This is a genomic window from Flavobacteriales bacterium, from assembly GCA_025210295.1.
Classification (GTDB): Bacteria; Bacteroidota; Bacteroidia; order Flavobacteriales_D; family Parvicellaceae; genus S010-51.
In genome coordinates this window covers 1-57,671 of record JAOASC010000045.1, presented here as the reverse complement: position 1 = coordinate 57,671, position 57,671 = coordinate 1, and the positions used below count along the sequence as shown (strand labels likewise).

At 33.5% G+C, this 57,671-nt stretch carries 47 protein-coding genes (1 of these 47 running past the window's edge); 19 read left to right on the top strand and 28 right to left on the bottom strand.

Features of this window, described 5'->3' with window-relative positions:
- From N4A35_13805 to N4A35_13790, 4 genes are all read right to left on the bottom strand, one after another.
- Positions 1–533: the 5' end (the start) of a PKD domain-containing protein gene (locus tag N4A35_13805; GenBank protein ID MCT4582485.1), read on the bottom strand. Its footprint begins 865 nt before the window's first position; the window shows 533 of its 1,398 coding nt (coding positions 1–533); the start codon lies at positions 531–533; its stop codon lies off the left edge, out of view.
- Positions 487–1,293, bottom strand: coding sequence for a PorP/SprF family type IX secretion system membrane protein (locus tag N4A35_13800; GenBank protein MCT4582484.1), 807 nt, complete (start codon positions 1,291–1,293; stop codon positions 487–489). The genes N4A35_13805 and N4A35_13800 overlap by 47 nt, the downstream gene beginning before the upstream one ends.
- Before the next feature lie 80 nt (positions 1,294–1,373).
- On the bottom strand, positions 1,374–5,390 hold the full coding sequence (locus tag N4A35_13795; protein MCT4582483.1) for a gliding motility-associated C-terminal domain-containing protein: 4,017 nt from the start codon (positions 5,388–5,390) through the stop codon (positions 1,374–1,376).
- Between the two features lie 58 nt (positions 5,391–5,448).
- Positions 5,449–5,829 carry a DUF1987 domain-containing protein gene (locus tag N4A35_13790; GenBank protein MCT4582482.1) on the bottom strand — a complete coding sequence of 127 codons (381 nt, stop codon included), beginning with the start codon at positions 5,827–5,829 and terminating at the stop codon, positions 5,449–5,451.
- Between the two features lie 117 nt (positions 5,830–5,946).
- Between N4A35_13790 and hutI the strand changes: the two genes are divergently transcribed.
- Positions 5,947–7,194, top strand: coding sequence for an imidazolonepropionase (gene hutI, locus N4A35_13785; protein MCT4582481.1), 1,248 nt, complete (start codon positions 5,947–5,949; stop codon positions 7,192–7,194).
- On the opposite strand, the gene N4A35_13780 is transcribed toward hutI, so the two are convergent.
- From N4A35_13780 to N4A35_13770, 3 genes are read right to left on the bottom strand one after another with little or no spacing between them, the layout of a single operon-like run.
- Positions 7,191–7,544 carry a hypothetical protein gene (locus N4A35_13780; GenBank protein ID MCT4582480.1) on the bottom strand — a complete coding sequence of 118 codons (354 nt, stop codon included), beginning with the start codon at positions 7,542–7,544 and terminating at the stop codon, positions 7,191–7,193. The two genes, hutI and N4A35_13780, sit on opposite strands and share 4 nt — an antisense overlap.
- A 3-nt stretch (positions 7,545–7,547) precedes the next feature.
- Positions 7,548–8,603 (bottom strand): endonuclease, encoded by a 1,056-nt coding sequence (locus N4A35_13775; GenBank protein MCT4582479.1) that lies wholly within the window; start codon positions 8,601–8,603, stop codon positions 7,548–7,550.
- Between the two features lie 50 nt (positions 8,604–8,653).
- Positions 8,654–9,595 carry a hypothetical protein gene (locus tag N4A35_13770; GenBank protein ID MCT4582478.1) on the bottom strand — a complete coding sequence of 314 codons (942 nt, stop codon included), beginning with the start codon at positions 9,593–9,595 and terminating at the stop codon, positions 8,654–8,656.
- A gap of 238 nt (positions 9,596–9,833) precedes the next feature.
- Between N4A35_13770 and N4A35_13765 the strand changes: the two genes are divergently transcribed.
- From N4A35_13765 to N4A35_13725, 9 genes are all read left to right on the top strand, one after another.
- Entirely contained in the window at positions 9,834–11,540 is a 1,707-nt protein-coding gene (locus tag N4A35_13765; GenBank protein ID MCT4582477.1) for an ABC transporter ATP-binding protein/permease, read from the top strand.
- Positions 11,530–12,468 (top strand): hypothetical protein, encoded by a 939-nt coding sequence (locus N4A35_13760; protein MCT4582476.1) that lies wholly within the window; start codon positions 11,530–11,532, stop codon positions 12,466–12,468. Before N4A35_13765 ends, N4A35_13760 begins: the two co-directional genes overlap by 11 nt.
- A gap of 75 nt (positions 12,469–12,543) precedes the next feature.
- Positions 12,544–13,413 carry a hypothetical protein gene (locus N4A35_13755; protein ID MCT4582475.1) on the top strand — a complete coding sequence of 290 codons (870 nt, stop codon included), beginning with the start codon at positions 12,544–12,546 and terminating at the stop codon, positions 13,411–13,413.
- Between the two features lie 2 nt (positions 13,414–13,415).
- A complete protein-coding gene (locus tag N4A35_13750) occupies positions 13,416–14,816 on the top strand; it encodes a sugar transferase (GenBank protein MCT4582474.1) in 1,401 nt (466 codons plus the stop codon).
- Positions 14,817–14,889: 73 nt separating this feature from the next.
- Entirely contained in the window at positions 14,890–15,363 is a 474-nt protein-coding gene (locus N4A35_13745; GenBank protein MCT4582473.1) for a hypothetical protein, read from the top strand.
- Position 15,364: 1 nt separating this feature from the next.
- A complete protein-coding gene (aroB, locus tag N4A35_13740) occupies positions 15,365–16,417 on the top strand; it encodes a 3-dehydroquinate synthase (protein ID MCT4582472.1) in 1,053 nt (350 codons plus the stop codon).
- 1 nt (position 16,418) lies between these two features.
- Positions 16,419–17,699 carry a serine hydrolase gene (locus tag N4A35_13735; GenBank protein ID MCT4582471.1) on the top strand — a complete coding sequence of 427 codons (1,281 nt, stop codon included), beginning with the start codon at positions 16,419–16,421 and terminating at the stop codon, positions 17,697–17,699.
- A complete protein-coding gene (locus N4A35_13730) occupies positions 17,699–18,724 on the top strand; it encodes an AMP-binding protein (GenBank protein ID MCT4582470.1) in 1,026 nt (341 codons plus the stop codon). The genes N4A35_13735 and N4A35_13730 overlap by 1 nt, the downstream gene beginning before the upstream one ends.
- A 50-nt stretch (positions 18,725–18,774) precedes the next feature.
- Positions 18,775–19,452: an RNA methyltransferase gene (locus N4A35_13725; protein ID MCT4582469.1), complete on the top strand. Its 678-nt coding sequence runs from the start codon at positions 18,775–18,777 to the stop codon at positions 19,450–19,452.
- A gap of 164 nt (positions 19,453–19,616) precedes the next feature.
- Here the strand turns inward: N4A35_13725 and N4A35_13720 are convergent, their stop codons facing one another.
- Positions 19,617–20,660: an endonuclease/exonuclease/phosphatase family protein gene (locus N4A35_13720; protein ID MCT4582468.1), complete on the bottom strand. Its 1,044-nt coding sequence runs from the start codon at positions 20,658–20,660 to the stop codon at positions 19,617–19,619.
- 109 nt (positions 20,661–20,769) lie between these two features.
- Positions 20,770–21,129, bottom strand: a complete 360-nt coding sequence (locus N4A35_13715; GenBank protein MCT4582467.1) for a DUF4180 domain-containing protein — start codon at positions 21,127–21,129, stop codon at positions 20,770–20,772.
- A gap of 403 nt (positions 21,130–21,532) precedes the next feature.
- Between N4A35_13715 and N4A35_13710 the strand changes: the two genes are divergently transcribed.
- From N4A35_13710 to N4A35_13700, 3 genes are all read left to right on the top strand, one after another.
- Positions 21,533–22,783 carry a pyridoxal phosphate-dependent aminotransferase family protein gene (locus tag N4A35_13710; protein MCT4582466.1) on the top strand — a complete coding sequence of 417 codons (1,251 nt, stop codon included), beginning with the start codon at positions 21,533–21,535 and terminating at the stop codon, positions 22,781–22,783.
- A 75-nt stretch (positions 22,784–22,858) separates the two neighbouring features.
- Positions 22,859–23,578 carry a 1-acyl-sn-glycerol-3-phosphate acyltransferase gene (locus tag N4A35_13705; protein ID MCT4582465.1) on the top strand — a complete coding sequence of 240 codons (720 nt, stop codon included), beginning with the start codon at positions 22,859–22,861 and terminating at the stop codon, positions 23,576–23,578.
- Positions 23,579–23,647: 69 nt separating this feature from the next.
- A complete protein-coding gene (locus tag N4A35_13700; GenBank protein MCT4582464.1) occupies positions 23,648–24,061 on the top strand; it encodes a GtrA family protein in 414 nt (137 codons plus the stop codon).
- 60 nt (positions 24,062–24,121) lie between these two features.
- Here the strand turns inward: N4A35_13700 and N4A35_13695 are convergent, their stop codons facing one another.
- Both N4A35_13695 and N4A35_13690 read right to left on the bottom strand, forming a co-directional pair.
- Positions 24,122–24,994, bottom strand: coding sequence for a hypothetical protein (locus N4A35_13695; GenBank protein ID MCT4582463.1), 873 nt, complete (start codon positions 24,992–24,994; stop codon positions 24,122–24,124).
- Positions 24,995–25,183: 189 nt separating this feature from the next.
- On the bottom strand, positions 25,184–30,409 hold the full coding sequence (locus tag N4A35_13690; GenBank protein ID MCT4582462.1) for a C25 family cysteine peptidase: 5,226 nt from the start codon (positions 30,407–30,409) through the stop codon (positions 25,184–25,186).
- Positions 30,410–30,618: 209 nt separating this feature from the next.
- On the opposite strand from N4A35_13690, the gene dnaG reads away from it, so the two are divergent.
- Both dnaG and N4A35_13680 read left to right on the top strand, forming a co-directional pair.
- Complete coding sequence (gene dnaG / locus N4A35_13685; GenBank protein MCT4582461.1) at positions 30,619–32,568, top strand: DNA primase; 1,950 nt, start codon at positions 30,619–30,621, stop codon at positions 32,566–32,568.
- Positions 32,565–33,662: a mechanosensitive ion channel gene (locus N4A35_13680; protein ID MCT4582460.1), complete on the top strand. Its 1,098-nt coding sequence runs from the start codon at positions 32,565–32,567 to the stop codon at positions 33,660–33,662. The genes dnaG and N4A35_13680 overlap by 4 nt, the downstream gene beginning before the upstream one ends.
- Positions 33,663–33,711: 49 nt before the next feature.
- Here N4A35_13680 and N4A35_13675 read toward each other — a convergent pair whose 3' ends face one another.
- Positions 33,712–36,882 (bottom strand): T9SS type A sorting domain-containing protein, encoded by a 3,171-nt coding sequence (locus N4A35_13675; protein ID MCT4582459.1) that lies wholly within the window; start codon positions 36,880–36,882, stop codon positions 33,712–33,714.
- 168 nt (positions 36,883–37,050) lie between these two features.
- Positions 37,051–38,778, bottom strand: a complete 1,728-nt coding sequence (gene recJ, locus N4A35_13670) for a single-stranded-DNA-specific exonuclease RecJ (GenBank protein MCT4582458.1) — start codon at positions 38,776–38,778, stop codon at positions 37,051–37,053.
- A gap of 105 nt (positions 38,779–38,883) precedes the next feature.
- Here recJ and N4A35_13665 point away from each other — a divergent pair, with 105 nt between their 5' ends.
- From N4A35_13665 to N4A35_13655, 3 genes are all read left to right on the top strand, one after another.
- Positions 38,884–39,564: a hypothetical protein gene (locus N4A35_13665; GenBank protein MCT4582457.1), complete on the top strand. Its 681-nt coding sequence runs from the start codon at positions 38,884–38,886 to the stop codon at positions 39,562–39,564.
- Entirely contained in the window at positions 39,564–39,794 is a 231-nt protein-coding gene (locus N4A35_13660) for a hypothetical protein (GenBank protein ID MCT4582456.1), read from the top strand. Before N4A35_13665 ends, N4A35_13660 begins: the two co-directional genes overlap by 1 nt.
- A 103-nt stretch (positions 39,795–39,897) precedes the next feature.
- The gene (locus tag N4A35_13655) at positions 39,898–40,356 is read left to right on the top strand and encodes a DUF6495 family protein (protein ID MCT4582455.1); all 459 of its coding nucleotides are present in this window, start codon (positions 39,898–39,900) and stop codon (positions 40,354–40,356) included.
- A 24-nt stretch (positions 40,357–40,380) separates the two neighbouring features.
- Here N4A35_13655 and N4A35_13650 read toward each other — a convergent pair whose 3' ends face one another.
- The 13 genes from N4A35_13650 to N4A35_13590 form a co-directional block, all read right to left on the bottom strand.
- Positions 40,381–42,321, bottom strand: a complete 1,941-nt coding sequence (locus N4A35_13650) for a hypothetical protein (protein MCT4582454.1) — start codon at positions 42,319–42,321, stop codon at positions 40,381–40,383.
- 36 nt (positions 42,322–42,357) lie between these two features.
- Positions 42,358–43,020 carry a peptide deformylase gene (locus N4A35_13645; GenBank protein ID MCT4582453.1) on the bottom strand — a complete coding sequence of 221 codons (663 nt, stop codon included), beginning with the start codon at positions 43,018–43,020 and terminating at the stop codon, positions 42,358–42,360.
- The gene (locus N4A35_13640) at positions 43,020–43,643 is read right to left on the bottom strand and encodes a rhomboid family intramembrane serine protease (protein ID MCT4582452.1); all 624 of its coding nucleotides are present in this window, start codon (positions 43,641–43,643) and stop codon (positions 43,020–43,022) included. The genes N4A35_13645 and N4A35_13640 overlap by 1 nt, the downstream gene beginning before the upstream one ends.
- Positions 43,643–45,178, bottom strand: coding sequence for a tetratricopeptide repeat protein (locus tag N4A35_13635; GenBank protein MCT4582451.1), 1,536 nt, complete (start codon positions 45,176–45,178; stop codon positions 43,643–43,645). Before N4A35_13635 ends, N4A35_13640 begins: the two co-directional genes overlap by 1 nt.
- Before the next feature lie 209 nt (positions 45,179–45,387).
- Positions 45,388–45,747 (bottom strand): PUR family DNA/RNA-binding protein, encoded by a 360-nt coding sequence (locus N4A35_13630; protein MCT4582450.1) that lies wholly within the window; start codon positions 45,745–45,747, stop codon positions 45,388–45,390.
- A gap of 155 nt (positions 45,748–45,902) precedes the next feature.
- Positions 45,903–47,183: a tyrosine--tRNA ligase gene (gene tyrS / locus N4A35_13625; protein MCT4582449.1), complete on the bottom strand. Its 1,281-nt coding sequence runs from the start codon at positions 47,181–47,183 to the stop codon at positions 45,903–45,905.
- 64 nt (positions 47,184–47,247) lie between these two features.
- Entirely contained in the window at positions 47,248–47,748 is a 501-nt protein-coding gene (locus tag N4A35_13620) for a shikimate kinase (protein ID MCT4582448.1), read from the bottom strand.
- The gene (locus tag N4A35_13615; protein ID MCT4582447.1) at positions 47,738–48,292 is read right to left on the bottom strand and encodes a hypothetical protein; all 555 of its coding nucleotides are present in this window, start codon (positions 48,290–48,292) and stop codon (positions 47,738–47,740) included. Before N4A35_13615 ends, N4A35_13620 begins: the two co-directional genes overlap by 11 nt.
- Positions 48,293–48,400: 108 nt before the next feature.
- Positions 48,401–48,907 (bottom strand): OmpH family outer membrane protein, encoded by a 507-nt coding sequence (locus N4A35_13610; GenBank protein ID MCT4582446.1) that lies wholly within the window; start codon positions 48,905–48,907, stop codon positions 48,401–48,403.
- Between the two features lie 12 nt (positions 48,908–48,919).
- Positions 48,920–49,438, bottom strand: a complete 519-nt coding sequence (locus tag N4A35_13605) for an OmpH family outer membrane protein (protein MCT4582445.1) — start codon at positions 49,436–49,438, stop codon at positions 48,920–48,922.
- Between the two features lie 25 nt (positions 49,439–49,463).
- Entirely contained in the window at positions 49,464–52,040 is a 2,577-nt protein-coding gene (gene bamA / locus N4A35_13600) for an outer membrane protein assembly factor BamA (protein MCT4582444.1), read from the bottom strand.
- Positions 52,033–52,782: an isoprenyl transferase gene (locus N4A35_13595; protein ID MCT4582443.1), complete on the bottom strand. Its 750-nt coding sequence runs from the start codon at positions 52,780–52,782 to the stop codon at positions 52,033–52,035. The genes bamA and N4A35_13595 overlap by 8 nt, the downstream gene beginning before the upstream one ends.
- Positions 52,783–52,924: 142 nt before the next feature.
- Positions 52,925–54,970: a BatA domain-containing protein gene (locus N4A35_13590; GenBank protein ID MCT4582442.1), complete on the bottom strand. Its 2,046-nt coding sequence runs from the start codon at positions 54,968–54,970 to the stop codon at positions 52,925–52,927.
- Positions 54,971–55,122: 152 nt separating this feature from the next.
- Between N4A35_13590 and N4A35_13585 the strand changes: the two genes are divergently transcribed.
- Positions 55,123–55,971: a hypothetical protein gene (locus N4A35_13585; GenBank protein ID MCT4582441.1), complete on the top strand. Its 849-nt coding sequence runs from the start codon at positions 55,123–55,125 to the stop codon at positions 55,969–55,971.
- A 431-nt stretch (positions 55,972–56,402) separates the two neighbouring features.
- Here the strand turns inward: N4A35_13585 and rpmA are convergent, their stop codons facing one another.
- Both rpmA and rplU read right to left on the bottom strand, forming a co-directional pair.
- Positions 56,403–56,669, bottom strand: coding sequence for a 50S ribosomal protein L27 (gene rpmA, locus N4A35_13580; protein ID MCT4582440.1), 267 nt, complete (start codon positions 56,667–56,669; stop codon positions 56,403–56,405).
- Positions 56,670–56,705: 36 nt separating this feature from the next.
- A complete protein-coding gene (gene rplU, locus N4A35_13575; protein MCT4582439.1) occupies positions 56,706–57,344 on the bottom strand; it encodes a 50S ribosomal protein L21 in 639 nt (212 codons plus the stop codon).
- Between the last annotated feature and the right edge of the window lie 327 nt (positions 57,345–57,671).

The window sequence follows — 57,671 nt, the reverse complement described above, 5'->3', positions numbered from 1 at the left end:
ATTGTCCCATCTTCATTGATGGTAGGATGAGCAACGTTAAAATGTTTATCATTGTATTTAAAAGCTTGGATAGCCTGATTAGAGGTAGAATCTAGATTATAAAGAAAAATACCATATTTACCGATTTTTTTCTTTTTAACTTCTCCAAATGAATTGGATGAAAAATAGAGGGTATTCCCATGAATACAACTTGATGTTTCATTAAACATCCTATTGACAGAATCTCCTAATGAAATGTGCTTCGCTTTTAATTTATTTTGCTCTTTAATCTCAGCTTTATAAAGATCAAAGAATAACTCTCCATCTTCTGTTTGAATAGAGGTTAATGATGACCTTTTTTTATTAGATGAAAAATAAAGCCATCCATCTTTTACAAAAGGAGCAAAAGAGGACTCTTCAAAATCATTGACTTTGACCTGTTTTATAGAAATTTTTTGTGAAAAATAATTATTGAGACTAAATACAAAAGTCAATACAAACAATACCTTAAAAGGATCTATGAGACGATGTTTTATATTTTTGTACAAAATCATATTTTAACGTTAGTTCGTGAGAACCAGATGTGTAACTTCTTAATCTCCCAGCAATATAGTCGTAACTATATAAAACCAACAATTGGCTAGTTGGGTTAAATCCTACACCTGCAAGAATGCTGCCATTTGTTCTAAGCCCCAAATTTAAGGAAAATTGTTGCTTATACGAAGTTAATACGGAAAACTCTGCTTGTTTTATTAATAAAGTATTCATTTTCACCAAAATTCCCGGAGTATAACTCCACTCTCTATTCACTTTCTTTTTGTATTGTAAGTAAGCGATTAAATTTCCAAAACCTGAGGACTTTACAGCATCATTCATTGACAATCCAATGGTTATTTTTTTATCATACAACATTACTCCTGCTCCCAACTTTAGTTTATTCACTCGACTATATTCATCAGCAAACGTTTGATCAGCTGCATCTATTAATTCAAGTTCATTCACATTAAACCTACTTGTTTCAAGCCCTGCATCTGCCCCAAAAGCTAAACGCATTTTCCTCGAGACTCTGATTCTATAAGAATAATTAAACTGCAAACCATTGGTTACTGTAGCTCCTACTTTATCTCGATAAAACACCCCTCCTAACCCTATTCTTTGTTTTGTTAATGGACTATCAAATGCAAACATTTGAGTAGATGGAGCTCCTTTTATCCTTACCCATTGTTTTCGAATCCCAGTATAAGCAACCATATGATCATTTACCCCAGCTGAAGCAGGATTGATAAATTGATTTGTTTTAAAGTAACCATTCATCAAAGGCAAATACTGACTATATATACCTTGAAAAGAAAGTATTAACACCCAAAAGACTATATGTTGTTTGATTACCTTCACTACCTTCTCAGCTCTATATAGCCTGTATATTCTTTTTCATTGATATAAAGAATATAAAAATAAGTATCTTCCACTACGTCCTTACCTTCATAAGTTCCATTCCAGGCCTCATTGGATTCATCAGTAATAAAAAGAACCTCTCCCCATCTATCCATTATTGTTATTTTAGCATCTGAATACAATTCAAACCCTTTTATTCTAAACTCGTCATTGACTCCATCTCCATTAGGTGTAAATGCATTAGGGATTGTCAACATATCATAAAAAATTCTAACTGTTGCCGAATCTGACGGGCAAACCCCATTGGTTACCACCCAAATGAAAGTATTTAACCCTAAATTTAGATCATCTACATGGCTATTATACAATGTTGAATCTTCTATCATTCCTTCTGACTCATCTACAATCCAAGTTCCGACACCATAATCTAGCCTTGCATCTAAATCTACCTCATTGATTTCCACTACTTGATTTTCACCTGCATCTGCTGTAGGTTGTTGGTAAAATATTATTTGTACAGAATCGCTAACAACACATTGATCTTGTTGAGCAACCCAATAAAAATAATAAACCCCTCCTTCACTTACTGTAACATTTGCATTATGTTGGTTGTTACTAAATGAGACCGCACTCTCTCCCATCCAATAATTGGTTTGCGTATTCCCTCCTGGAATAGCTGCTAACTCATAAGATAATCCACAAATTGAGTCTTCTTCACCTGCATTAGCAGTGAGTTGATGTAATGCAATAACATGCTCTATTGTATCAATGCAAGCTCCAGTCCCATAGATATATGTAATTACATCCTCAGTGCCTTGCGCACTTGGTTGGTAATCAGCTGAAGTCAATGTTCCATTCACATAAAAATCCCCACCATGATTACTGTTTAAATTTAAACATTCATCTAATTGAATTATAGTGTCTCCATTTAAACATAAACCAACAGGAGTTGTTACATTAAAAGCTGTTTGATCTGGGACTTCTTGTACCTCAACAGTTAAACTACAAGTTGCGACATTATTACTTAAATCAGTGGCTTGATAAACTAACAATACACTTCCCACAGGAAATTCATCGCCTGATTCATAACCACTTGTATCTATTTGCATTAAAGCTCCTCCACTCAACCCACAATATTCATTGACTCCTAAATCTGGGGTATTAAACACTTGACTACACTCTCCCATATTCGCATATATAGTAGTATCAGAAAAGCAGTTATCAAAAGTAGGCGACAACGTATCTATGATGATGACATCAAAAGTACAAGTTGAAGAATCCTGATTCCCTCCAACAACGATATAAGTTACTTCTGTTGTATCCAATGGAAATAAGTTATTTGCAGGAACCCCTTGCCAAGTATTTGTTGTTGGGCCACATGGATCATAAGTTGTAATATTATTAAACAACACTTCTTTTTCACATTCACTTGCTGTTAAATATACTGTCGTATCAGTAGCTATACAATTATAAATTTCTGGCGGTGCATTATCTACAACAATTACATTAAAAGAACAAGTAGACACTCGTTGATTCACATCAGTTGCTGTATAAGTAACAGCTGTAGTTCCTACCGAAAACATTGTTGACTGAGGGACCCAAGAAGTATTATCAATCCCACATGCATCAGTAGCTGAGATATTACTAAATAACATTTCCTTTTCACATTCATTAGCAGTTAAATAGACCGTAGTATCTGTAGCAATACAATTATTAATAACAGGATTTATGGTATCCCTTACATAAACAATTATTGAAGCAGAGTCTGAATTATTGGAAGCATCTAGCACTTTATAAGTTAGTTTATATGCTGCATCTCTAACACTAAAGCTTGTACCATTCAAATATGTTAAATCTCCAACTTGTAATACGGTATCAATATTACAATTATCGGTGAACACCAACAGGGATTCTACATCCACAATAGCCTCACAAGAATTGGCATCTGCATAAAAATATACCGTATCATCGCTAAAGCTAATTTCTGGTTCAATATTATCAACCACTGTAATGATAAAATTGGCAGTATCGTTAGGATTATAATAATCAGCAACCACCCAAGATTGTAAGGTAGATCCCATTTGAAAGAAACTCCCTGATGTCAGATTAGAACCATCTATTTGAAATATTGTATCCTCTCCACAATCGGGAACAGCTTCTAAACTAGGGTATGCATAGTTCGTCCCACAAACCCCATTATCAGTATAAACAGTATCATTAATTGGTGGATTATTAAAACTAGGACTTGTGCTTCCTTCTATATGTAACGCTACTGTATCAGAACACCCTATAAAAGTCGTATATACGATTTGATTATTAGAGTTACCGACACTGCTAAACGGATCAATTTCTCCTGTTTGTGAATCAAGTGTTAAACCATTTCCTATTTGAGAGAATACTCCAACGGGATCGTTATAGCTAACTGTCAATACAGGAGATTCTTGACACACACTATCCATTCCATATCCAAATTGAGGGGTACAATCTCGATGCTTTAAGAGACTAACAAAGCCAGACTCATCATCTTGTCCTGTCATTGTTCCATCATCATCTAAATTGGCTGTACCTCCAAAAGCTCCACCAACAAATGCATGTTTTCTCCAACCTGATACTGCATTCACCTCATTCGTTCCATTTCCACTCACTTTTTGTCTTTCAACAAAGTTTAAGTTTTGATCATAAAAAACAACAAAACCTTCATCTCTGCCATTTGGCGGCACCAAATCATTGTTAGCATTTCCATCAAATCGAATGGTTCCATCAGTTCCTCCTCCAACAATAACATAATTACTGTTAAAACTAATGGTATTCATGATTGCAAAAGAAGCTGTTAAATTAGGCTCATCTACTTTATTTATAGCATCCCCTGAACTCACACTATGTTTTGAAACAAAACACTCATTTCCAACAATGTTGGGATTATTCGAAAGCCCTTTAAAAAACGCATTATTACCTACACTACCACTAATGAATAAATTATTACTCCTATATGCGATATCACCTGCATAATCCGTTCCATCACTATAAATATTATACAACCATGAATTTGAAGCCTCTATCTCTCCATCACTATCTTTTACCCTTGCATAAAAGATACTTTGAGTAGACATACTCGGGTCAATTAACAACGAAGATGTATATCTACCACCATAGATATTGACCGTACCTCCTATTATGGGATAATTCCCTGTTATTTCTTCAATAACTAGCCTTAACCCATTGGTTGCATCTCCATTATATTCTCCTAAAAGATATAGATAATTAGCATCTCTGGTTAGCCCAATTCCCCTTTGAAAATCACCGCCCTGAGAACGGGAATACCCCCTCCAAATTCCATCTCCATTACTTTTCTTTCTTTTAGCTATAAATAGGTGTTCATCTCCATCACTATCTCCCATATTAAGATTTTCAGTATTCAACTCCATCACACTAATAAAGCTTCCTGTATATGCCACGCCATTGGAAGAAGGATCAACAACAACATCATTACAAACATCATCACTGGTACTTCCATCTCGTTGAGCCCACTTAAGTCGGCCATCTCCTCGATAAGCAGCTATAAAAGCATCTGTACCTCCCCAAACTTGAGCAACGCTTGTCCCTCCGCTTCCAGAACCTGTACCTCTAAAATTGATATAATGATTTCCTGCATACCCCCCTATATATATACTCCCATCAGTTGGATCTACGTCAATACTCAACACCTCTTCATCTTCACTCCCAGGACCACCAATCCCGAATGACCAAATCAAGTTTCCTTGCAAATTAAACTTCGCAACAAAACCATCTTTTCCTCCTCTTGCGGAAACTCCCCCAAAATTACTGGATAAATCATCCTCAAAACCACCAACTGCATATACACAATTCCTTGCTGAATCAATCGCAATATCATGTACTACTTGGTAATTGGAAGAATCTGCTTCTTGATACCAATCCCATCTATGTATTTGTCCCTGAGCATAAACAGAGGACCAAATCAAAAGATAAAATATGGCAAAAACAAAAAACCTCTTCATAGTTTGATAAATTTATGAAAAGATAAACGGATTAACTAATTTTTAACAAATGATTTCCTTAAAAACTTTCAATAGAAACTAACTCAAAAGGGATCTTTACAATATTCTGATAATCCTCTCCCACTTCTTCCATTTCTACATCATCTTCTTCATAAAACCAGACAATCTTTAAATCCGAATTTTGAATTTGACTAAAAAGTTTGAAAATATTTAATAAGACGACAGATGTACTTGTATTAAAATATTCTAGTTTTAAGACTAATTCCGTTTTTGGTTTAGGATTTTCTTGATAACTTTCTACCCATTTAAGCACATCCTTATAAAAATCTACTGTGTTTTCTGGAATAGAAATCCCCTCTATTAACAATTCTCCTTTTTGATAATCAAAAAATATTTTTGGAGTTTTTATTGTCTTCTCAATACTTAAATTTTCCATCATTACAAAAATATACAAACCATTTGTTAAATCACACTTGAATAACGTTTTTTTAACTCATTTTAGACTAAAGTAAATTTAGTTCTGTATTTTTAACTAAAAATTTCAACAAACAGAAGTATGAGCACGACTTACATCACTAATATCAAACAACTTAACGGGATTTTACCCCAAGACAAAAGATTTTTAAAAGGAGAAGAATTAAAAAACATAGTAAGTATTGATAGTGCCTATTTGAAAATCACTGATGGAATCATTGCTGATTACGGGAAAATGGAAGACCTAACATTCCAAGAATCTGATCAAACTAATGTACTAGATGCTAAAAATGGCATGTTATTTCCTAGTTGGTGTGATTCTCACACCCATTTAGTTTTTGCAAAATCTCGAGAATCAGAATTTGTAGATCGCATCAATGGCCTAACTTATGAGGAGATTGCTTTGAAAGGCGGTGGAATACTTAATTCTGCCAAAAAACTTTCTGAAAAAGACGAAGCTGAGCTTTTTAATGATGCTTTATTGCGAATCAAAGAAATTGAAAAACTAGGAACTGGTGCTGTTGAAATCAAAAGTGGATATGGGCTGAGTTTAGAAGGCGAATTAAAATCTCTAAGGGTCATCAAAAAACTAAAACAAGCTTCCAATTTAACGATTAAAGCAACTTTCTTAGGAGCTCACGCTATACCTACAGCTTACAAAGAAAATAGAAGTGACTACATTCGCTTAATCATCGAAGAGATGCTACCAATTATTCAAAAAGAAAACCTTGCTGACTTTATAGATGTTTTCTGTGAGACAAATTATTATACTCCAGAAGAAACAGATCTTATTTTAAAAGCTGGAATTGCTATCGGTTTAAAACCTAAAATTCATGTTAATCAATTCACTTCTATCGGCGGACTTCAAACTGGTATTGCTAACCAAGCCTTATCTGTGGATCACTTAGAAGTAATGACAGCTGAAGATATCCATGATTTGGGTAAGAGTTCAACTATACCTACATTATTACCTTCTTGCTCATTTTTCTTAAGTATTCCTTATGCTCCTGCCAGGGATTTGATTAATGCTAACCTACCCATAGCATTAGCAACAGATTACAACCCTGGTTCTACTCCATCTGGAAATATGAATTTTGTGGTGTCCTTAGCTTGTATAAAAATGAAGTTAACTCCAGAAGAAGCAATCAACGCTGCTACGATTAATAGCGCTCATGCTATGGAAGTAAGCTCCGAATTAGGTAGTATTACGATTGGTAAAAAAGCCAATTTTTTCATTACCGAACCTATTGAAAGTATGGCTATTTTACCTTACTATTTTGGAAACAATAAAATTAGTCGCATCTTTTTAAATGGAGAAGAAGTCCTCTAATTATTGAGGGCTCCTTGCTTTATCCAACACCTAAACAACTCTTTTTCATCCTCCGTTAACTCTTCTATTCCAAAAGAATTAGGGATTTTAGGCATATAGCCTGTTTCAATTGTACTCCAAAATGTTCCATTATCTATTGGAGCGGCAAGGTTTTCATACTCCAATATCCAAGCATCATGACAACCTGTGCCAGGGCCTAAATTTGTTGCGCAAGATTGTTGGATCAACGGTGCTATTTGCGCTGAATAACTAACTTCACCACAATCATCAGGAATATACTCTAATGCTTTCTCTTTGGTACAACTTCCCAAAAATAGTATTGCACCCAACAACAATCCAATTCTATACATCAATTACTTTTTTAATTCAAACTCTAAATAAATCGCTAAATGATCTGAAAACCCTCCATAATACTGATCTCCTCCATAAGTTTTATTAGGAATTCCTCCGAATTTTTTATGATGAAACAAAACAGCATCGTCTTTATAAACCTTAACTGTTTTCTTTTTCAGAACATTACCTTTCTTTGAGCTTAACCAGCTATTAGAAATCATCATTTGATCTAACATTCCCCATTCATCGTCATAAAAGTGCGTACCTTCTTCCTTTTGATCTAGTCGAGTTGCTAAATTATAAAATTCATCAGACTCAGGTTGAAGACTTGCTTCTAGCACGTCTTTAATACTTCTATTCATTGGATAATCATTAAAATCACCCATGATTAAAATCTTTGCTTTACGCTCCTCCTCTTGAATAGCTTCTATCTTACTCTTTAAGACCTCAGCTGCTGTAATTCGTTTATATTCCGTTTCTTTCTCTCCTTTTCTTCTCGACGACCAATGGTTTACAAACAAATGAATAATTTCATTGTTTAACTCCCCTTTTACGTATAAAATGTCTCTGGTGAGCACCTCAGGTGTATCCTCAAAAAAGACCTCTAAAGAAGCTGTCTCAAGAACACTAAAATAATCGCTTTTGTAGATTAACCCAACATCAATTCCTCTGGTATCGGGGCTATCATAATGTACAATTTTATAATTTGCTTTTCTTAATTTTTCAGTTAGCGTCAGATCTTTCAATACTTTCTCATTTTCTACTTCGCACAACCCAACAAACAATGGTAGTTTATCATCTATCCCTTTGATAACAGCACTAATGTTCTTAATTTTTTTCCTATACCTTTCTTCATTCCATTCTTTTGCTCCATCTGGAGTAAAATCATCATCACTAGTCAATGGATCATCTTCAGTATCAAACAAATTTTCAACATTATAAAAAGCTACACTAAACTTTTTCAATTCTTTCATGGATTTCGATCTAGTTTCAGAAACTATCATTTCATTATTAACATCTTCTACACTACACGACAAAATAGGTAACAGTACAATACAATAGATAATGAGTTTCATAGGTGAATTCAAAAAAAAAGGAAGTCTTTCAACTTCCTTTTTAGATATTATTAAAGCTTAACTCTTTCTTTTCTGACAGTTTTACGTTTACGTCTCTTACTTCCATACTTTCCAGTAGAGAAATTCCCTTTATATCTACCTTTCAACACATAAGAATAAGATAAATTCATATACATGTACGAATCGTTATGGGTAGGATCTCCTCTTTTTCCGTTATTATTTTCTGACGGCGGTGCGTAACTTGCTATAATTCCTGGATCTGAAGTCACGGCAGCGGTTTGATTAGCTAACTCTACTGCTGCTGAAGAGCCTAATGAAGCAGGATCAACATAGACATTACTAATGTCATCTAAATAATCGGTAAAAGTAGTTACCCATGTTAAATCCCAACCTATACGGTGTTTTCTTTTTACTGTAAAATAAAACCCTAGTCCTGCTGGAATTCCTACACCAAACTGTTTATAATCAACCCCCTCAGTTTGAAGAGGAGCTAAAGGCACCCAATTCGATCCATCCAAACTTCCTTTTGGATTCGAATAGAAAGCAGAAACCCCTAAATGTCCATAAGCTTCAAAAGACACATAATATCTTCCTCTATTTCCTACATCATTGATTTTGTAAAAATATCCTTCAGAACGTGTTGTAAAGTCAAAAAGATTATTTACAAAACGTAAATTTCTATTTACCCTTCCAGGATTAGTTGATAGGTTATCATCACCCTTAATTCTATTGTAGTTAAGGGCCATGTTTACTGCTACATAATCGTTAAACTTATATCTACCAAATAAACTTGTTGAAGTTCTTGTTTGAGGAATTTTCATATCCCATACAAAGTCTCTTCTTGTTTTCTCTTTTCCTCCAATTTCACCCAAATAGTTAGCAGCTCCAACTCTAAATCCTATATCGGACTTATAAAAACCTGTACCAACCTGTCCTAAGACAACACCAGACAAAGTGAACAAAAATAATATTAAGACAAAAAACCTGTTCATAATCATACAAATTTATATATATCTGCATATAAAACAAATTGATTTTGAAAATATTGGGTAAATTCTTGATTTTTGTTGACAAACAATTGAATTCGTTAACTAACCTTTAACATTTTACCATTTATAAACCACATAAAAGTTAGATTATCTTTACATTTGCGCTATTAATTTATTCTGAATGGAGAAAGGGGGAAATAAAATTTTAAACTTTAAATTATTCAAACGAATATTAGGTTATATGACCCCATATAACGGCAAATTTTATTGGGCGTTATTTCTAACATTATTCCTAGCTGTTATTAGTATTTTCAGGCCCAAAATCATAGGAGAGTTGGTTGGTCAATATGTTGCAAACAAGGATAAAGAGGGATTACTTATAGGGACTTTAATTGTAGTAGGACTCCTTATCATAGAAGCCATAGGCAGTTATTACAGGGCTTATATTTCTCAAGAATTAGGACAAAATGTAATTAGAGATATCAGAAATCAAGTATTTAGTCACATTACCCAATTAAAGTTGCATTTTTTTGACAACACACCTTTAGGAAGATTAGTTACTCGCGTCATTAGTGACATTGAAACCATTGCAGATATTTTTTCTCAAGGTTTTATTATGATTATCGGAGACATTCTAACCATCATTTTTGTGATTGGTACGATGTTATATTTAAATTGGGAGCTAACACTAATTGTCATCATACCTATACCTTTACTGTTATGGGCTACAAAAATTTTTAAAAACGCTATCAAAAAGGCTTTCCAAGATGTACGAAATGAAGTCTCGAAACTAAATACTTATGTACAAGAGCACATAACAGGAATCAATATTGTCAAAATTTTTAATCGCGAAGCCATTGAAATCGAGAAGTTTGAAGCGATTAACCAAAAACATCGAGCAGCACACATCAAATCTGTTTGGGCTTATTCTATCTTTTTTCCTGTAGTTGAAAACCTCAGTGCGTTATCGATTGCTTTGCTTATTTTTTATAGTTTATTCCAAATCAATGAACCCAATGCTAATATTCAGGAAATCATTACTGATTTAACTTCATTTATTTTATTTGTACACATGCTTTACCGACCAATTAGGATGTTAGCTGATAAGTTTAATACTTTACAAATGGGCTTGGTTGGCGCTGAACGTGTTTTTAATCTTCTTGACACGCAAGAATTTATTCATAATCCTACCTCCTCTAAGGAAACTGTTGATTTTAACCAAACCATTGAATTCAAGAACTTATGGTTTGCCTACAACTCTCCTAATTATGTGTTAAAAGATATTACTTTTAGTGTTAACAAAGGGGAAACTGTAGCTATTGTAGGTGCTACTGGAGCAGGAAAATCGTCGATCATCAATTTATTAAGTCGCTTCTATGAGTATCAAAAAGGAGAAATATTAATTGATGGTTCTGATTTAAGAACGATTGATAGCAACACCATTAGAACGCAAATTGCTGTGGTTTTACAAGAAGTTTTTCTTTACTCTGATTCTATCTTTAATAACATTACCTTGGGTAATCCCAACATTTCTAAAGAAGAAGTCATTGCTGCATCAAAGTTAGTTGGTACTCACCAATTTATTATGAACTTACCCAATGCTTATGATTTTAATGTAAAAGAAGGCGGTGGTATGCTTTCTGTAGGGCAGCGTCAATTAATTTCTTTTTTAAGAGCTTATGTATACAATCCTACTATTTTAATTTTGGATGAAGCAACTTCTTCCATCGATTCTGAATCTGAAGAAATGATTCAAAATGCTATTGACAAACTAACCGAGGGTAGAACTTCCATTATTATTGCACACCGTTTGTCTACGATAAAAAAAGCGACTAAAATAATTGTCCTGGAGAAAGGTGAAATTAAGGAAATTGGCAACCATCACGAACTAATTAAAAACAATGGGTACTATAAGAAGTTATATGACACGCAGTTTAATGAACAATAATATACTAACAATTGGCTTTTTGGCTTTTAGTGCTTTCTTTTTTTCAAAATGTAAAACACTCCCGCCTCAAGCAGTTTCTTATTCTTCCTACTCTTCTATTGAGACTTTTGATGGACCAGAAGATATTGATATTGACTCCTCTTCTACTTCACCAAGACTAATTATCTCTTGTGACGAAAGAAGAGTTGCACAATCTAGCGGAAAAATACTTTCTTATGATTTTTCAACTCAACAAACACAAGAACTATTCTTAAAGTTCCCGAAAGACTCTATTCCATTTCATCCGCATGGAATCTCTGTTTATAAAAATACTATTTTTATCATTAGTCATTCTTACCCCAAACAATCTGTTGTTTTAAAAGGCCAGCTTTCCCAAGACTCCATCATCATTACTGATATTATTAAAGACAAGGTTATCCACTTTCCAAATGATATTTACGCGACTAGCGAAAACGATTTTTACATTACACATTATAAATATTTCACAGGTAAACTTGTTGCCTACAATGCTGGACGATTTACTGTAATTGACAAGCACCTCAACGCACCCAATGGGGTCATAAAAATTGGTAATCAAATTATCATCAGTACAACTTTAAGTGGAAAAATAATCAGTTATGACATAGCAAAAAACTATAAAAAGCAATCTCTTTTTAAAATTAAAGGAGGCGATAATTTATATGGAACAGCTGATCAATTACTCGTTTCTTCCCATCCGAAGTTCAACCGTTTTCTTAAACATTATAGAGATAGAGACAATCTTTCTCCTAGTGTGATATACGAACTTAACCTCGACAATAAAAGTAAAAAAGTAATTTACAGTAATGAAGGCCAACAAATTTCGGCTGCTTCTGGGGCTATTTTTTATAAAAATAAGCTTTACATTGCCCAAGTTTTTGAAAATTTTGTGTTGATTTGCAATCCGTAATGCGATTTGGTTAAAAACTTTTATAAAAATCGACAATAAAAAGATGGAAGGATAGTTGTAAAAGGAAAGTTGTTTATGAAATTATTAATACCGTTATTCCTTATTGTAGTTTTTTTTAGTGCCTGTAGCAAGTTCGACAAGGCTGAACAACGCCCTGCTTTCTTAAAAATAGACACTATTGAATTGAACACTACCGCTTCTTCTGAAGGTACCAATAGCCATAAGATTGTTGATGCATGGGTTTATGTTGACGATGAATTAATAGGGACATTCGACTTACCTACAACCGTGCCTATTACTAAGGTTGGACAAAGAGAAATTAAAATTTTTGCAGGAATCAAAAGAAATGGAATTTCAGTAGACCGAAAAAAATATCCATTTTTTACACATTTTACCTACCATCAAGATTTAAAAGCTGACTCTACCTATACCGTAGAACCTGTAGTCAATTATGTAGATGATGCATTAATTTGGGTGGAAGATTTTGAAGACCCTAGTTTTAAGTTAAACCCTCACCAAAGTGACACAACAATAATTAGAGTAACTGCACCCACCAATGAACTTTTTGAAGGTGGTGCTGGTTTGATTGCACTCAATAGTGACCAATACCAATGCGAAATGAGAACAAACGAGCCTAGCTTTAATGCTATGCCTACCAACCTCAGTACACCTGCATATTTAGAATTAAACTACAGCTCCAATTACAAATTAGAAGTGGGTATTCTTGCCAATGCTATTACTGGAGATCCTTATGAACGATCACCTTTAATTACCTTGAACTCTACCAATAATACATGGAACAAAACTTATTTATATCTGCCTGACGCCAGTAATTTCTTTTCAGCCTCACCTGAATTTGATATTTACTTTAGAGTAACAAATTTAGATGCTACAGACAATATTAAAATCTATATCGATAATATTAAAGTTATTTTCTGGAATTAGTAATGTTGTCGAAAAAAAATACCATCATCACCTTTTTTATTGCAGATTTTATTGCTGCTTTGGTTTCATGGGTATTGTTCTATTTCTTTAGAAAGTATAACATTGAATTGAGCGCCATTAATATTGATTCAAATTTTTACTATGGTCTAGTATTAGTTCCTATTTATTGGGTTGCTATCTATATGGTTATTGGTTCTTATAAAAATGTATACAGAAAATATCGATTACGTGAATTTGGACAGACCTTATTTATCAGTTTAATTGGGTGTTTATTCCTTTTTTTCTTTCTGATTTTAGATGATCAAATTAATGGCTATAGAGATTATTATATCTCTTTGACTGCTTTATTTTCTTTTCATTTTTTACTAACACTTATTCCGAGATTAATTCTTACTTCTAAAATTGTAAAACAAATCCACAATGGTTTAATCGGCTTTCCTACGTTGATTATAGGAGGAAATGAAAATGCTTTGGCGATTTACAATGAAGTCTCAAGCCTAAAAAAGAACCCTGGTCATCTTTTTAAAGGTTTTGTAAGTACCAATGGTGTTGATCGAGCTCTACTAAAAGCCCCCATTGAATATTATGGAAAATATGACAACATTAAAACCATTATTGAAGAGCATCATATAGAAGAAATTATTATTGCCATCGAATCTTCTGAACATGAAAACTTAAAGAAGATCATCAATGACCTCAATGAATGTAATGTTATCATTAAGATTATTCCTGACATGTATGACATTCTAACGGGATCTGTAAAATTAACCGCAATATTTGGAGCCTTATTAATTGAAATTAACGCCAATAAAATGCCGATATGGCAACAAAATTTTAAACGCGTTATTGATATTTTCGCCTCTGTTTTTGCTCTAATTTTACTCTCTCCTGTTTTTCTTATTCTTTCTATCATCATCAAATCAACTTCTAAAGGAACGATCTTTTTTAAACAAGAACGTATAGGAATTAAAGGTAAGCCTTTTATGATTTATAAATTTCGATCAATGGTTAGTGATGCCGAAAAACAAGGACCTCAATTATCAAGTGCTACTGACCAAAGAATTACTAAAATTGGAAAGTTTATGCGTAAATCACGTTTAGATGAAATTCCTCAATTTTTTAATGTGTTAATTGGAGAAATGTCTTTAGTTGGTCCAAGACCTGAACGACAATTCTTTATCGACCAAATTGTAAAACAAGCTCCTCATTACAAACATTTACAAAAAGTAAAACCTGGTATCACCTCTTGGGGGCAAGTAAAATATGGCTATGCTGAAAATGTTGAGCAAATGATTGAACGTTTAAAGTATGACATCCTTTATGTAGAAAACCGTTCATTAGCCTTAGATTTTAAAATTTTAATCTATACTGTTCTTATCGTTCTAAAAGGTTCTGGTAAATAAATCCTTGTTATCTTACTTTCTGTACCATTTTCTTCTTACTTTTATTATACTTTAATAAAACCTAAGCCTAGATATGTTTTTTAACCGTTTAAATGATAAAGCCACTCCTAGAAGTAAAGAGAAAATTCAAGCAACGATTAAACCATTGAATTACAGCGATAAAATTTTAGTTGCTTGGGGAGAAGCAATAAGTGGAAATTCAAAAATTCGAGACTTTTTAATTAAAAATGGTTATCAAGAATTAGGTTTGTTTTGTTTTGCTTTAACCAATGATGTTAAATCTCTACAATGGCTCCTAAAAAACGGATATCCACACCTAGCAGCTTTAGTTAAAGCAGCAGAAGGCGATCAGCAAGCATTGGATTGGCTAAATCATTACAAATTTGATTTACTAAAATTTATGGCACTTGCTGCTCAAGGTGATAAAAGGTCGATTGCTTGGTTAAAACATAAAGACCCTTTTGCTATGCAACTCGCCTATAAAATAAAGATCGTAAAAGATCGTATTGACGAACGAAATAATGATGTTCACCAAATCAATCCGTAAAATGGAATTTATCGAGACTCAAAATGCTTTTGTTGAAATAGGAAATATTGAAGATTCGACTTTCCAATCTATTGTAAAGAACTATCGTAAAATTGCTATTTTAGTTGATGAAAACACTTCCATCTTACTCCCTAAAGTTGCCCCTCTAATTACACATACCTCTCCTACTATTATTACCATTAAAAGTGGTGAACAAGAAAAAAAACTTACAACTTGCGAATTCATTTGGACTCAATTAATTGAACAACAATTCAATAGAAATGACCTCTTTGTCAATTTAGGAGGTGGAGTAATTACAGATTTAGGAGGTTTTGTTGCAAGCATCTACAAAAGAGGGATTGATTTTATTAACATCCCCACGTCTTTGTTAAGTATGGTTGATGCTTCTGTTGGGGGAAAAACAGGGATTAATTTTTTAAGCTTAAAAAACAACATCGGACTTTTTATTGAACCTAAAGGTGTTTTTTGCGATTCAAGAATGTTAACGACTCTACCTAAAGATGAATTAACTTCTGGCGTTGGTGAAGTTTTAAAACACGGTATTTTATTTGACCAACAATACTGGAACTATTGCGTCAATACTCCTCTAAATGAATGGGACTGGAATTACATCATAAAAACATCTATTCAATTAAAGAACACCATCGTAAATGCTGATCCTTTTGAACAAAATGAGAGAAAAAAGCTCAATTTTGGTCATACAATTGGTCATGCTATCGAGAGTTATTTTATGAATACTTCTTCCCAGTTACTACATGGAGAAGCTGTTGCTATAGGAATAATATGTGAAAGTTATATAGCGTTCAAAAAAAATCGAATTGACACTACTACTTTAACTGAGATCACTAAAGCAATACTCGATTTATTTAAACACCAACAATTACCTACCGACCACCAACAATTAATAGCTCTAATGTTACAGGATAAAAAGAACGAAAATCGTGAAATTAACTTTACACTTATTGAAGCAATTGGAAAAAGTTCTATTAACCATACAGCTACTATTGAAACGATCGTTGAAGCACTAAATTTCTATACCAATTTAAATCAATAGCATGAAACCTTTTTTCTTTTTTCTTGCACTAATTGCTGGGCAACTCTCTTCCGCTCAAGATTCCTATTTCCCTCCTAACAATGGTAATACATGGGATACTATTTCTCCAACTTCTTTGGGATGGTGTGAAGATAGTATTACAGCTTTATACGACTATTTAGAGCTTGAAAATTCTAAATCTTTTATTTTATTAAAAGATGGAAAAATTGTTCTTGAACAGTATTTTGGGACCTATACACAAGACAGTTCGTTTTTATGGTTTTCGGCAGCCAAAAGTTTAAGAGCAATGCTAATTGGAAAAGCACAAGAAGAAGGGTTCTTAGCTATTACAGATAAAACTTCCGACTACATAGGTTCAAACTGGACTAGCCTTAACTTACCTCAAGAAGACTCTATTACCATTTGGCACCAATTGACAATGACTTCTGGTTTGGATGAAAGTAATTTCACCTGTGAAAACCCTAATTGTTTGACTTATGTAAGTACTGCTGGAACAAGATGGGCATACCATAATGGTCCTTATGGTCTACTAAGAGCGGTTTTGGAAAATGCTACGGGTACAACACAAAATTTGTATACCAATTCAAGAATTAAAACGCCTATAGGTATGGGGGGATTCTGGATAAATCTTCTTGGAATTAACACCTACTACAGTAAAGCTAGAGATATGGCTAGGTATGGGTTATTAGTGAGTAACAAAGGGATTTGGGATAATGACACTATCCTTGCTGATTCTAATTATCTACAACAAATGATTAGCCCCTCTCAGAGCTTAAACCCCTCTTATGGTTATTTATGGTGGCTAAATGGCCAGAATGGTTATGTTACAACAGGTACTCCAACATATATCAATGGGTTTGTATCTCCAGATGCCCCGTCTGATGTTTATACAGCTGCAGGATCACAAGGACAATACATTAGTATTTCACCAAACAATGGCCTGGTAATGATTCGTCAAGGTAATACAGGAAGCAGTAGTTATACTGAATTTGGCTTACACAATGAGATTTGGAAACGCATCATGAATTTATCATGTACTACTTCGAACCTACAAAAACATAATTTAACAACTGCTTTTAGCGTATACCCTAATCCTACCAAAGATGTTTTGTATATCAACTACAGTGGTATGGCTACTGTATTGATTTACGACATTTATGGGCAATTAATGCTTCGTACTGTTGAAAAAAAAATCTTGACCTCAAATTTACCAAAAGGAACTTATATTTTAAAGGCTATTACTGCTAATGGTAGCCATACTCAATCTTTTATTAAAGACTAATGTTTACAATTAATACCATTTCTATCAATTGCAGTGAAGATTTAGCTCAACTTCCCAACAAAACTACTGAAGAACTAAATATTATACATTTTCTTGAAGAGTGGTATAACAGCTCTTCTCAAATTACAGTCTCCACTTCTGGATCAACTGGAACGCCAAAACTCATTCAACTCTCTAAAAATTCAGTACTTAAAAGTGCTGAATTGACATGTTCTTATTTTGGTCTAAAAAAAGAAGATACAGCTTTACTTTGTCTTCCCACCAATTTTATTGCTGGTAAATTAATGCTGATTCGAGCTTTATTTGCTGAAATAAATTTGATTAGTGTACCTCCATCGAGCAATCCCTTAAAAGCTATCGCTTCCCCCATTCGATTTGCTGCCATGACTCCTATGCAAGTGAATACTATATTAAGAGAAAATCCTGAAAAACTTAATTTGATAGCAACCTTAATCATAGGAGGAGCACCTGTTGACAAGCGACTTGAAAATAAGTTAAAAGCTTATAAAACGAATTGTTATGCTACGTTTGGAATGACTGAGACGATTACACATATTGCTTTACGTCAACTTAATCAACATCAACATTATACAGCTCTTGCTTCTATTAACTTTGAGCAAACATCCGATGGTTGTTTAATTATTAATGCTCCTCACCTTTCCCAACAACAACTAATTACCAATGATAAAGTAGAATTATTATCGAACACTGAATTTATTTGGCAAGGCCGCAAAGACAACGTGATTAATTCTGGTGGGATTAAAATACAAGCTGAAGTTTTAGAACAACAAATCGCTCAACTCATTCCTAACAATCGAATATTTATTGCAACTGAACCTGACGAGCTACTAGGAAATAAGATTATCCTCATCATTGAAGCTGAACATGAATTCTCAATCCGTTTTGAAGAACTAAATAAATACGAAGTTCCTAAAACGACATATTGGGTGAAGCAATTTGAAGAAACAGAAACTGGAAAAATCAATCGTAGTGCTACGTTAGCAAAAATCTTTAATACTCCTTAACGCTATATAATTTACTATATTTGCAATCAATCATATTTAGCAACTCATTTATGGATCAAGCTTTTGCCAAACATATTTTAAGTTTTGTTTCTGAGAACAAACAAAATAAGTTTAAAGAAATATTAGAAAACCGAACGCGTTACTTAACAGTTGTTTTAGAGGATATTTACCAACCTCATAATGCAAGTGCAGTACTGAGAAGCTGTGATTGTTTTGGTGTACAAGATGTCCATATTATTGAGAATAGAAATAAGTACAATGTTAATCCTCATATAGCTGTTGGCTCTGCAAAATGGTTGAACCTAAATTACCACAACCAACAAGAGGAGAATACTGTTGCTTGTATCAATGAATTGAAAGCTAAAGGCTATAAAATTGTTGCAACAACTCCGCATAAGGATGACGTTATGCTCCCAGAATTACCAGTTGATCAACCTATTGCTTTGCTCTTTGGTACTGAACAAGAAGGCTTAACAGACGTGGCTTTGGAACATGCTGATGCTTATATGCGTATTCCAATGTATGGATTTACTGAAAGCTATAATATTTCTGTTTCTGCTGCTTTATGTTTACAATCTATTACTGACAGACTTCGTAAAAGTGACCTCGACTGGCAACTGACAGACGAAGAAAAAGAGTTAATTCAGTTTGAATGGAGTAAAAAAGTAGTAAGAAATATCAAGGGTTACGAAAAAGAGTATTATCGTAATCGTGATCGTAAAAAGTAATGAGGTAATAAGATAATGAGATGATGACAACCATTTACTTTATTATAGTTGTCATTACAGTTTCTCTTTTATTTTTTAATCAACTTTATCACAGATTTATGCTGCTCAGATTCAGCACTTAGTAGATATATTCCAGCAGGTCTATTCAAAACTAATTCAACAATTTAATTTCCTTGATATTCCTTTAATTCAATAACCTGTCCACTTAAGTTTCTAATTTTAACTTCCACTTTACCCTCGAACTGCTTTAAATCTAGAAATACTTGTTCAGTTGTTGGATTTGGAAAAACAGTAACCGCAGGCATTAGTTCTTCCACAACGTCAGATGCATTTGGAATAACAATAATTTTGATTCCAACCGGTCGATGGTCTGAGATATCATGGTTATAGTCAGCAAAACCACCAGACATAAAATGATCTACTTTTATTGTTTGAACTCCAGATCCTATTGCTGCAAACTCAGCAAAGAGTTCATTGGAGATTAGAATGTGATCGAGATGGGACGGCCAACCTGGATACGACCAATTTACCGAAGATCCTGATGCAATGTTAATATCTGCAAACAAATAGTTGGTTGGATCATTTAAAAATATTCGAAACACATTGTTTTGATTATGATCTGTTAAAACATCATTAAGGTCTCCAATTACCATCACTCGCTTGGATGAAAAATTTGCCTCAAGATATTGTTTAAGCAACAAATTAGCTCTGTGCCGTCTATACTCTTCATCAGACGTATTTCCAACCTCTAATATCCCATCCCCACAACATTTGTAGTGATTATTGATTACAATAAACTCCTCTCCCATATAAGTTAGCTCCATTACCAAAGGAGATCTAGGAAAAATATTCCAATATGGAGAGGTATCATATATTTTGTATTGTGCTTGAATATTGATTGTATTGGTTTTATAGACATATCCTAAGCCTCCAAACCAACCACTTCCCATAAAAAGATCATACCCTGGCAGCTGATTAATCATTTGCCTAAATAACGTTGAGTCATCGATTTCTTGAACACCAATCAGATCTACATCAATTGCTTCAATAATTTTACTCACTGAATCAATCGTTGCTACTCCGTTTTTAGGGAACCATTCTATATTCCATGTAACAACATCAAAAGTAGAGTCTGTACCAAAGGAAAGATCACTTAAGTTTTGACTGGCTACTCTATTTCCAAATAATAGAATAAGGATTGTTATCAACAGTATAATTTTTGTTTGTTTCAACTTTTTGGACTTTGTTAAGCTTATGTCCTACAAAGATAAGTATTAAAACAAAGCATCTTCCTTTAAAATAACGCCTCAAAAAAAACTACTTTGAATATTTTGCTAATGCTTCTGTTATGGATGCTACAAAGTTAACCTGATTTCCTTTATTACTTTCATAGATAAAGTCATCGAAGCTTTTACTGTTATAGTTTGAAAAATTTCCTACAATAACCAACTTAACTCGGTAAGTCGAAAATTTTTGAAGGATCTCTCCAGCCATTCGATTTTTCAGTTCGAAAAAGCTTGGAACGATATTCTTTTGATGAATTATGACATTATCAAAACCCTGATAATATAGGTTACCTAACAAGTCTATGCCATCTTGCGTATTATTGATCAGGTATTCTTCTGACCATACCTCAACAACTGTTGTATTATTGATCTGATGGGTTTTAGTTTTCATTTTTTCGAGGCGTAAATGGAATCCAGTATATTTGTAATTTCAAAAATTGGCATTAGAACAGTGCTAAAATTATAAAATAATTGTAATAAATCGCATCTGAACTAATTTAAATCATGGGCGATGACGAATAGTATAACGTATTCATTTCTATAAATTCTTTACACTATACTAGAACTTGGACTAAAAAATTTAAGGTATCATAACTTAATAAACTTGAAATTCAGTGTTTAACTCCCAAAACAGATGATTACAGTCCCTTAAACACACAAAAAAATCCCTATTAACACATAAATAACAGGGCTTCGTTAACATTTAAATGAGCAATAAATTTGAAAAACAGGGAGAATCGTTTACTTTTGCCGTTTATTATTTTAATACGTTAGCGATTAACATAGATTATATTATGGATATTTTTGAAAGAATAGCAGGGAACAGAGGACCATTAGGACAACACCAAAAGTCTTCGCATGGTTACTTTACTTTTCCTAAGCTAGAGGGAGAAATTGCTCCAAGAATGACATTCCAAGGAAAAGAAGTATTGACTTGGAGTATCAACAACTATTTAGGTTTATCAAACTTACCTGAGGTAAGAGAAGCTGATGCTCAAGCTGCTAAAGATTGGGGGTTAGGATATCCTATGGGAGCAAGAATGATGTCGGGACAAACTTCTCAACACGAATTATTAGAGAATAACATTGCTGACTTTATGGAAATGGAAGCTTGTTACTTACTGAACTTTGGATACCAAGGTTTTATGTCTGTAATTGATTCTTTGGTTTCTAGAAACGACGTAATTGTTTACGATAGTGAATGTCACGCTTGTTTAGTTGATGGTGTTCGTTTACATCAAGGGAAAAGATTTGTTTTCCCGCATAACGATATAGACAAGTGTAGAACTCAATTAGATAGAGCGACTAAAATTGCTGAAGAAACAGGTGGAGGAATCTTATTGATTACTGAAGGTGTTTTTGGAATGAGTGGAGATCAAGGAAAATTAAAAGAGATTGTTGACTTACGTAGAAACGAAGGATACAACTTTAGATTGGTTGTTGATGATGCTCATGGTTTTGGTACTTTAGGTGACAAAGGACAAGGTGCTGGAGAGGCGCAAGGTGTTCACCAAGAGATTGATGTTTTATTAGGAACATTTGCAAAATCAATGGCTAGTATTGGAGCTTTTGTTTGTAGTAAGAAAGATGTAATTGATTACTTATCTTATAACATGCGTTCTCAAGTATTTGCAAAGTCTTTACCAATGCCATTGGTAGTTGGAGCAATCAAAAGGTTAGAGTTATTAAAAGCTCCTGAGCAAAGAGATAAGTTATGGACAATTGTTAATGCTTTACAAAGTGGATTATTAAAGGCTGGATTTAGCTTAGGAAACACAAACTCATGTGTAACTCCAGTAATGCTAAGTGGAACTTTAGGAGAGGCTACTAAATTAACTTACGACTTAAGAGAAAACTACGGAATATTTACTTCTATTGTGGTTTATCCTGTTGTTCCTAAAGGAATGATTTTATTAAGATTAATACCTACTGCATCTCATAGTTTAGAAGATGTAGAATACACAATTGAGACATTTAAGAAAGTAAAAGTTAAATTAGATGCTGGTGATTACCACGCAGAAGAGATTGTTAACGCTAATGCTTAATTAGAACTCTTATACAATTTATAAAAAACCTCTAATCGATATCGATTAGAGGTTTTTTATTTTAAATTTGCAGGCATGTGGTTTATCATTAACATTTTACAAACAATTATTCTCTTTTCTTGGAGTATCTTTTTAATTCTTTGTGTTTTTGTTGTTCTACTCTTTAGGCAACGAAAAGCGGCTTTTTTTATCGTTGAAAAGCTATGGTCTTCTGTCATTCTTTTTATTGTTGGAGCTCGTGTTGAATCCATTGACAGAGAAAAAGCATTATCATTAACTGAACCAGCAATTTTTGCAGCTAATCATCAATCGAATTTTGATATTCCTGCAATTATTAATCAAACAAAGCAGCATTTGCATTTTATTGCAAAGAAAGAGATCAAAAAGGTTCCATTTTTAGGTCAATATACCGCTGCTATGGGGATGATTTTTGTAGACAGGGGAAATAAGATGAAAGCGAAAGAAAGCTTACAAAAAGCTGGGGCTTTGATTAAAGGAGGGAGAGACGTTGTTATTTTTCCTGAAGGTACGCGTTCTAAAGATGGTAAAATACACCAATTTAAAAGAGGTGCTTTTATTGTTGCCAAAGAAGGTATGGTCAATGTTGTACCTGTAGCGATAAAAGGAACTCGAAAAGTGAACCCATCTGGAAAATTTCGTTTACGCCCAGGAAAAGTTACTGTAAAATATGGAGACTTAATCTTAGCAGAGAACTTTAAGGATAAAACAGTCGAAGATTTTGCTACTCACGTTCAACACGAAGTAGAAAAATTGTTTAACTCTATTCAAGATTAAACTACAGATATGGTAAAATTGCTCACTCTTATTATAGACTTTTTTTACTTCCCTATTTTTAAGAAAATCATGCCGCTCAAAACTTTTAGGTATGCTGCTTGTGGAGGAGGAAATTTGGTATTGGACCTAATCCTCTATTTTATTGTTTTTAACTTTGTTATTAACCAAGAAAACTTAGAGCTAGGATTTGTTGTTTTAAGTCCACATATAGCCTCATTATTTATTGTATTTCCAATTACCTTTTTAACGGGGTTTGCTTTGAATAAATACATTACTTTTGAAGAGTCAAACTTAAAAGGAAAAATTCAAATTGTAAGGTATTTTATCGTTTCAATGGGGGCCATCATTATTAGCTATTTATTAATGAAACTTTTTGTAGATTTAATTGGCTTACCTGCTTTTCCCTCAAGAATTCTCACCACTGTAATTAGTGTTGTTTATAGTTATATTTTACAAAACAAATTTACATTTACTGTTAAATAAAAAGGAGAGCTAATGCTCTCCTTTTTATTTTTTATAGAATGTTTATTAAATATATACGTATTAAAAACTTCCTCCGATAACACCATTACCTTCAAAGACTCCGTCTTTATAAATGTCTATATGATCAAGTAATCCGAATTCATCATATAAGTAATGTTTTCCATTGTAGAGTCTTCCATTTTTAAACTCTCCTTCCATTAGTATGTTTTTGTCTTTATCATAAGTGATGTGATGGCCATCAACAATCTGGCTACCTGATTTACCTCCTTGAGCTTCATTTTCAGAACCACTTGCCTTAGGCCCTTTGATTTCTTTCTTAGGCGTAGGATCTTTGTACTCAGGATTGACTCTTTCAAAATTTTCTTCAGCTGTTACCGCTCCAGCGTTAAAGTCTTTTTTAATTTTTACGTCTCCATTTGGATAAAACCAAGTTGCTTCTCCCTGTTCTACGCCATCTACAGTTGTAAACTCTAATTCTTTTTGACCATTTTCATAAAAATACTCCACTTTCCCTGTCGATTTTCCATCATTAGAGAACTCTTTCTTTTTCATTAATTGTCCATTCGGGTAATACATTTCATAACTACCTGTCTGCTTATTTCCGCCCCAAGTACTTTTTTCTTCAATATTTCCATTTTCAAAATAAGTAACATAATCTCCATTCGGACGCCCCCTAGTATATGTGATTTCGCTTTTCAGCTTTCCATTTTTCCAGTACTTTTTCCAAAGTCCCGTTTTCCGACTTCGGACATATTCCCCTTCTTCAACCTTAGCGTCTGGTGCATAGCCTTTTTCTTTGCTCATGTCTCCCGTTATTATCCAATAACCGGTTTTCTTACCATTCTCATCTAGTTTATTAATATCTTGTGGGGTGCCTGCAAATACTGAAGTAGAAACTACTACTACTAAACAAAATAATATAATATTTCTCATATTCACTCTCATAGACTTATATCTTTTACACAATACAAAGAAAAGAAAATATAATTGTAAGCTTCTTAAATATTGATGAATGACTTAATTTGTTTGACGAAAGTTTTTAACAACCAAAAGGTGATATTAACATTCTTTTTTACAGTAATAGAGTTTGCAATTTGCATACCAAAAAATATCAATAGTAGGTTATCTTAATAAATACATCTTACCTATTTGATGCTTAAATGCATGGTCTCCACTAGTAGCTCTACGTTCTATACTTTCACCATTAATATTAGCTGTTACCTTATAAAGGTAAACACCATTAGCTAGCTGACTCCCATATTGGTCTTTTCCGTCCCAAAAGAACTCAGTTTTATTATTTCCAATCTTAATTGCTCCTATTTCATCTATACCTATTTCTCTTACTACTTTTCCTGTAACAGTCATAATTCTAATCTGGAAATCATCTGGTAATTCTTTACCTGTGAGCGTAAATACAAAATGTGTTTTTGTTGAGAAAGGATTAGGATAGTTATATACATTAGTAATCGTGGATTGGTTAATCACTTCAAAAGCAATTTCATAACTTAAATCTCCTGAGAAATTAGAAGATTTATCTTTTCCTTGCACTTTTAATTTATAGATTCCATCTTCTGCAAAGATTGGGTTGTATTCAATTGTAAATTTATTTTCAGTTGAGTTTGCTGGATACCACTTTAAATTTTCCTGCCCATTTTCAATGTAATTAATCACCTCATAAGTATTCGAATTAGGCCTTAGCAATGCTAGTTGAATATTTGCTGTATCTAGATCTTCATTTAATAACAAAAACGGATTCTCATCATCCAAAGTAATGACAATATTGGGTTCTGGACTTATAATATCCTCGTTTAAGATGTGTACACCATCGAACGTCACGTCCAATATAGGATTAGTAATATCTGATTGAACAACAAATGGTTTTTGAGCAAAATTATTAAAGTAAAATTGTTCCATTTGATCTTGAGCTCCTCCACCATTTTTAGGGTTAGCTGTTAACCAAATACTGTTTAACCCTGGATAACCAATCGTTGATATTGTAATTGTATCTAATAACACCTCACCGCTTCTTAGTGAGTCCTGTCTATCATAGGTTATAGAATTTTGAACATGGCTTTGATCTTCGATCCAATAATTAACTTTTAAACTATCCATATCAAAGGCACTAACATTTTCAATTGCCAAAGCAAAACTTAATGAATCACCTTCTTGAATGGAATCATTTTGAATGGAATAATAAAACCCTTTCTTAGGATTAACTGCACATTCTGGTATAGGACTATAAATTAACTGCCAACGCTCTATTTGTGCTGGAGTAAATGTTGTTGAATCTATTTCCCAAGCTTCTAAACGAACATTGGGATAGATGGAAGCATCTACAAGATTTTGCAAGCTAATAACTGAATCATAAGCGGTCATTAAAGTATCTAATAATTGAATTTCATTTCCTGCATTAGTAATACCATATAATCTTAGTAAAGTAGAATCTCCTGTATTCTGCTCTTGTGGATGTTGTTTCCAATACAATACGTCCCATTCATAAGCTGGTCCTGCAACAGTTGAATTGATATACCCCTGTACATTGGACCCTTGAATAATAGTCTCAAAATCTAACGATTCCACTCCTGGGTAAGTTACCCCTCCTGCCATAGGTGTTGAATGTACTTCTTGTGCACTTGACGGGTTTCCTTTTTCACAAAATAAGATAAATCCATCATCTGGGTTACTAGGATTAAACCCTGTAAAACCAAGTTGCTGCAATGCAGTATATAAAGCATTAGGCATAGCTCCATTTAATGACATTGGGGAGGTATAATTATTAGGAATGTATGAATACGCTATAATGTAATGTCCATCAGGAACTTTATTGGTTAGAAAAGTGGCCAAGGAATCCATTTCATCGGGATTATTGTAATTAAATATAAACATCCCATGCGTTCTATTTCTCCCCATTGTTATTGTACTTGAACAAATTGATGGATCACCATTAAACTGGCCAAAACAATGATCAGGGTTTTGTATATCTCCCCCCCCATAATCAAAAGGAGTACGCCAGCCTTTCAATGAAACTGGATCAATTATACCTATATGTATTGCTGGCCATACATACCCTCCATAGTCCTGTGTTTCTCCTGATATTTTCCAAAGTGTTGCTTGAGGTTCTGGACTTGACCAATGCGAATTCAAATGTATTTTGGTAGACACATTGATTTTTGCTGCTGATGGTTGAAAATCAAAAGTTCGATTTGGTCGGTTATACTCAATATTGGTATAAGTGTTATTTTTAAACTGAAAGAAATGACTTTGTCCCCATCCCCATTTATTAGGAATGTATTGAAAGGATGATTCTAACCAATCTTTCACACTACTATCTGGAGAACAGCGCCAGTAATAGACAGTACTATCAGTGAATTCTAGTGGTTCTGGCAATTGTGTATTACTGTTTAACCAATGAGATGGTAGGGCTTCAATAACACCACCCTCACTCATGTTTCGTTGCTCCTTTTTAAATGGAGAATTGAATAAATCGGTTGTATCTATTTCAAAAACATAATTTCTTAAACGTTCAAAAGGGTTTACTGTTGAAGCTTTTAAGACCTCTTGTTTATTAGGTATAATTGCATAATCGTAAGGCCAAATTGGAAGTAATCCATTTGAAATCACATAATTCGTAAAATTAACCTGGTTATTGATAAATTCATCAGTATGTTCTACAATTCCAGAAGTTGGTAAGTCTGCTTTAATTGTAAAATTATTCGCTCCAATTGCGACATTATGATAAGTTGGCAACCTAAAAACAATCGTATCCCTATTCAATAATCCAGGTACTATTTTCGAATACACAGAATCTGCTCCATTTGGAAATGTACGCGTAACTTCTATATTAAAAGAATCGACAAATGCCGCACCAATATTAGACGCTACTACATATAAATCAAACGTATCTACAGATAAGTCAATTTGAGAGGGGATACTCCATACTCTGGATTCATCTAAAACAATTTCTGGCGCTAAATGCGAATTAATTTTTAAAGCAGGATCACCTTGTAAAGACATTCCATTAAAGTTGCTTTCTTGAATAACATCCCAACTTGAACTCCCAATAATTTGATAAAGTGTATCTACTGTATTTTTCATTTGTTGCCCAATGGTTTCTCCATATCCCCCATTTGCAAAATCTCTGTATAAGAATTGGGTATAGTTCCCTATATAAGTCACAAATCCTAATTTGACCGTTGAAATAAAAGCAATGGCTCCCTCATTTGTTGGTCTAATTAATTGTTCAGCATAACTATTCGTATCGGGTTGATGTACATCTCCAGTGTAACATCCCAAACCAATCACTAAAGGATATTTCCCATCGTTATTCCAGTTATTTGGACTATCAATATTTTGACTAAACCCTCCTCCGCTTGAAGCATGCCCAAAAAAAGTAATTAAAGAAACGCCTTCTTCTAAGTCTTCTTGTACACTAAAAAAATCTGCTGTATTAATCACAGAAGAAGTTGGATCTTTGGTGTAGGATTTTACCACGCCTCCAAACAAGGTATCTTCAATAATTGATTCAAATCCAGATAAAAAACTATTCAATAAAACCTGCTCTGCACTATCTGTTCCCCCTCCAAAATGCAAAACATTTTTTTGCCACTCTTTGTCTGGTATAGTATAATTAAGGTATGGGACTTGCTCCTGCTCATAGGCCATAACTTTGCTGAGGTATTCTTGTATTTGGAAATTTTGTGTAACACTTAAGCGTCCTGTTGGTACTGCAAAGGATTCCATTCCCAATTCTAACCCAACTGTAAAATGATTATCTGATGAGGGATACCCATATGAAGGCACTAAATTTCTAGCAAACGCTGCTGCATCTTGCCTTGATCCTAAGCTTGATTCATTAACATCTCTCACCGATTTACCGATAATGAATAAATGACCTGGTTCATTAGGCCATAACTCTATAGCTTGTTTGCAAAATCTACGAATAGACAAAGGATGCTTTTCGATACCACCTCCAAATTGATAATAAAGTTCCTGAATATCGGCGATTAAAGTATCATAACCCGCTGCTGCTCGATAGGTTGCATAATCCTGCGCTCCACTCATTAAACGCTGATGTGTAATAATTAGAAAAGGGTTGGTTGCAGTAAATACTCGATAATCGTTAAACTGAGCTGAAGCATTAATAGGTTGTACACTATTAATAACTTGAATATTTGCAGCATCAACTAAGACCGCCTTTATGGAGTCTTGAGTTGTATTAGGCAGCACTGCTTTCCACTCACCTGATTGGTTCACCATTGGTATTTTTTTCAACGTATTCCCTAAAACATATATAAAAGGATTACTTCCTTGAACATTGGAAACTGAAATATGATACTTAGAAGAAAAAGTATTTGCAGGCAATCCAAATTCAAAATAATTTTGATTTTCAAAATTAAAGGTATGTGGATAAAACAACGTCACAGAAGACACCTGTTGTATATCGGAAGTTTGACCAATATTAGTGATCCGATGTTTTATTGCTGTTTGATTATTCCCCAAAAGGCTTAACGGTACATCAAATGCTTTTTTGATCATGTGATACCCAGTATAAGAAGTATCAGCTATCAAGGTATTTGAGCTTCCAAAAAGCAGTTGTGTGTTGTGATTAAACGCTCCTGTATATGAAGAAGACGAGACACTGGCTGATACCGCCTCACCAAAAGCTCTCAGCTGTGAATTCCCATTGTAAACATTAGATGTCGTTACTTGAGAAGTCAGTACTTGATTCGTTGAAAAAGTTGGACTCATCCATCCTTCACCAGAGGTATACTTTGGACTAGAAAGTCCTTGAAACTTACTTCCTTGAGCATATAGATCAGTATGTTTATGATAATTTTTTTTCCAACAATATGCTTGCTCTGGATAAGTACTATATGCAACATCTGTTTCTACTTGTATTCTTTTGTTCGCTGTGGAATTGTTCCAAGTAAAAAAGTAATTGATGGTATCGTTGACTAAACTATAATAAGAGTCCCCAATAAATACAGGATTATCAAACAACAGGGAATCTAACCAACCATCATTTTTTTGCGCATAAAACTCTATATAATCCCCAGAATTAAACTGTCCATCTCCCCCATCTTGAATCAAGATAGCAACTTCTGATTCTCTTCCAAAAACTTGAAAATTAGCCGTATTTATCGTTGAAATATCATCACCTGTTTCTGCTAAGGCAGTATTTAATGCATCAAATCCAATGCGTTGAATCCCGGTATTGACAACTTTAAAAGTGTAATACTTCTGATGATACGCTATCCATTCGTTCCCATAAGTTTGAGCGTGAAGACTATTGGAAAACCAATAAATACCTAAAATGATAATTAATATTTTGGGGATAATTGCTCGCATTTATATTCCATTATAAACTGCAATTTCCGAAAATTATTTGAGAATTCTTTACTAAATTCTTTAAAACAATCTGTTTTTGACTTAAATAATCAAAATTATTGATTTCATTCCTTGTATGAATTCCTTAACTTTGTCTTGAAGTCACTTACATTTGTACTTAAAAGAGTTTTAACATTCTTAATTTAACCAGCGTTTAAAATTACTTCGTAATGATTCCAAAGGAAACCATTGAGAAAATATTCGATACTGCCGACATTGTTGAAGTCATTAACGACTTTGTTAGTCTAAAAAAAGCAGGTTCGAATTATAAAGGCTTAAGTCCTTTTGTTAACGAAAAGTCACCTTCGTTTATGGTTTCTCCAGCCAAAGGAATTTTTAAAGACTTTAGCTCTGGAAAAGGGGGAAATGTGGTTTCATTTATTATGGAACACGAGCATTTCACCTACCCTGAAGCCCTGCGTTGGTTAGCTAAACGCTATAACATTGAAATTGAAGAAGAGGAACTTAGTGCTGAACAAATTGAAGCGCAAAGTGAGCGAGAAAGCTTATACCTCATTAATCAATATGCTAAAGATTTTTTCGTTCGACAAATGCTGAATACGAATGAGGGGCAAGCTATTGGTTTAAGCTATTTTAAAGAAAGGGGCTTTAGCGAAGAAACGATTAAGAAATTTGAATTAGGTTATGCTCCACAAGGGAGTGACAATTTAACCAAAGCTGCTACGAGTGCTGGCTATAAACTCGATTATTTAGTCAAAACAGGACTAAGTAAAACGAATGAAAGAGGAAGCTATGATTTCTTCAGAGGACGTGTAATGTTTCCAATTCAAAACATTACTGGACGAGTACTTGGTTTTGGAGGAAGAATCTTAAAAATAGATAAGAAGTCTGCTAAATATTACAATTCACCAGAGAGTCCTATTTATAATAAAAGTAAAATTTTATATGGGCTTTATCAATCCAAAAACGAAATCATTAAAGAAGATCAGTGTTATCTTGTTGAGGGGTATACTGATGTCATCAGCTTACATCAAGCTGGGATAAAAAACGTAGTAGCTTCTAGTGGTACAGCACTTACTGAAGGGCAAATAAGATTGATCAAACGTTACACCAAAAACATTACGATCCTCTATGATGGAGATGCAGCTGGGATAAAGGCTTCTTTTAGGGGAATTGACCTTATTTTGGAAGAAGAGATGAATGTTAAAGTGGTCTTATTCCCCGACGGAGAAGACCCTGATAGTTATGCAAGAAAAGTAGACTTTGATGACTTGCAACGTTATTTATCAACCAATTCACAGGACTTTATCCATTTTAAAGCTTCTATCTTACTGGCAGATGCTAAGAATGATCCTATCAAAAGAGCAGAAACGATTAAGGATATTGTAGGCTCTATTTCTATTATTCCTGATCAGATTACACGTTCAGTATATATCCAAGCTACCAGTCAACTCTTTGAAATTTCTGAACAAGCATTATTGAATGAAGTCAATAAGCGCCTAGGGGTAAAAAATGTTGCGCTTCAAAAAGAACAAGCAGTATACGAACAACAGCAACAAGAAAAAAGGATACCTCAAAAAAACACCAATAATGGAAAACATTTATTAGACATACAGGAAAAAGACCTTATTCGATTAATGATTCTTTATGGTTCTCAATTTATTACTATTGAAGTTGAAAATGAGGAGGGAGATTCGGAAGAGATGAACTATCCTGTTGCTCAATTCATTATAGAAGAAATTCTTAGCGATGAAATTTCCTACATCAACAAAGATTATCAATTGGTTTTTGACGAGTATTTGGATGGGATACAACAAGGCTTAGTAATTAGTGAAAAGCATTTTACACATCATGAAAACACCAACCTCAACAGAATTGTTATTGATATTACTACTCAAAAAGATAGCGTAAGTAACAATTGGGCTGAAAAACATCAAATCTACCCTGTTCATGAAAGTGAACGTTTAAAGGATGCTGTGATTCAATCGGTTGCCATTTTTAAGATGCGTACTACGGAAAACATGATTGCGGATAAGCAAAACGCCTTAAAACATGAAGCTAATAATGATGCTATCATGGAATTATTAGAAGCTATTAAAAATTTAACGATGGCTCGGAACTTATTTGCTGAAAAACTAGGAATTGTAATTACAAGATGATCGAATTAATCAATATAAAAGGATATTCTTTAACCTTATTAAATGTCATTTTAATAGTCATTACTTGGGCTATTATTTTATTCTTAAGATCAAAATCTGACAAAAAGATTGAGGAGTTTTTAAAGAAACACAACTGGTCTTTTGGAAAAGAGAAAACGTTACATAAATTATCTAATCAACTACTCTTTATCATTGGTGATTTACTAACCATTGGAATTTTAGGAATAGGCAATAAGGACTTTTCATTATCTTCTATTTTAGATTATCAATTATTGGGAGGTGGAGATGAAAGTAAATTTTCGATCACCATTGGAAGTATTATTTTCATCATTATACTTTCTTTCATTACCAAGTTTGTACTCAACCTCACTAAAACTTTTATCTATAAGTCGACTAAAGATAAAGACTGGATTGATGAAGGAAGGCGTTTTACCATAACCCGTTTAACTTCCTACTTTATATACGTTATTGTTGCAATTATGATGTTGCGCAGTATTAATGTAGATATTACGTTATTACTGACCGCTTCGATGGGTATATTCCTGGGAGTAGGGCTAGGTTTACAGGAGTTTTTAACGGATGTCATCTCAGGATTAATCTTGCTTTTTGACGGAAGTGTTAAAGTTGGAGACATTGTTGAAATGGACAATACAGTTGCCAAGGTTCAGAAAATCAATATCAGAACCTCACACATCAAAACGATTGATGGCAAAACGATTATTGTTCCGAACTCTAAACTAACAGAGTTTAACGTTACCAATTGGACTATTAGTGAAAAGGTCACTCGCTTTAACATTGAGGTTACTGTAGCCTATGGTACGGATACCGCACTTGTTAAAGACCTCCTTTATCAATGTGCATTACAACACCCCAAAGTGAGTAAAAACAAAGAAATCTTAATTATTTTTAATGACTTTGGAGATAATGGACTTTCTTTTGAACTTTACTTTTGGGCTGCTCAAACCTGGGATATTATGACAATAAAAAGTGATATCCGCTTTGCGATTGATGCCGCATTTAGAGCCAATAGTATTCAGATCCCTTACCCGCAGAGAGACCTACATATTATTTCAGATAATAGAGTTAGTATATAGTTTATTTTAAAATAGCTATAGTGATTACCCTATAATAATGGAGCATTCATCAATGTATGATCTCTACCTTAGCTCTATAATTCGCATCTTCTGATAGTAACCAATAAACGCCTGCTGGATATTCAGCAACATTTAATTGAATTTGACCAGTATTATTAGGGGCTATACTTTTTACCAATGCTCCTACAGCATTATAAAGTTTTAAGTTGACTGCATAATTGGTTTTGATTGACAAAATATCGTGAACTGGATTAGGATAAACAGAGACCTCTAATTGATTATGATTTAAGATTCCCGAGTATGATTGATTGATTAGGAGTATTTCGCTTGTTGAACACCCATTATCATCAATAACTTCTAACAAATACTCTCCATTCTCTGCTGGTATTGAACTAGCTAATTCATTATCGACATAGAATGAATATGGAGCAGTTCCTCCATTTGCACTTAATAAATAGCGTTCTGAATCGCTGCTATCCACAACCAAATTCAAAGGTGCAGCATCTTCAATCAATACCTCTTTTGAATAGGCATTACAACCTGCAATAGGATGATCAGAATAAATGGTATAATTACCTGGAGACAAATGCTCGATGGTATAACTCCCTGTATTAACTTCTGTAGAATCTGTATTCACACCGTCCGACCACATTAATGTATAAGGCTGACTAGAAAACAAATCTAATCTAATTTCTCCATTTCCTTCTCCTACACAAGTCTCATTGGAAACTGTAAGTTCTACCGATGGCCTAACATGCAATAAAAAACGAGGTGCATTTGTTGTATCAGTTTGATAGAAACTATAAGCGACAGTATCTTCTAATACGATTAGAGAATCTAAATATAAATCTTCTAAAATCAAACATGCAGCTATATCAGAAATATCAAAATTAGTCACCGAAATCGTATAGACACCACTAATTCCTACAGTAGCTCTAATTGGTAAGCTCATTTCCTCATTGAGGGGCACTCTATTCAATGATAAGTCTCTATTTCCATCTACTACAGTAGATAATTCAGGAGCATCTTGAATTGGGCTACCTAGTTTATCAGCATCTAAGTTAACATCATAGCCTATAGTTGCTTGATCGGTAAAGTTCACCAACATTTCATCTTGATAACCATTTAGATTACTAGCTATACTAAACTTAATAAAGTCATTGTTCGAAAATGATTTTACAAATGTTGTGTTATGGTCTATTTTATCTTGCTCAGTAAACGATAAGCTTGCTCCTACAGTTGTAGCATGTACCCAAAAAGCTTGACTCGAAGCAATGTTTTTGTTGACTCCATTGGTTCCTACTCCTCCTGAATTTCCGACATATAAACCATAGTTACCAGCATCAGCACTCCAAATCCATACTGCATTATCAATATTCTCTTTTCTAGTACTCTCTATTTCATCCCAATCAATTGGACATGGATAAGGATTCCCTATTAAATTCCACCCCTTTTGATCTTCATCAGCGGCAATTTCTGATGGTAAAGTATTTTGATAATCTAACGTTACTGTCTGATTTCCATAATTAATAGCTCCTTTTACTGAAACATTAAAGTTCCCTGTTCCAATATATACTCGATGTCCTTTTTCAAAACTCAAATCATTAGTAATATTTGTAGCTGGTGCCCATCCATCTTCTTTTACTCCATTGGCCAAATTCTCTTCATAAGTATAAACTGAAGTCCAACCAAAGCTTGGAAAATTTGACCCTGGGAAATTAGCCATTATCAAGCCATCATCTTGCCAATTGGATAAAGTCTGTGCAATAATTGGAGAAGACAATTCCCTCCATCCGTCATTAGCTAATGATAAATATCTTTGTTGTTCAATGTCTCCTATAAATGGATTAGTTGTTGCACAACTTGCTGTAGAGGAAAAAACTACCCCTGTAGAAGGGTATGTTCCATCGTTAAAAATCAACACTCCTTGGTCATCATAGATAGAATAAGTATTTTCATTTTCCCAACTCCCTGAGGTGTATTGAATATCAAAACTATTTCCTGAAGTAATGGAGAAAGTTGTATTAGAACCATATCCTGAAGCTGTATAAGTTCCTATAGGATTCCCGTCTTCTATCACTGTAATGTATCCACCATTCCAACCATCTCCATAAGAATCATCCATATCTAAATCATAGTTACATTTAGATTTTATTTCTGTAATTCGACCTGTTGAAGAAGCTGAAGATGCTATATTCAGGCGACCATTAGTATAAATATCACCCCCTTCAGCAGCAAAAGCCCCATAAATATTATAACTTCCAGAGTTAAAACTAATCCCATTAGCATTCTCAACAGTAATATCATTGAAATCTTGATTCCCTCCATCCAATTGATTGGCTTGGCTAATTAATAACTTAAACCTTAATTTACCAGCCAAGGCATTATAAGTTCCATTGTTGGTCCAATTTCCATAAATAGACAACTCTCCTTCGGTTGAAAGCGACGCATTTGACTCGATAAGCAAATTTTTAACCTCAGCAGTTGTACCAGTAACAACTGGGTAATTGGTTAAACCATTAGGGATTTGTGCGTTGATATTTTTTATTGGAACTCCAGCTGTCCAATTTCCTGCATTAAACCAATTTGTATTGATATTCCCAGTCCAAAAAGTTGTGACAACGGGAGAAAACGTTAGCTGACATTGCGGTTTTCTATTCCTAATCGTAGCGGGTGATTCTCCACATGAATTTCCAGCAGCATCTGTCCATGAGTAACGATATCCATTCGTTACAGTATACTCTCTTAACCTTCCTGAAGCATTATAAGTTGGCGAAATTTGTGACCAACATATTTCTACGGCAATATTACTTACCCCATCCCAATAAAATGGCGTATCCAAATTAAACATATCATACCCACCTGCTACAGGATTATATGTAAAAGCAGCTTTTACTTCTGTCCAACCATTTTGTGAAATTGCAGCTGCAACATTTGTTTCAGTTACATTTTTCATCTTTATGGTATAATTAGGAATACTATACACTGGGGATTCTGTTACATAAAAACCAAAATCGGTCAACATTGCTTCCCCTGAGACTCCTAAAGCATTGATTTCTGCTGCTGTATAGACAAATTGTGAAACAGCTCTTCGATACCAAATATTCACAGGAGAAGATCTTCTTCTTCCATTAGTTGCTGTTCCAGAACCTAGCTGAATTGTTTGAGCTTCCCCAAGCAACACGCATAACAAGAATACCACTACACCAATAACTTTCATCAACTTTATTTTATAAGTTCAACTTACTTTAAAGCGGGGTAGAAAATTAAATAGGGAAACCTAATTGTATCTAGGCAAAACTAATATACAACAAAGTAGGTATTTATACCTACTTAAATAGTCAAAACACCTAATGCTGATGATATACCATTAAAATAAGAGGATAAACTAAAGATTCGTTGGGCGTATATCTTTAATCATCATTTGTAATTCAGGAGTTCCAAAAAAGTTATTCTCATCTATTTGAAAGACAACATCTACTGGCTGTTGTTGAGTTAGCAAATCCAGTTTTTCTCCTAAACCAAACCCAATACCGTTAAAAATAATTCCTGTTCCATTCTGTTTCAGTGCTGTTTTCAAATGCTCTTCTCCTACTATTTTTGAATGGCCGGTATTCATCAAGTTTCTCATCACAAAAACAGGGCGCATATTTTGAGGTCCAAAAGGAGACATCTGCTTAATTAAACGGTAGAATTTAGGAAATTTTCCATGATCTAAGTTAAAATCTTGAGCGTTAAGTTCTCCATCAATTTTAATAACAGGTTGTTCTTGTTCGGGGGTTATCGTTTTAGCAACAACCTCCTCAAACTCTTTTTTAAACGTTTCTAGGTGCTCAAGTTTCACAGTTAAACCTGCGGCATATTTATGGCCTCCAAAACGCTCAAGTAATCGCGCACATTGATCGATAGCATTATAAATATCATACCCTTTAACTGATCGAGCAGATCCAGTTGCGACTCCATCAGACTCTACTAATACAATTGTGGGTTTGTAATGTTTTTCAATTAAGCGAGAGGCTACAATTCCCACGACTCCTTTATGCCAATTTGGACTACTAATAACAGTTGTCTTCTTATTGCTAAAAGATTTATCTTTCAGTATTCCTAATGCTTCGGCTGTAATACTTTGATCTAGTTCTTTACGCTCATCATTATAATTGTTAATCAAATCACTCCATGTTTGAGCATCATCCTCACTATTCGACAATAATAATTCCACGGCGTTTCGAGCAGAATCAATTCTTCCAGCTGCGTTAATTCTTGGTGCAATTGTAAATACCAAATCTGAAATCGTTAAGGGCGGTTTTTTGTTTGCTAATTCTAACATTGTTTGAATCCCAACACGTGGATTATTCTCCATTTCTTTTAAACCATAATAAGCTAAAACCCTATTTTCTCCTGTTATTGGAACGATATCAGCTCCTATTGCTATGGCTACAAAATCGAGTAATCCATAAACTTCCTCTTGATCATATCCGTTGGTGATTGCCAAAGCTTGAATCAATTTAAAACCGATTCCACAGCCACACAATTCTTTATAAGGATAGTTGCAGGTATTCTTTTTAGGATTTAATATCGCTACAGCCTTAGGTAGTTCTTCTCCTGGCGTATGATGATCTGCAATAATAAAATCGATACCATATTCATTGGCTTTGGCTATTTTATCAACTGCTTTTGTTCCACAGTCCAGCGCTATAATTAAAGAATAGCCTTGTTCTTTCGCATATTCAATTCCTTGAAAAGATATTCCATACCCCTCTGTATAACGATCTGGTTGATAATGTCCAATTTGTTGAAAGTATTGCTTTAAATAAGAATATACCAAAGCTACTGAAGTTGTTCCATCAACATCATAATCCCCATATATCAATACTTTTTCTTGTCGCTCTAAAGCTTGATTGATTCTAGCTATGGCTACCGTCATCTCTTCCATTAAGAAAGGGTCATGTAACTGGCTTAATTCAGGCCTAAAAAAAACCTTTGATTGTTCAAAGTTTTCCACACCTCTATTCACTAAAAGTTTGGCAACAATCTGAGGTATCTTTAAAGCTTGCTCTAAGTCATTGACTTGCTGTGAGTTTTCAACTGTGGTGATTTCCCATCTTGGGTTTAACATATCATTTGAACTTTTTACCGATTAAAGTTAACTAACTAAAAGAAAACTTCATTCACCATCGTCATATTTTTTAATAATTTTTAGTTTATCTTTATCTTCCATACTATGAAAAAGTTTATCATTTTATTTCTTGCTTGGACATCTCTGGTCATTTATTCACAGGAACCTACCTCTTTTTATTTTGGTGCGCCTCAACCGGCAAACATAGAAACATCCTCAGCTTTTTCCTCGTCTATTTGCGGAAAGTATGTTTTAGAAGATGATAGTTTAACACAACTCTACATTACTCCAGACAGCATCTACTTACAACAAAATGTCTTGTTTATGCTTTCCAAGAAAGATTTTAGGAAATCAAAAAAGAAATACTACACCCAAGATGGGTTGCTTTATGGTATTGTTCAAAATGAAGGGCTCCCTTATGTTATTCAAAATGATACCACTTTTGCAATTTATAAACAAATAAACAACTACTTTACCCCCGCTCCTACTACTCCTTTAAAACAACAAAACAAAACTTACTATTTGAATGAACAAACTGAGCATGGTTATTACACGACCTCCATGCTGTATCACTTTGGTAAAGGTATTGCCATTTATTCTATAGACCATGAACTCGTTTTACCTCAAATTCGATCATTTGAACAAGTAGACAGTTTACAATTAGATGGGTTTAAAACCTATATTGCCACTCCTAGTTTAAAAGATATGAATACTTTTGTACAGCAAAAAGGGTTTCGAGATGTTGTTATCTTTTTTGAGCCTAAATATTATATTCAACAAGATTAATGGAAGAGCGATCAGACGAAATAGCAGCATTAAAAGAAGCCATTTTATTAAACAGAGAAAATCTTTTGAATGATCTATTGGCTGCCTTGGGATTTGATGAAATTAATGAAGGTATTTTTCAAGAATTATTAAAGCGAATAGAACTTGCTGATTTAAACACCGTAAAGTTGACTAAGGCACTGGAAGCTCAAGAAGTCATCGATAAAGTTTTAAAAGATCGATTAAGCTAACTCAAATTGTTCGCAATATAAATTTCTATTTATATTTCCTTGAACTACCAATTCCATTTTATAATTTTGTCCAACATTCAAACCATTTTTTTATCATACACTTATGGAAGCTAAATTTCGATTATTGACCAAAGAAGAATTAGAATCACTTCAACCTGAGTTTATTCAGTATTTGGCTGCTAATGGTATAGACGCCAGTAAATGGCAAGAAATTATAGCGCATGACACTCAAGAAATGGATTTACACCTTGCTTCCTTTAGTGACCTAGTAATGCAAAAATCTCTAGAGAAAGTGAAGTACATTGAACACCGCACTACTACTGATTTAAAACTTTTCTTCTTTGATCAAAAAGAAGCTTTCTTAATTGCTTTAAAATCTAAAACGATTGACTTAGAACATCTTGAAAAATTAAACTCTGCGCAATTAGACCAAATAGATTTATTTAAGGCCAATAAAACCTATACCTCTACTCGAGAAGCCGAAATTTTTGATTTATTGAATAAGGGGTGTGTAATTAGTAAAGGAACGCTTTATTCTCAGCTTAAGGCATTCGTTCAATAGCCAACTTTCAATTCTTTTTTTACCTTATTCAAATTGATAAACTCCTTGAGCTATTAGTTGATTTAAACTTGTTCGCTCTCCTTTGTAATACACTAATATAAAAGCATCTTTATCTCCTATTTTCCTAGCTCTTTTGGTAACCTTATCTGCTTTATTGAAAGTTTCGTAATCTCCAACAGTAAATCTTGTGATACCATCTTCTCCCCTACTTCTAGATAATTCACCAAAATTTCTCCATTTTCGTGTATTAAAATTCTCAGGTGCTAGATATGCTCCTATTTGTACTTTGAAGACAACTCCATCTATTTGCATATTTCCAAATTGCTTAATAAATTTTGCAAAATTATCAGGGTTGGAAAGATCAAATTCAGGCTTAGAGACTGTTGCTACTACTTGGTCTTTTTCTTCAAAATCAATGTTTTCGATTCTTTCAGTATAGGTTGATAAATCTTTAGTGTTAATTCGAATTGTTTTTGTTTTCTCTTCACTTACTTTGAACGTTATCTCATATTCTTCTCCTAAATTCAAATACAATTGATAATCACCATTATTAACGTCAGACTTATAAGTTCCTCTATCTTCTCCTTCCATATTTTTAACTATGATGTCGCAATTAGGAGGTTTAATGTTTCCTTTTAATAACAATACGGGAGAGTTGGTCATAATATCTGTTACATCAATCGTATAGATATCGTGTAATCCTTTTCCTCCTTCTTGATTGGAAGAATAATAAGCTGTTCCTCTACCTGACACAAAGAAAAACTGATCGTTAGCGGTTGTATTTATAGGGAAACCTATATTTCTTGGTTCTAAAAAAGCTGTATCGTTAATCATTTTGGATTCGAAAATATCAAATCCACCTATAGAGTTGTGTCCTTTTGAAGAGAATGTAAAGGTAATTCCATCTGCGTAAATAAATGGTGCGTCGTCATCAAAAGCGGTATTGATGGTATGTCCTAAGTTTTTTGGTGCACTCCACATTCCGTTAGACTTCTTTTTGGTGATGTACAAATCTCGACCACCATATCCACCTGGTCGATCACTAGAAAAAATAGCTACTAATCCATTTGGCGCTACCGCTATACTTCCTTCCCAACTTGATGAATTAATTGGTAATTCTTTCATTTCTCCCCATCCGTCTTTTGTTTTGTTGACATAAAACAAGTCCCCTAAATTAAATTCGGTATCTCTATAAATATAGAGCACTTGTCCATCTGGAGATATTGAAACTGTGGCTTCATGTCGGTTAGAATTAATATCGCCTTTCATTAACTCTGGCGTCCCCCATTTTCCATCTTTTTTGTAAGAGACATAAACATCTTCATAATAATTTCCATTGCCCTCTGATTTTACGTAAATACTTTGTCTTCCTCCAGTACTTTTTTCTCCTCTATAGGTAAACGCAAGGACTGTTTCGTCTGCATTGACAACAGGACTATACTCATTGTATTTCGAGTTGATTGGCAATCCAATGTTTTCAATTGTCACATTCAACCGTTTTTTTACAATTTCTTTTCCATTTTTACATTGTTGGATCAAATGTGGAATGTCTTTTTTTAATTTATCCTCCACATTAGTTGCTTCAAGTGCCTCATTAAAAACGATTATTGCTGAGTCAAATTGATAATTTAAGGCATAAGCTCTTGCTAAAAAGTAGGAATAGTTTTCTGGTGTTTTATTTTTCTTTTTAGAACCTAAAATATCTTCTATAGCCTGTTCTGCATTGTTTAACTCTAAATGACAAATTCCTTTTTTAAACCTGTAATCTTTTATTTTAGGATATTCTTTACTTAAGGTCGTATACAGCCCTAACGCATCAAAGTAATTTCGATTAAAGAAAAAATATTCGGCATCGGTATAATTAAATTCTTTCCCTCGTGATTGATATTGAGAAAATACAGTATTTATCATTAATACAGTAACACCTAACGCGATAAAAATTCTTAAAATCCAAGTTTTTGCCATGATCTAACTAATCTATTATAACAATCAATATATAATTTATTTATTGGGGTGCTTATGTTTTATCCCTTCAGCATGCGCTTTTTCGTGTAAGTAATCCGTATAGAGAATTCCTTTTAAATGATCTATCTCATGCTGAAATATAACTGCTGTAAAATCCTCTACCATTTCATATTGATGCACACCTTGTAGATCATCATATTCCAACAAAATTGCATAAGAGCGTACAGTTAAGGTATCCATTCTACCAGGAATGGACAAACATCCTTCTCTACATGGTTGAGTTTTCTTAGAGTATTGTTTAATCGTTGGATTATAATACACTTCAAAAGGCTCAGCATCTTTATCAAAACGTTGTACACAAATGATGTTTTTTAAAATCCCAACTTGTGGAGCTGCGATACCTACTCCTAATGAACTGGAGTCTTTTAAGGTGGCCACCAACCGCTTTTCAAAGATATTTAGAATACTGTCTCCATTGGTAAACCTTACCTTTTCACTTTCTTTTCTCAGTAATATGGAATCTTCTTGATTGGTTATTTTTAAAACGTTATAAGGTTCTGTGGTATCTCCCTGAATAATAGCTAACTGACTAGGGGTAAACTCTGGAATAACTTTAACTGGCAACTCCTTTTCTTTTGTGTTTTCTTTACAGCTCCATAATGAGATCAGCAATAAACTAACAATAATTGATCGATACATTACCCAATTCCTATTTGTGATACAAAACGTGCAAGATTATCAAAATCCAGTACTATAACATAGAGTACTCCAAAAAGAGCTCCAGCAATATGCGCATCATGAGCGATATTGGTTCTTCCATTTTTATTCGAATAGGTCTCAAAAGCAAGATATAAAGCTCCAAAAATATATGCTGGAATACCTATAGGAATAAATAGTAAAGATAATTTCTCCGAGGGGTAATAAATAATAAAAGCAAATAAAACTGTTGATACAGCTCCAGAAGCTCCTAATGAACGGTACATAGGATTATCTGAGTGCTTTCGCATGGATGGTAAAGTTGCAAATAACAATCCTCCTACATACATACCAACAAAGTACAACATTCCTGTTGTTGAACCATAAATATATATTAATGTTTGCTCTATTAAATCTCCAAAGTTATATAACACATACATATTAAAAAATAAGTGCATGTGATCAGCATGGATAAACCCATGAGTAATAGCTCTCCACCATTCATTTTGATGTTTAGCTTGATAAGGTGAAAAAATCAGTTGATTGGTTAAATCCTGATTATTGAATGCTGCTAATGAGACTAAAACAGTTATTGCAACAATAACAAGGGTAACGGATAGCTCCATTATTTAGTTGGTATTAATTCAATATCGTTATGTAAATAATTCTTGAAAGAGACTTTATCTAGGATTTTGATTTCTTCTTCCATCATCTCATACCCTTCTGCTTCTACGTACATGATATAGTCTCCTGGAGGCAAAATCATCACATAACGTTGTGTTCTTTCATCTGGGACATAATCTCCATAGACATCTCCAGTTTCGGCATCGGCAATTTGTATAAACAGGTCGTTAAATTTACTTTTCCCATCTTTAGCAATCACTTTACCTGAAAGTGCAGTATAATTAGGTTCAATATCATTGAATGTTACTCTGTAAATATCTAAGCCTCCTTGCCCTCCTTTACGTAGTGCTGAAACATATCCATATTTCCCATTTTCTGACACTCTAAAATTCATATCATCTCCAGGGGTATTAATTGGATATCCTAAGTTTTTAGCTCCAATAAACTTCTTTTTAAATCCATCCCATTCAGATTTATAAATATCATATCCTCCCATACTGGTATGTCCTTTAGAGGAAAAATATAATACTTTTCCATCAGGGGATATATTTGGAAAATCTTCATCGTATTTTGTATTCACAGACGGTCCCAAGTTTTGGGCTTCACTCCACTTTCCATTAGGCAATCTTTGGCAAAGGTATAAATCTATTCCTCCATAGCCTCCTGGTCGGTCGCTTGCAAAATATAAACGACTGTTATCATTGGAAATACAAGCTGCAATTTCTATTGACTTAGAATTTACATTTCTATCCAATTTTATTGGCTCTCCAAATTTCTTTCCTTCTATTTTGCATTCATATAAATCACCATCACCATTCAGTGATTCAAAAAACAACATTGCTTCAGTTCCATTTGCATTTAACCCTACAATTTCTTCTCTTCCGGATTTCGTATTTATATTACTTGGTAATTGTTTAGCTTCGGTAAACTTTCCTTCTTTTACATAAGAGATTAAGATATCTGGCTGAGGTAACTCTATTTCTTCGCCAACAATGCTTCGATTGGAATTGAAGATAATAAACGATTCATTGATTGGAATAAAAGGATAATAATCATCATCTGGAGAATTAACTTTATCACCTAAGTTTTCAAACTTTACATTTAAAGGGAACTTCATTAACTCTTTGGCATTTTGACAATACTCTATTTGTCTTTCTGCATCAATTTTTAATCGACTATTTTCTCTTGCTGTTTCTATGAATTTTTTATAGGTTTTGATGGCCTTATCAAATTGATATCCTAATGCATAAGCTCTCCCCAAATAATACTCCACATTTAACTCTATATCATCCAGCTTACTTAATTTTTCTAAATAGGGAATTGCTTGAGATTTATCTATATTAGAATTCAAATAGCTAATTGCAATGTTGTAGTTATATTCTGTATTATGTGGATCTTCTTCTAACAAATCAGAATAAGCATCTACTGCTGATTCAAAATCTTGTATTTCGTAAAAATAATATTTTGCAGCTTTTTTATTTTGTGCTAAAAACGCACTTGTCAGTATTGTGAAGAAAAATATAAATATTGTTTTCATTTTATCTATTTTTTATTGTCGATAAGATAGCCACATTATTTATGTCTAATGCAACCAACAGGAATCTAAACAAATATAATGCTAAAAAATAAAAAAGTAATTAATTCCGCCTTTTTTAGTCACTTCTATCCTTTTAAAAGGTCTTTATTTTATAGCAAAAAAAGCCCAACTTAACTGTTGAGCTTTCTTTATTAAAATTAAATTATGTCTTATCCTAAGTTATCAAAATCTACATCAGAAGAATAATCATCCTGGTTATTGTAGTTTCTTCTTTCATATCCCTCACCTTCTTTCACCTCATACTCGCCACTTTCTTTAAGCTCATTAATTTTGGCTACAGCAGTATTTAGGCCTTCTGCAAACTTTTCAAAATCTTCTTTATATAAAAACACTTTATGTTTTTCAAAGTAGAACCCACCGTCAGCATTGAACTTCTTCTTACTTTCAGTTACTGTTAAATATAAATCATTTGCTCTTGTAGCTTTAACATCAAAAAAGTAAGTCCTTTTTCCAGCTCTCACAGGCAGAGAAAATATTTCATCTCTATAGTTGTCTTTTCCGTCTCCCATTCTAATTGTTATTTTGGTAGTTTTCGTGTGTCAGTAGATTAACAAATCTATAACATTTTTTTTTTAATTGGTTAATAACGATTGATTTAACAAAAATATAACTATTTATGAGAATCCAAAAATTATGTCTGCTTTTTTGTTTATTCGGCCATATTTTAGACCAATTTAACGATGAAATAATTCTTTTTCCCTCTTTGAAGTAGAATATAATTTTGATTCAAAACATCATCATGGTTTAATATTTTAGATTCATCTACTTTAACCTTATTTACAGAAATAGAATTTTCTTTTAATGCTCTTCTCGCTTCTCCATTGGATTTTAAAAAATTTGTTTCGCTTACAAAAGCATCAATAATGGAAATACCATTTTCGAGTTTACTTTTTTCAATTTCTGCTTGGGGAACCCCTTCAAAAAGGTCTATAAATGTATTTTGATCAATCTTTTTTAGGCTTTCTAATGCTGCCTCTCCTTTGGTAAATAGTATTTGAGAAGCTTCTACAGCTGCTGTATAATCTTTTTCAGAATGCACACGTATGGTCACTTCTTTTGCTAATTCTTTCTGAAGTAATCTTGCTCCAGGATTTTCAGCATGCTTGGCTTCAATTGCTTCAATTTCTTCTTGGGTTTTTAACGTAAAGATTCTAATGTATTTAGCAGCATCAACATCTGTTGCATTAAACCAGTACTGGTAAAACTTGTAAGGAGATGTTTTGGTACGATCTAGCCAAACATTTCCACCAGCAGTTTTACCAAATTTTGTCCCATCTGCTTTTTTAATCAAAGGAGTCGTAACAGCAAAAGCTTCTCCTTGTGCTTTTCTTCTAATTAACTCTGTTCCTGTAACAATATTTCCCCATTGGTCTGATCCTCCTAATTGAACTTTACAATTTTTATTTTGGTATAACCACAAAAAATCATATCCTTGGATCAACTGGTATGAAAACTCAGTAAATGATAACCCTGTTTCTAAACGCGTTTTAACAGAGTCTTTGGCCATCATGTAATTCACAGTAATATGCTTCCCTACATCTCTAATAAATGATAAGAAATCAAACTCCTTAAACCAATCGTAGTTATTGACCAACTCCGCAGAATTCTCTCCACAATCAAAATCTAAAAACTTGGACAATTGCTGTTTAATTCCCTCTACATTTTTTGTTAAAGTTTCCTCATCCAATAAGTTACGTTCAGCTGATTTACCAGATGGATCTCCAACCATTCCTGTTGCCCCTCCAATTAATGCTATGGGTTTATTTCCTGATTTTTGTAAATGCACTAAAATCATAATTTGAACCAAACTTCCTATGTGTAATGAATCACTTGTTGGGTCAAAACCTATATATGCTGAAGTTACTCCTTTTTTAAATGTTTCTTCTGTACCTGGCATCATATCGTGAATCATGCCTCTCCATTGTAACTCTTTTATAAAACTCATAATACTATTCAATAATTTGCTTGCAAAAGTGCAAAATATTGTTGAATTGCATAGCTTTTCCCCATTAAAATATGGTTTGAGCTTTTAAGTAATATGGTTTCCTTTTTGCTAAGAGCGTTTCAATAGTTTTAAACATTTCTTCTTCTGATTGATTTTGAAGAAGCGGTCGATTACTTTGATCTTCTTTTAAACGATTAAAAAGCTCTTCTGATGAATATTCTAGATAAACAGTTACCCCTATTTTATTTAGATACTCCATATTATCATAATAACAAGGCATTCCTCCTCCTGTTGACAATACGGTATTGTTCAATTTAACTTCTCTTAAATACTGACGTTCCAATTGCCTAAAATAGGCTTCTCCTTTTGTTTTAAACAAGGTATTTATCGACATGCCTACTAATTGTTCAATTTCTTGATCAGTATCAATAAATCGATAATTGAGTTTTTCGGCTAATTCCTTTCCAAAGGTGGTTTTTCCACTTCCCATAAACCCCACCAATATAATTGTTGAAGATTTATGAATAGATTGAAATAATTGTTCGTAACGGGATTTATGTTTCATTGATCATTGTTAAATACCGTAAGGCTTCTTGTGTAAACTCACTAAAATTAGCGTTCTCAGCATTAATCATTAAATCATAATAAGTCTGGTTTTCTTCTGTATACCTCCCTACTTTAAACTTAGCTTTTGATCTTAACAATAAGTTTCGTAATGGAATACTAAAGCTATCTGTCAAGTCTAGTAATAAGTCGAACTCCTCCTGAACAAATGTTCCACACACAGGTTTTTGAGGTTCTCTTTTCCAATTTAGGTCTGCTGGTAAAAAGAAATCAAACGATAGTTTAGATTGCAAGAAAAAAGGTTCTTCGTCTTCAGCATAAAACGCCAATGCATTGACATTTCTTACACCATAATCTCCTTTTAATACTTTGATAAAATTCATTAATCGTTTAAAGTCTGACTCATTTTCCACGTAAAATAATATCCCAACACTTTTAGCATTATTGAGGTTACAAAAAGCTACTCTTCGATTCTCTTTTTGATGGACAAGACTATTCAATTTAGCTTTCCCAAAGTAATCTTTTATGTTTTCTATCAACTGCATTCTGCTATAAAAGTACTTAAAAAACTTTGTTAATGCTGACGATTAACAACAAAAAACTCCCATTATCAATGATAATGGGAGTCTTAGATTAAAATATAATTGAGTTAGTTATTCTCCTGCTACTTCTACAATTCCTAATTCTTTTTTCACTTTAGCATCTAAAGATTCTGCTTCAGCAAAATACATTAAAGTAGATTCATCAAATACATAAGAATACCCTCCATCTTTAGCTACTTTAGCAACAGCATCTCTTACTTTTTTCATAATTGGTTCCACTAATTTTTGCTCTTTTAAAGCTACTTCTTGTTGAAACTCGCCATCTTTTGCTTGAATGTTTTGTTGTTTTTCCATCAATTCTTCATAGCGTTGCTGTTTGATTTCCTCTGTTAATGTAGGCAAAGCCTCTTCAAACTCTTTTTGGGCAGTTTGAAATGCAGTATACCACATTTGTAATTCAGCTTTTTTGCTTTCAGCAAATCTATTCAATTCATCTGAAGCGATCTTATAATCTGGTAAAGCTAACATTAAAGCTTGTGCGTTGACGTGACCTACCTTTTGAGCTGACGCAGCAAACGCTACGAAAGCTAGTGCTATTATTGTAATTATTTTTTTCATCCTTTTTTGTTTTTATTGTTTTATTTTCCTTAATACTTGTTCGCTCTTATCATATTTAGGATTGGTGAACAAAATATTTGAATTTGTTCCTTTATCCATTATAAAATCATAACCTTTTTCTTTCGCTAAAGCTTTAATTGCTTTGTAGATTTCATCTTGGATAGGTTCGATTAATTCTTTACGCTTTTTAAACAAATCTCCGTTTACTCCAAAACGCTTTTTTTGCAATGCTTTAACAGCTTCTTCTAGTTCTTTTATTTCAGCTATTTTTTTATTTTTTTCATCAGCTGGCAATAATATTAATTCTTGTTGTAATTTTTTATTTTTTTCATCTATTTCTTTTAGCTTCTGCTCAATTTCTTTTTGCCACTTTTCAGCCACATCATCTAATTTTTTCTGAGCCTCAGTGTAAGATGGCATGTTATCTAATATATATTTCGTATCAACGAATGCATATTTCTGAGCAACTGAGCTTCCTATTATTCCTAATAGAAAAAATGATGCCAAAATTATCTTTTTTAAATTATTCATTTGAAGTTCCTTTTAATTTTATGACTTATAGTTCTCCCAAATTGGCTCCAATTGTAAAGTGGAATTGTCCTCTATATCCTTTGGCTTGTAATTCTGCATTGTGGACTGCTTCGCCACTTGCCCCAGAATCTAATTGATCGAATCCCCAACCATAGTCTAATCCCATTAAACCAAACATTGGTAAAAATATTCTTACTCCCAAACCTGCTGAACGTTTCACAGTGAAAGGATTGTATTTTTTATAATCATTCCAAGTATTACCAGCTTCAGTAAACCCTAAAACATAAATTGTTGCTTGTGGGTTTAACGATACTGGATAACGTAACTCTAATGTATACTTACTAATAATACTACCTCCAAAAGTTGGTGAAATCGTTTTATCATCATACCCTCTTAGGGCGATAATCTCTTGAGCTGCTAACGTAAATCCTGTTAAACCACTTCCTCCTAGATAAAAACGTTCGAAAGGAGGTGCTCCTATTTCTTTATTCCATCCATTTAGGAATCCGAATCCCATTCTTGCATTTAAAACTAACTTTTTGTCTTTCGACAATGGGGTAAACCAAGACGATGTAAACTTAAACTTATTATATTCTATCCACCTGTATTTATCTTGATCATTTAACTCAGCATAATCTTTGTCCTCCCCTAACAATGAATATGGAGGTGTAATTTTTGCACTAAACTTAAATGAAGCTCCTGTTCTTGGATACAAGGGTTGATCGATAGAACTTCTACTTAACGAGAATTGATAGAAAAAGTTATTGACATATCCATCACTAAAAGAGAAGACATTACTAAAGTTATTTAAGTCAAAATATTGATACCCTAGTTCATGATATACAGAGAAATAATCATCTGGCCAAGTTAATCTTCTCCCTAATCCAATAGAAGCTCCTGTCATTTTAAGAATTCTTCGATTAGCTGTTAGAATTTTATTTCCATCAGCATCTTTTAATGCTCTTCCATCCGATCCTTGCACATACTTTCTATCATAGGCTTGCACAGAGTGGTAAGCTGAGACACTTAATGCGTTAGGCTTCTTCCCTCCTAACCAAGGTTCTGTAAATGAAATGTTATACGATTGGAATTGAAATCCATTAGACTGAGCTCTAATACTTAAACGTTGTCCATCTCCAGCTGGTAGTGGATTCCAGGCTCCTTTTTTGAATGTATTCCTTAATGCAAAATTATTGAATGAAACCCCTAAAGTTCCTACCAATTGTCCAGCTCCCCAACCGCCTGACAATTCTATTTGATCACTTGGTTTTTCTGCTACCACATATTCGATATCTACTGTTCCGTCAGCTGGATTTGGTTTAGGGTTTACATTTAATTGTTCAGGATCAAAATAACCTTTTTGAGACAACTCTCTTTGTGAACGAATTACCGCATCACGACTAAACAAATCACCAGGTTTGGTGTACAAATCTCGAATAATCACATGGTCACTTGTTTTGGTATTTCCTGTTACTGTGATGTTTTTAATTCGTGCTTGCTTTCCTTCATATATTCTAAACTCCAAATCAACTGAATCGTTTTCTACGTTTTTTTCAATTGGTGTAATTTGGAAAAATAGATATCCATCATCCATATATAACGAGCTAACATCTGTTCCTCCAGGATTCATATATAGACGTGCATCCAATACAGACTGGTTGTACTCATCTCCAGGTTTTATTCCTAGTATCGTATCTAAAAATCCTGAACGATACTTAAGGTTACCAGTCCAATCAATTGAACGGATATAATATTTATTTCCTTCGTTAATCTTGATGTCGATATTGATATTTTTTTCATCATAATCATAAATCGTGTCAAAAGTAATTTCTGCATCTCTATATGCATTATCTCTATATTTTGCTAGGATATTTTTCTTATCTGCTTTATAGAGTGATGATATATACTTTGAACGCCAAAAAATCTTCCACCATTTTTTCTCTTTGGTTTTTTTCATTTGACGCTTCAACTTAGAAGCTTTTAGGTTATTATTTCCTTCAAAAGTTATTTCATTGATACGAAAACGCTCTCCCTTATCAATCATAATTTTCATCATGACACTATTATTCACTAATGTATCTGGCTTAGTAATGACTTTTACTTCTGGTCTTAAATATCCTTTTTCAATATAAAAACCTCTACTAATTTGTTTAATACGGTAAATCTCGTCTTCTGTCACTAACTTCCCTGCATATAGGTCTATATTCTCTCTTAAATCATCTGCATGTGATTTTGATATTCCTTTAAAACTATAACGAGATAATCGAGAACGCTCCTCTAATTTAATGACTAAAAAGGCATTTTGCCCTTGTGTTTTCTCAACAAAAATCTGAATATCAGAAAACAGTTTTTCTTTCCATAATTTTTGAATCGCTTGAGAAATATCATCTCCTGGGATTTGAATTTTATTCCCTCTAATCAACCCTGATTTAGAAATAATTTGATTGTGATCCAAATTTCGGATCCCATCTACTACAATACCAGCAATAATGTATTCCTTAGGTGATAGGTAATCTACTGTTTTCGACTGTCCGATAGCCGAAACAAAAACACTAAACAAAATAATTACAGTACTGTATATTTGAATTAATCTACTATTCATTCTCTATGATTTGAGCACTTGTCTTACCAAACCTTCTTTCTCTTTGTTGATAATCTAATATGGCTTTAAAAAAATCTTCCTCTTTAAAATCTGGCCAAAGTGTATTGGTAAAATACAATTCACTATAAGCTATTTGCCACAGCAAGAAATTACTAATTCTTTCCTCTCCACTTGTTCGAACTAACAAATCAGGATCTGGATACCTTGCTGTGTTGAGATAAGAACTGATTAATTCTTCATTTATTTCATTGAGTTCAATCTTTTTTTCTACAGCATCAGTGGCTATGCGCTTAACAGCCTTTTCAATTTCAACTCTAGAGCTGTAGCTTAAAGCTAAAATTAATGTTACTTTATTATTGCTCTTTGTTCTTTCTTTAGCTGCATTCAATGCTTCTAAACATCCCTCAGGCAGTGAGCTAATATCTCCTATAGTTTCGAGTTTGACGCCATTTTCATTAAGGGAATCGACTTCTCCTGCTATAGTCCTAACCAACAAATCCATCAGCGCATCAACTTCTTCTTTAGGTCGATTCCAATTTTCTGTACTAAAAGTATAAAGTGTTAGGTATTGAACTCCAATTGCTGCTGCTGCTTTCAATGATTCTCTGACAGAATGAACACCACTTATGTGACCAAAAACTCTTTCTTCTCCCTGTTCTTGGGCCCATCTTCCATTACCATCCATAATAATGGCAACATGCTTCGGTATTTTCCCCTCAATTATTTGGTCTTTTACACTCATAATTCTTCTAGTTTGTACTGGAATTCAAGTAATTCTGATACAAGCATGCGAATGTCTTAAATTTAATGGAGAAATTAAAGATTTTAACCTTTTTTTTGTATTTGCCCAATGATTTAAACGGTACTTCTGTTCTTATAATCTCTTATTTAACTCTGAAGAATCGAATTAACACTATTTCCAGTAACAATAAAAATAAGGCTCCTAAAACAAAATACTTCCAATATTTAACTTTTTCAATGCTTGTTGTAATCGCTTGTTCTTGACCATTCTTATTGGTTTTAAAAACTGTAAACCATTTGGTCCATCCTTTCTTTTCTAGTGTTGCCATAATTTTTTCTGAATTATAATAATCAACTACCGATTCCGAACGATTATGGTTGTATGCCAGTGGCATTACTGACTGCTGATTACTTATCAAATTATAATGACCTGCCTCCTGTATTTTATCATGAACATCCAACGCTATCGCATTATTTAACTGAATATACTCTGGAATGAATTCATAGTCGCTTTTTTCTTCTCGAATAAACAAGTTCCCCTCTTTGATTGTATTTGCAACATTCAACAGCCCTTTTTCTCCGATAGTGTGATACAATGCAAAATTTAGTTGACTATTTTCTGCTACTTTCAATATTGTCGGAACAAAAAGTGCATGCTCAATAAATGAACTGTTTTCAAGTGGAGCTGCAAGAAAATAACATTTCCCTTTACCTACTTCTAGATATGAAAAGAAAGGAACATCATTACTTAGTTTCAACAATACTTTAGAAGCTACTTTTGTTTTATAACTTAAAGGGTAATAATTATCAACTATTGGTAAATCGATCTTCCCATCTACTTTATCAAACACGTTATCATAAAACTTATCTGCCTGATTAACTGTTCCTATTCTTACAGGTTTTTGCTCTTTGTCGGCTAAATATCCAGCATCTATAGCTGCAAAAAAAGCATTATAACTCTCTCTATTTATGGTGGCATCTGGAATGATTAACAAACTTCCTCCATGCTCTATAAACTTTTTCAACTCCAACTGTAGTCCATTAGAAAAATTGCTTAGATTTTCTATAATCACCAAATCATAAACAGTTAGCGAAGCATAATCAACTTCAGAAAGTGTATTGGTGGTCATTTCAAAATTTTGATCACCCTGAAAGACTGTTTCTACAGGATTAAAATTTCCTCTTTCACTTTCTTTTATATGGAGTACTTTCGATTTTTCCTTAATATTATACGTAAAGAAAAATCGGTCATCAAACGTTAGGTTCGGATTAGGATAATCAGAAAGGTAAACCTCTCCGAATTGTAAGCCTTTAATCTGAATAGCGTAATTTAATTGTGTAACTTTTGTAGCTTGTGGAGCAAGCTTTTCATTGACAATACTTTTTATTTCATTGTTTATTTTTAAGTTCAGCTTCACTCCTATTTCATTTTCTGAACTGTTAACAACCCTAACAAACAATTCTTCCTCTTGATTAATTTGTCTCAAAGGCGATTCAAACCATACACTGTCGATATAAACATTCTCATTTAACTCTTGTTGAAATGGTACAACATTAACTTTCATTGTTGAATCTAACTCTGCAGTTGTAATATCAAAATTATTTCGAGAAAAGTCAGACAGCCAATATGTAGTCTTGTTATTTTTTTGATTTTTCATCAAATCACTCTGCCTTATATATAACTCCTTAAGTGTTTTATTTGATGAAGAAATTTCAATTTCCTCAATAAGCTCTATTGCTTCTTCCTGATTAACGATACGTTGATGCTTCCCCTCAAAATCATTCGTTAACAATTGATATTGATCTGTAGGACTATAAGACTCAACAAGTTTAACTGCGGCATCTTTAGCTTCATCTATTAAATAAGATTCATTCTTCTTGGAATCCATACTCAATGAATTATCTATATATATACCTATAGTATTCTTGATTGCTGCTATATTTTGACCCGACTCAAAATAAGGTTGACAAAAGGCTAAAACTAAAAGGGCTATTGCACCAATACGAGTAGCCAATATCAAAAGATGTTTTAGCTGAGATCTATGTTGAGTTTCTAACTTAACCTCCTTTAATATGTTAACATTAGAAAAATATTCTTTTTTAAATTTCTTAAAGTTAAACAGGTGAATAATTATAGGAAGAATAATAGCTAACAAGCCCCATAAAAACTCTGGATACAACAATTTCATAGTTGAACAAATTTACTTAAATCACTAGGATTTACAAAAAATAAATAACAAGGTTTTAACAAAGTTATGTTTACAATATGATAAAATTTAGTTTTTAATTACAAAATCTATACTACATTTGTACCGTAATTAATAAACAATATTAAACAATTATGAAAAAGAATTTATTTTTCGTAGCAGCACTTTTTGCAGGTTCTGTTACATTTGCACAAACAACTGAGATCAAAGATGCTAACGATTTAGTTGTTACTCCTCAAGCTGGAGATTGGGGGCTTGGATTTAATGCCAACCCATTATTCAACTATGTAGGAAACATGTTTAATGGTTCTACAGCTAACTCTTTTAACTCAGCGTTTGTTAACCAAACTCCTAACTCATCTAACGCTATCTACGGAAAGTACTTTAAAGATGAAAACACTGCTTTCAGAGGATCTTTAAGATTAATGACAATGTCAGGAACTAACAATGTTCAAACTGACACTAACACAATTAACTCTGCTCCTTCTTATGTAACTGACGTTCATAAGCAAAGTGGAAGTGCTATCGTTATTGGTGCTGGTATCGAAAAAAGAAGAGGACACAATAGATTACAAGGATACTATGGTGGTGAAGCTTTAATCACTTTAGGAGGAACAACTCCAAACGTTAAGAGTGAATATGGTGCAACTTTAGATTCTATTGGAATTGCTAGAGGTGCTGCTGTTAACAACAGAATTTTATCTTCTAAAGCTGGTGCAACTTTCGGATTTGGTGTAAGAGGATTTATTGGTGCTGAGTATTTCTTTGCTCCTAAAATTTCTGTTGCTGCTGAGTACGGATGGGGATTAAGCCTTACAAGTACTGGTGGTGGAGAAACTGTAACTGAAGTATACGGTTTAGACGGAGCTAACGCAACAGTTAACACAACTCACCAAATTACAACTACAACAGGAAAAAGTTCTTCTTTTGGAATTGATACTGATAACTTAGGTGGTGCAATTAGATTAATGTTCCACTTCTAATCAGAAGTTATAACAGACATTAAAAGCCAACTCTATGAGTTGGCTTTTTTTATGCTCTTTATTTTACATACTCTTATTAAATTCTGTCAGCAACTCAGAACAACCTATTCGCACACTCCATAGTCTACCTTATTTAAATAGCAAATAAACTATTCTGTATCGTTCAAAATAAAAGAAACTTTCTTTCCTTTTTACTTCTATTTTTACCCCACTAGCAATCACGCTTCAATACCTATAGCCTCTGTAGGAAATCTATTGCTTCAAAACACTTTTAATACATTCTCCTAACATCTCCCATGACCAACTGGAGACACCTCTATTTAAAAGTTCTAAAACGCAAAAAACTAACTAGCATTACTTACTTGTAAGTAAAAAAAAAGCCTTACTGAAAATTCAGTAAGGCTTCTAAATATATATCAACTTAAAATTGACTAAGCTTCTTCTCCAAAAGGTTCTACAGAAACGTAAGACTTGTTTCCTCTTTTCTTTTTGAAGTTTACAATACCATCAGTTAAAGCAAATAAAGTATGGTCTTTACCCATTCCTACATTTGCACCTGGATTGTGCTTAGTTCCTCTTTGACGAACAATAATGTTACCAGCGATAGCAGCTTGTCCACCGTAAATTTTAACTCCTAAACGTTTTGATTCTGACTCACGTCCGTTATCCGAACTACCTACTCCTTTCTTATGTGCCATGGTTCTCTAACTTTTTTAAATTCTAATTTTGTTTTCTTAAGCTTTTCCTCCGTCAAGCTCGTCTTGCCATTTTTTCAACTCATCCCATTTTCCTTCAGCAGCTAATTCAGCTTGCTGACACCAAGTTGATGGGTTTTTAGATGCTAATCTTGAATGAGCAGATAAAATTTCTTTAATTGCTTCTGGTGTAGATTTTGCAACATCTGCAAATGTAGCTAATCCAGCAGCTGTTAATACTTCAGCAATTTTTGGTCCTACTCCTTCAATTTTAGTTAAATCATCTCCTTTAGCAGCCTTTGCCTTTGGCGCAGCTTTCTTTGCAGCTGGTTTTGCATCAGCTTTTTTAGCTGCTTTTTTTGCTCCACTTGCTACAATGCTTTCGATGGTAATTTTAGTTAAACGTTGACGGTGACCGTTTTTCTTTTTGTAACCTTTTCTTCTTTTCTTTTTGAAAACGATTACTTTTTCTCCTTTAAGGTGCTCTTCGATCTTAGCTGTCACTAAAGCTCCTTCTACAGCTGGGGCGCCAACAGTTACTGCTCCATTATCTTCTATAAGGTAAACATCTGAGAACTCTACTGTATCTCCCGCTTCTCCTTTTAGCTGATGAACAAATAAACGCTGATCTTTCTCTACTTTAAATTGTTGCCCTGCTATCTCTACAATTGCGTACATAGTTAATTTATTAATTTTTAATACTTTATATCGCTTATGGGTTCATTTTTTCACACAAGCGGACGCAAATGTAACTCTTTTTTTCGAGATATAAATACGTTATTGTGTTTTTTTTATAAGGTAGTCCCCAATGGAATTTAATATGTAATGATACAAAGTGGTAATGATGGAATGATTTAATAGCGCATTCTGTTTAAATAGGCCGTCTAATTCTCGATACTCCTCCTTTGTCGGAACTCGAACTGACTATATTAATGATTTAATGATGCAATGCTATAATGGATTGAATCTTTTTCTTTATTCTTTGCTCTCTATTCTATCCTAACT

Bases quoted from the DNA above. Each gene is read 5' to 3' on its own strand.
- N4A35_13800 (MCT4582484.1), bottom strand. From the start codon at position 1,293: ATGAATGGTTACTTTAAAACAAATCAATTTATCAATCCTGCTTCAGCT.
- N4A35_13795 (MCT4582483.1), bottom strand. From the start codon at position 5,390: ATGAAGAGGTTTTTTGTTTTTGCCATATTTTATCTTTTGATTTGGTCC.
- N4A35_13790 (MCT4582482.1), bottom strand. From the start codon at position 5,829: ATGATGGAAAATTTAAGTATTGAGAAGACAATAAAAACTCCAAAAATA.
- hutI (MCT4582481.1), top strand. From the start codon at position 5,947: ATGAGCACGACTTACATCACTAATATCAAACAACTTAACGGGATTTTA.
- N4A35_13780 (MCT4582480.1), bottom strand. From the start codon at position 7,544: ATGTATAGAATTGGATTGTTGTTGGGTGCAATACTATTTTTGGGAAGT.
- N4A35_13775 (MCT4582479.1), bottom strand. From the start codon at position 8,603: ATGAAACTCATTATCTATTGTATTGTACTGTTACCTATTTTGTCGTGT.
- N4A35_13770 (MCT4582478.1), bottom strand. From the start codon at position 9,595: ATGAACAGGTTTTTTGTCTTAATATTATTTTTGTTCACTTTGTCTGGT.
- N4A35_13765 (MCT4582477.1), top strand. From the start codon at position 9,834: ATGACCCCATATAACGGCAAATTTTATTGGGCGTTATTTCTAACATTA.
- N4A35_13760 (MCT4582476.1), top strand. From the start codon at position 11,530: ATGAACAATAATATACTAACAATTGGCTTTTTGGCTTTTAGTGCTTTC.
- N4A35_13755 (MCT4582475.1), top strand. From the start codon at position 12,544: ATGAAATTATTAATACCGTTATTCCTTATTGTAGTTTTTTTTAGTGCC.
- N4A35_13750 (MCT4582474.1), top strand. From the start codon at position 13,416: ATGTTGTCGAAAAAAAATACCATCATCACCTTTTTTATTGCAGATTTT.
- N4A35_13745 (MCT4582473.1), top strand. From the start codon at position 14,890: ATGTTTTTTAACCGTTTAAATGATAAAGCCACTCCTAGAAGTAAAGAG.
- aroB (MCT4582472.1), top strand. From the start codon at position 15,365: ATGGAATTTATCGAGACTCAAAATGCTTTTGTTGAAATAGGAAATATT.
- N4A35_13735 (MCT4582471.1), top strand. From the start codon at position 16,419: ATGAAACCTTTTTTCTTTTTTCTTGCACTAATTGCTGGGCAACTCTCT.
- N4A35_13730 (MCT4582470.1), top strand. From the start codon at position 17,699: ATGTTTACAATTAATACCATTTCTATCAATTGCAGTGAAGATTTAGCT.
- N4A35_13725 (MCT4582469.1), top strand. From the start codon at position 18,775: ATGGATCAAGCTTTTGCCAAACATATTTTAAGTTTTGTTTCTGAGAAC.
- N4A35_13715 (MCT4582467.1), bottom strand. From the start codon at position 21,129: ATGAAAACTAAAACCCATCAGATCAATAATACAACAGTTGTTGAGGTA.
- N4A35_13710 (MCT4582466.1), top strand. From the start codon at position 21,533: ATGGATATTTTTGAAAGAATAGCAGGGAACAGAGGACCATTAGGACAA.
- N4A35_13705 (MCT4582465.1), top strand. From the start codon at position 22,859: ATGTGGTTTATCATTAACATTTTACAAACAATTATTCTCTTTTCTTGG.
- N4A35_13700 (MCT4582464.1), top strand. From the start codon at position 23,648: ATGCCGCTCAAAACTTTTAGGTATGCTGCTTGTGGAGGAGGAAATTTG.
- N4A35_13695 (MCT4582463.1), bottom strand. From the start codon at position 24,994: ATGAGAAATATTATATTATTTTGTTTAGTAGTAGTAGTTTCTACTTCA.
- N4A35_13690 (MCT4582462.1), bottom strand. From the start codon at position 30,409: ATGCGAGCAATTATCCCCAAAATATTAATTATCATTTTAGGTATTTAT.
- dnaG (MCT4582461.1), top strand. From the start codon at position 30,619: ATGATTCCAAAGGAAACCATTGAGAAAATATTCGATACTGCCGACATT.
- N4A35_13680 (MCT4582460.1), top strand. From the start codon at position 32,565: ATGATCGAATTAATCAATATAAAAGGATATTCTTTAACCTTATTAAAT.
- N4A35_13675 (MCT4582459.1), bottom strand. From the start codon at position 36,882: ATGAAAGTTATTGGTGTAGTGGTATTCTTGTTATGCGTGTTGCTTGGG.
- recJ (MCT4582458.1), bottom strand. From the start codon at position 38,778: ATGTTAAACCCAAGATGGGAAATCACCACAGTTGAAAACTCACAGCAA.
- N4A35_13665 (MCT4582457.1), top strand. From the start codon at position 38,884: ATGAAAAAGTTTATCATTTTATTTCTTGCTTGGACATCTCTGGTCATT.
- N4A35_13660 (MCT4582456.1), top strand. From the start codon at position 39,564: ATGGAAGAGCGATCAGACGAAATAGCAGCATTAAAAGAAGCCATTTTA.
- N4A35_13655 (MCT4582455.1), top strand. From the start codon at position 39,898: ATGGAAGCTAAATTTCGATTATTGACCAAAGAAGAATTAGAATCACTT.
- N4A35_13650 (MCT4582454.1), bottom strand. From the start codon at position 42,321: ATGGCAAAAACTTGGATTTTAAGAATTTTTATCGCGTTAGGTGTTACT.
- N4A35_13645 (MCT4582453.1), bottom strand. From the start codon at position 43,020: ATGTATCGATCAATTATTGTTAGTTTATTGCTGATCTCATTATGGAGC.
- N4A35_13640 (MCT4582452.1), bottom strand. From the start codon at position 43,643: ATGGAGCTATCCGTTACCCTTGTTATTGTTGCAATAACTGTTTTAGTC.
- N4A35_13635 (MCT4582451.1), bottom strand. From the start codon at position 45,178: ATGAAAACAATATTTATATTTTTCTTCACAATACTGACAAGTGCGTTT.
- N4A35_13630 (MCT4582450.1), bottom strand. From the start codon at position 45,747: ATGGGAGACGGAAAAGACAACTATAGAGATGAAATATTTTCTCTGCCT.
- tyrS (MCT4582449.1), bottom strand. From the start codon at position 47,183: ATGAGTTTTATAAAAGAGTTACAATGGAGAGGCATGATTCACGATATG.
- N4A35_13620 (MCT4582448.1), bottom strand. From the start codon at position 47,748: ATGAAACATAAATCCCGTTACGAACAATTATTTCAATCTATTCATAAA.
- N4A35_13615 (MCT4582447.1), bottom strand. From the start codon at position 48,292: ATGCAGTTGATAGAAAACATAAAAGATTACTTTGGGAAAGCTAAATTG.
- N4A35_13610 (MCT4582446.1), bottom strand. From the start codon at position 48,907: ATGAAAAAAATAATTACAATAATAGCACTAGCTTTCGTAGCGTTTGCT.
- N4A35_13605 (MCT4582445.1), bottom strand. From the start codon at position 49,438: ATGAATAATTTAAAAAAGATAATTTTGGCATCATTTTTTCTATTAGGA.
- bamA (MCT4582444.1), bottom strand. From the start codon at position 52,040: ATGAATAGTAGATTAATTCAAATATACAGTACTGTAATTATTTTGTTT.
- N4A35_13595 (MCT4582443.1), bottom strand. From the start codon at position 52,782: ATGAGTGTAAAAGACCAAATAATTGAGGGGAAAATACCGAAGCATGTT.
- N4A35_13590 (MCT4582442.1), bottom strand. From the start codon at position 54,970: ATGAAATTGTTGTATCCAGAGTTTTTATGGGGCTTGTTAGCTATTATT.
- N4A35_13585 (MCT4582441.1), top strand. From the start codon at position 55,123: ATGAAAAAGAATTTATTTTTCGTAGCAGCACTTTTTGCAGGTTCTGTT.
- rpmA (MCT4582440.1), bottom strand. From the start codon at position 56,669: ATGGCACATAAGAAAGGAGTAGGTAGTTCGGATAACGGACGTGAGTCA.
- rplU (MCT4582439.1), bottom strand. From the start codon at position 57,344: ATGTACGCAATTGTAGAGATAGCAGGGCAACAATTTAAAGTAGAGAAA.